Raw genomic sequence first — 56269 nt, 5'->3', positions numbered from 1 at the left:
TCCAACGCGCGGATGCGCGCGAGCTTCATGATCCGCCGCAGGCCTTCGCCGGTCATCAGCACGAGGTCGTCGAGCGGTTTGTCGATGGTACGACGGATCCAGGCCTCGACCGGGGCGGGGTCCGGCGCATCCTGGATGGCGAACATCGGACATTGCACGACCTCGGCACCCTGTTCGGCCAGGAGCTTCGAGAACTGCGCCTCCTCGCGGGTTTCGAGGATCAGGATGCGGGTGCCGGTCAAACGGTCGGCCATGGGCGTGCTCCGGTGCAGTGGGCGCTTCATCCTGCCTCCTGGCGTGGGATTGGCGCAAGGTCACCAGCGATGATACAGCAAGCCATGCGAGAGTTCCTCAGAATAGCCGTCGCTGTGGTAGCGGTCCTGGCTGCCTATTTCGGATACGTGTATCTGCACCGGCTGGCGTTCTTCGAGCCGCGGGTTCGCGACGCACGCATGCTGATGAGCGTTCTGGACAACTATTACACGGCAAAGGGAGCTTATCCGGCTCTTTATCCGGTTCTGCAGAAATATGATGTCCCCGTTGCCGTGGTCCTTGAGGTGCTGGCGGACAGCAGCGTGGACTTTGGCTCCCGCGTCAAATTCAACGATCCCGACCGGGCGGCCCGCTACGTATCGGTCGATGGCAAGAGCTACGGGCTGCTCTATCACTTCGAAAAGCCCGGTCTGCCCCCGACGTGCATCGTGGAGGTCGGCGCCCGCAATACGGGCTGGTGGGGACAGCCGCCATCGTGCCCTTGGTAACATGGCAGTCATCTAAGAGGTTGGCCCGGCGACGCGCCCGGTGATAGAGCAGGGGTGCGAATCCAGGTTATCCAAGGCCCTTGCCCAAAGTTCAGTCAGCGCCATGCCCGATCATCAATATGTTCTGACCCTGTCCTGTCCGGATCGCCCCGGCATCGTCTCGGCGGTCTCGACCTTTCTGGCCCATAATGGACAGAACATTCTCGACGCCCAGCAGTTCGACGACGTCGAGACCAAGAAGTTCTTCATGCGCGTCGTGTTCACCGCGGCCGATCTTGCCGTGGAATTGTCCGCGCTCCAGACCGGCTTTGCCGCGATCGCCGAGCGTTTCGGCATGGAGTGGCAGATGCGCGACCGCGCCGCGCACCGCAAGGTGATGCTGCTGGTGTCGAAGTCCGACCACTGCCTGGTCGACATCCTCTATCGCTGGCGCACCGGCGAATTGCCGATGACCTTGGCTGCGATCGTCTCCAACCATCCGCGCGAGGTCTATGCCGGGCTCGATTTCGGCGGCATCCCGTTCCACTATCTGCCTGTCACCAGGGAGACCAAGAGCGAGCAGGAGGCGCAGATTCTCGATCTCGTCGCCAAGACCGGAACCGATCTGGTGGTGCTCGCCCGCTACATGCAGATCCTGTCGGATGATTTGTCGGCCGAGCTGTCCGGCCGCTGCATCAACATCCATCACTCGTTCCTGCCGGGCTTCAAGGGCGCAAAGCCCTATCACCAGGCCCATGAGCGCGGCGTGAAGCTGATCGGCGCAACCGCGCATTACGTCACGCGCGATCTCGACGAAGGTCCGATCATCGATCAGGACGTCGAGCGCATCAGCCACCGCGATACGCCGGAAGATCTGATCCGCAAGGGCCGCGATATCGAGCGCCGCGTGCTGGCGCGGGCGATCCGCTATCACCTCGACGACCGCGTCATCCTCAACGGCCGCAAGACGGTCGTGTTCGTGGATTGAAGATCTTGCAGCCCGATCAGGCCAACGCCTTGCCGGGGTCCGGCTCCGCGAACGGGGGCTGGTCGATACGCCCGATCCTGGCGGTCCTGATTGTGCTGTCCGTTGCCGTATTCTGCGTCTCAGCCGCGAATGTTTCCAAGCTCTATCCTGAATATCAAATCGTGTACGGGTCCGCCGCGCTGACATCGGCGCTGATGGCGGTCGCGCTGTTTGCACCCGCTTTTCTGCTCTTCGTCGTTGCCGAGTTCAGTATCGGCTACTTCGTGGGTTTCTACCTCTGCTCCATGGTGCTGGGCTATCTGTGGCTGAGCTTCTTCTCGCTCCGCGCCTATGACCACGAGGCTGCACGGCTGTCCGCTGCCGCGTCGGCGATTGTCTTTCTCCTGCCCGTGCTGTTCCTGCGATCGTCCTTGCCGCAGATTCGAATGCTGTCGGTCAAATCGTTCGATCGCCTGCTCCTGGTTCTCTTCCTGGTTTGCGCGGCGACTGTCGCCGTCGGGGCGGCTTACAATTTCAGATTTGTGTCACCTGACAATGCGTCCCTGCTGCGGACCGACGCGCTGCCAACCAGCGTGAATTATCTGATCGGCATCACTTCGGGCTCGCTGCTGCCGTTCCTGTTCGCGTACTGCGTCGCGCGGAAATCGTTTTGGCGGGCCGGTGCGGTCGTGCTGCTGATGCTGCTCTACTACCCGATCGCCGTCAGCAAGATGGCTTTCTTCGCGCCGGCCTGGTTGATCGTTCTCGCCTTGCTCGCAAGATTGTTCGAGGCGAGGGTGGTTGTTGTTCTGTCGTTGTTGTTGCCGATCGTTGCCGGAGTTTTGCTCTTCACCTTCCTCGGGGGCATTGGTCCGGTCGTTCGGTTTGCAGGGGCCTACCATTTCATCGTGAACTTCCGATTGCTCGCGGTCCCGTCGCTCGCACTCGACCTCTACAACGAATTTTTCGCCAGTCACGAGCTCACCCATTTCTGCCAGATCAAGGTGTTGAAGCCGTTCATCGCCTGCCCCTATCAGGATCAGTTGGGGGTCGTGATGCTGAAGTATTTCCCCGGAGGCGGAACCTACAACGCCTCCCTGTTCACCACCGAGGGGATCGCCTCCGTGGGCATGCTCTATGCGCCGGTCACGGTCTTCCTTTGCGGAATGGTGATCGCTTTCGGAAACCGGGCATCGGCTGGCCTGCCGGCGTCTTTCGTTCTGGTATCGGGAGGCATGCTCGTGCAGAACCTCCTGAACGTTCCGCTTTCAACGGCCCTGCTGACGCATGGCGGGGCTCTGCTCTTCCTGCTCTGGTACCTGATGCCGCGGGACGCCTTGCCTGCCAGCGGCAAGTAACCTCCGCGCAAGCAGCCGACGAACCCCGCGCTGCGGAATTGTCGGTGCGAGCAAGGCGACGCGCGTCAGGCGCGTAATGGCTCCGCCTCGAACGAAGCACGCTTCTTCAGGAGCAGGCCGAGGAGCAGCGGCCACACGATCTGAATGCCTATGCTGGTCGTCGCAATCATGTTGTCGAACAGATTGTAAACGACGAACGTATTGAGGAGCGCAAGAGAGGGAACTGCGAGCGGCGATGTGCGGATCACGCCGATATAGGCGTACAGAATGAAGATGAAGACAGCGAACGTCGTCAGGACGCTGAACCATCCGAAGAAGATCCATGATCGGCTGAACACGCTCGAAACGTTGAAGTTATCTGAAAATTCGGGGATGTTCCTGTCCGGACTGACGCCGAGCCTGGGCAGGATCCGATGCGAGATCGCATCCGGCAGAAGTTCGCTCACGGCGTATTCTGGAATCTTCTTCAGATCGTATGGTGGCTTGACGGTCGAGACGGCGTACTGAAAGTTCGCAAGCGGGCCGGTTGAATAGAGAAACAGCCAAAACGCGACTGGCCCGAGGTTTGATCCGTGGAATGCTTCAGTCGCGTGCCCCAGGCCATTGACATTACCGCTTCGCGCTTCGCCAAATTTGGCGGCACCAAAGAGCAGCAGTGTTCCGAGGGCGACCATACTCACGACATGGCTCACTCGGATGCGCGGGAGATAAATAAGGAAGACGAAAACCCAGGACGTCAGCACGATCAGTGCGGGTCCCCGGTAGACGATCGAAAGAAGGAAGATGATTGGAAGCGTAGCCTCGCCAAGATAGCGCCAGCGCACGCGGCCGGTCTCATAGAGGAAGTCGGCGAAGCGGATGGTGGAGAACACGCTGCCGAACGTGACCGCGAAAACATGCAGCGAGGGCATGCCCTTGAAGGACGTGTAGTGAAACTGCCCGCGGATCATGTCGATCAGGGGCACGCTGCCGGCATAAGCAAGATCGGCGGCAAAGCAGGCGAGAGGCACGGCGACCGCCCAGCCCGGCAGGAGGCCTGCACGGTAGGCCCTTATCGAACGAACCCGGGGTTGCACCAGCCAGCCTGCGACGCCCGCAACGACAAAGCTGAACGCGAAGAACAGCACCAAGCCCCGCGTCGTCGGGGGATATATCTCGGACCATCCCAGCTGATAGATCGCAATAGCGCTGCCAAAAGTAAGGATGTAGATCAAGAACGGATTGGCGAGCATTGAAGCGGCTTCCTCTGAGTGGCCGCGAACCTATCCTCGTACCACAGGCTGAATCAAGCCTCGCTTAGCCACGGCACGGCCACAACTGAGGCAGATCTATCCAAACCGAACCGCAATCTTGTGACACGATTGACCTCGTGAAAGCGTGTCTCTCGATGGCATTCTTGCCGTGCAGGGCGCCCATGATGAATGAACGAGATGTTCGGACCAGAAGGAGCCAAGTTGAGCAACTCAATTACGCTCATGCAACTTGCATTTGTGTCGACGTTGGGGATATCAAAGCTGGCCGCTGAATTCTGTCCCGTGCCGAAAAGCGGTCTTTTGGTGAGACGCTCGAGATTGAGTGCGATATTCTCAGCAGCGTGCTGCGCGCGACCGTGGATTCAATAGTGTGCCGAGCTTTAGTGTTATCCTACCGGTTCGCAACGGCTGGCCGTATGTCCAGGACTGTGTCCAAAGCATTCTGGCCCAGACTTACCCGGATTTCGATCTCATCGTCCTGGACAATCAGAGCACCGACGACACCGTTCCCTGGCTGAGGTCCCTGGGAGACAGTCGCATTCGGCTGTACGGGTCGTCGTCGTCGCTTTCGATCGTCGATAGCTGGGCGCGGGCTGTCGGGGTCGAGAAGCGGGAATACATGACGTTGATCGGCCACGACGATCTGCTCGATCCCGATTTCCTCTTGACCATCAATCGCGCCATCGGACGGTTCCCCGACGCGAAGCTCTATCAGACCGGCTTTCGCTTCATCGACACGGTCGGCCAGACGATTCGCGCCTGTCGCCCGGTCCCTGAACGAGAGACCCCTGCGCAATATTTGGAAGGCCGGCTCACGTACCAGCGCGACGTCAGCGGGACCGGCGTCGTCATGCGATCGGCTGATTATGATCGGATCGGCGGCATTCCACATTTCGAGCGGCTATTCTTCGCGGATGATGCCCTGTGGTTGTCCCTGATGCAGGGGGGCTACAAGGCGTTCGATCCGGCCGACCTCTGCGCGATCCGAATGCACCCGCGGAAAGAATCGACCACGCAGCCGTCGGCCTGGCCTTCTTTGCTGTCCGGGCTCAATCAGTTCGCGGATTTCCTCGACGTCTACATCCAGTCGGATAGCGACGCACAGGCCGTGGTGTCGAAGCACGCTGCCGGCTTCATGCTGAGATATCATCGAAACCTGTACATCCTGGCGCTGCTGGAGGCGTGCCAGATGGGCCGCAGGATCGATGCTGCGGCCGCGGACAAGCTCGTCGCATCGCTTGGCAAGCGCGAGCCCGCGATGGCTGCCTCGATCCGGGCGTCGCTCCCGCTCAAGCTCATCGAGGCGCTCAACATGTCGCCAATGCGCCGAACGGCGGTTCCGCTGTGGGAGTTGTACCGTCGCTTCTGGATGCACGCGGAATGAGCCGACGGGCGCTCGTCCGCGAATTGGCGGGAGGAGCCCTAAGGCGAGTTTTAAGGCGCGGCGGCTGAATGCCGCTCGCCGTCCGGCCGTCGGACCCGGGCGCTCCATGTCGTGATGTTCAGTTTTTTTCGCACCATCAACAGACATGCGACATCCATCGCCGCGAGGCAGAAAGCGGTGCTGGAAGCAGCTCCGACGGCTCCATACGAGGGCACCAGCACCAGATTGCCGATGACGTTGGCGACGGCCGTCGCCCCGATGATGTTGCGCATTTGCTTGCCGTGGCCGGTCATGATGAGCAGCGTTTCGACCGGTCCGATTGCGATCATGACCAACTGCCCAAGCGCCAGGATTCGCAGTGGCCAGGCACCCTGTTCGAATTGTGGACCGAAGAATCCCAGAACGATCTCCGGGAAAATCAGAAGAGCCAATATGACCGGGAGTGTGGCCGCCAGCATCGAGAACGTGCATTGACGGGCCAGCCGTGCCAGCGCCGCATCGTCGTGCTGAGCGTGCAGGGCCGCAAATTGCGGTCCGGCAACGCTGTTCACCGACGCCATCACGAATGTCGTCGTCAGGATCGTGAGCCGCCGCGCCACACCGTAGAAGCCGACTTCGCTGGGATCAGCATAGCTGCCCAGAGCAAGAATATCGGTCCAGTTCATCGCCAGATATCCAAAGCTCACGAACAGCAGCGGCATGCTGGTTCGCAGCAGGAGCCGTATGTCGAACGCGCCTTGCTGCCGCCAGATGCCGGGCCGGCGCCGGCTCCAGAGCACGAAGCCGACGAGCATGCAAGCAAAGGCCACGACAACGTAGGTGATCATCACTGCCTGGAAATCGATCGCGGCGAGATACCAGAGGACCACGCCCCCGATCAGCAACACGAGTGGCGGCAGCATCGAGTGGATCAAGGTGCCGGTCCCGGGAGCGCCAATTCCCTTGTAGAACTCGGCCTGGATCGCCCGCACCGCGACGGGTGCGAACGATAGAACCACCAGCGGAAGCATGGCTTGGAGTTCGCCGGCTCTGTTTCCCCCGAGGCCGATCAGGGAAACGATCAGCCATGCGGGGATGGCAATGATGATTGCGGCGCCCACGGCGAGCCCGAGGCTTCTTCGGTAGAGCGCCGCGAGGCCGGCCCGGTCGCCTTGCGTGTTGGCGATGGCCGTGAAGCGCAGAACGGCGCTCTCCATGCCGAGGCGCGAGACCGTCGCCCCGATATCAACAATGGTCGTCGAGATGAAATAGAGCCCGACGCCGGAGGCGCCAATCACGCGGGCAAGCAGCACATTGAACAGGAACGAGAAGCCCGCACCGGCAACCAGCGCGGAAAATACACTGGCAGCCCCAATGGAGTTGCGGTTCAAGTACCGGCGAAAAGTCTTCATTTGACTCCGGAAAGAAGACGGCGTCCTGGCCGTCCGTCACCTGGGCTTGCGCTGTGATGGCTGAGAATCGAGAGCCGAGAGCTGACGCCGGTCTCTGAGATCGTCCGCGGCGGAACATACGGGGGTAAGAAACCGCCGACAAGCACTGAATCGGGTTGGCGATGGTCCGCCTCTTGTGTAGGTCAACAGCGAGGTGCGGGATGCCGCATCGATGGATACAGGAACGGCCGTGCGGGACGTAGGGGTCATCTATCTTTGTCGCTTCGCCGAGGGAGAGCGACCGGTCCGTCGCTTCCTGGAGAGCTATCTTGCTCATCCCGCCGGCCGAGATCACGATCTGATTGTCGTCTTCAAGGGATTTCCTGATCAGCAAAGTCTGGCGAGGGCGAATGCGCTGTTTGCCGGCGTTCCCATCAACGCCGTGGAGGTCGACGACCTCGGCTTCGACGTTGGCGCGTACGTGAAGGCAGCCAGGCTCGTGCTCAACCGCCGTCTCTTGTTCCTCAATACGTTCAGCCAGATTTTGGCTGACAACTGGCTCGAGCATTTCGATCGGGCCTTGGACCGCCCTGAAGTCGGAGTGGTCGGTGCGACGGGGTCCTGGGCAGCTAATACTGCCGGCCCGGAGGCGACGGTGGTTTTCCTGGTGCGAAGGATGCTGGGCTTGCCGGCCACGCTTCATCAATCCGTCGAGCACGTGCAGCCGGAGGGCGGCACCGCTCACGCGGGCAGGGCAAGTGCCGCCAGGCTGTATCTCTCCGCACCGTTCGACTACGCGGTCAGGTATTATCGCTTCGGTCGATTTCCCAACCCCCATCTTCGAACGAACGCGTTCATGATGGATCGGGCTCGCTTCCTTGCCCTCGAATTGCCAAGCTTCAAATCGAAATCCGACACCTACGGATTCGAGAGCGGCCGCCGCTCGATGACGAAGCAGATCCTGACGCAGGGCTTACAGCCAGTTGTCATCGATCGGCACGGCAGGGTTTATCGCATTCCGGAATGGAGATCGTCTTCCACATTCAGGACTGGCGAGCAGGAAAACCTTATCGTTGCGGACAATCGCACCGTGAATTTCAGCGAGGCAGGCCCTGCCCATCGCCAATATCTGGAGAAGCTCAGCTGGGTTCATCCCTGGAACTGGGACGACGACAGGCCACCGCCGCCCAGATTCAACTGATCGAAGCCCATCGCACTCGGGCACCGCGCCCGCAAATCGAGGTCGCCGGTTGCCAAAAATGGCTGGCGGAGCTGTGCATTGACCAGAACCATCGATTAGTGTTCCGGTATTGACAATCCGCGTCAATTCCACGCACTACCTGCCCTATCAGGGCAAACCGGATACTACTTGTGAAAGCCGTTATTCTAGCAGGCGGGCTCGGGACCAGAATTTCCGAGGAGACTTCCGTCAAACCGAAACCGATGGTCGAGATTGGCGGCCGTCCGATCCTGTGGCACATCCTGAAGTTGTATTCAGCGCACGGCGTCAACGACTTCGTGATTTGCTGCGGCTACAAGGGCTACGTGATCAAGGAGTATTTTGCGAACTACTTCCTGCATATGTCCGACGTCACGTTCGACATGACGCAAAACCACATGGAAGTTCACCAGCGCAAAGCCGAGCCCTGGCGCGTCACGCTGATCGACACTGGCGACGACACCATGACCGGGGGCCGGTTGAAGCGCGTCGCCGACCATCTCAGGGGCGAAAACGCGTTCTGCTTCACCTATGGTGATGGCCTCAGCGACGTCGACATCCGCGGTTCGATCGACTTCCATCTCCGGCACGGCAAGCTCGCGACGATCACCGCGGTCACTCCGCCGGGACGATACGGCGCGCTGCAGCGGTCGGGAGATCGCGTGACGGCCTTTGCCGAAAAGCCCCGCGGCGACGGTGCCGTGATCAATGGCGGCTTCTTCGTGCTGTCGCCCGCCTGCATCGATCTCATCGCCAACGATCAGGTGTCCTGGGAGAACCAGCCCTTGATCGAGCTTGCCGCGCGCGGCGAGTTGATGGCCTATCCGCACCAGGGCTTCTGGCAGCCGATGGACACGCTCCGGGAAAAGAACTTGCTGGAAGAGCTGTGGGCGAGCGGCAAGGCGCCGTGGAAGATCTGGTAGATGACCGGGCAGATCAATCCCGATCCCTCATTCTGGGCGGGCCGGCGCGTCCTGCTGACGGGACATACCGGCTTCAAGGGGGCTTGGCTCGCGCTTTGGCTGCACCGGCTCGGAGCCCGCGTGACCGGCGTCAGCCTGCCGCCATCCACGACCCCCAGTCTTGCCGAGCTCGCCGGTATCGATGAGCTGATCGAAGGTCATTCGATCGACATCCGCGACGCCGAGCTGCTCGCCGAGCGCGTTCGTGCCGCCAAGCCCGAAGTGGTGTTGCACCTCGCGGCACAGGCGCTGGTCCGGACGAGTTATCGCGAGCCGTTGCAGACCTTCGCAACCAACGTTCAGGGCACTGCGAACCTGCTGGAAGCCGTTCGTGCGACGCCGTCGGTTCGCGTGGTGGTCGCAATCACCACGGACAAGGTCTACCGCAATATCGAGCATGTCTATCCCTATCGGGAGACAGATGCCTTGGGCGGGCACGATCCGTACAGCGCCAGCAAGGCTGCCGCCGAGATCGTCATCGCCAGTTATCGTGATGCCTATCTTGCCAACGCCGGCGTGGCGCTGGCCTCGGCCCGCGCCGGCAATGTGATTGGTGGCGGCGATTGGTCGGAGGACCGCCTGATCCCTGATGCGGTGCGTGCCTGGAGCACGAACCAGTCCCTGATCGTGCGGCGGCCGGATGCGTTCCGGCCCTGGCAGCACGTCCTTGAGCCGCTGGCGGGATATCTGCGGCTGGCCGAGCGCCTTTGGCTGAGCCCGGACCTCGCGGGTTCCTATAATTTCGGTCCTGACACGTCCGAAGCGGCCAGCGTCCGCCACGTCGTGGAGCTTGCCCGGCAAACCTACGGCAAGGGCGAGGTGACGTGGGGAGGGGGACAGGAAGGGCCTCATGAGGCCGGCTGGCTCGCGCTGGAGACAGCGAAGGTACGGCATACGCTCGGCATCGCGCCGCGCTGGCCGCTTGGACAATCGGTCGAACGGACGTTGACCTGGTACCGGCGCTGCGAGGAGCGGCAGGACGCGCGAAGCCTCTGCCTGCAGGATATTGCGGACTTCGAGATGGTTGCCGCGCGGGGGCCGTCCGCATGAGCCGCTTCGTCATCACCGACACGCCGCTTGCAGGCCTGAAGCTCGTCGAGCGCGGCCGTCTATCGGACGCGCGCGGCTTTCTGAGCCGCCTGTTCTGCGCCGAGGAGCTGGCTGCGGCCGGCTGGAGCCAAGCCATCGCCCAGATCAATCAGACCCTGACCCGTGCGCGCGGCGCGGTGCGCGGCCTGCATTTTCAGCACCCGCCGCACGCGGAAATGAAGCTCGTCAACTGCATCCGCGGCAAGGTATTCGACGTGGCGGTGGACTTGCGCCGGGGCTCGCCGACATTCCTGAAATGGCACGGCGTGGAATTGTCCGAGGACAACGGCCGCGCGTTGCTGATCCCGGAAGGGTTCGCACACGGATTCCAGACGCTGATGCCGGACAGCGAGCTGCTCTATTTTCACAGTTGCGCCTATGCTCCGGCGAGCGAGGGCGCGATTCACGTTGAGGACCCGCGCGTCGGCATCGCGTGGCCGCTGCCGCTGGCCGAGTTGTCAGAGCGCGACCGTCGCCATCCCCTGTTGCCGTCGTCGTTTGATGGAATAGCACTATGAATTGTCGGCACTGCGCCGCCAGGCTCAAGCTCGAACTGATCGACCTCGGCAGCTCGCCGCCGTCGAACGCTTATCTGTCCGCGGCAGGCCTGCTTGCGCCCGAGAAGACGTATCCGCTCAAGGTCATGGTCTGCGAGCAGTGCTGGCTGACGCAGACGCTGGATTTTGCGCAGGCCGACGAGCTGTTCTCGGCGGACTACGCCTATTTCAGCAGTTTCTCGACGACCTGGTTGCAGCATGCCGAACGCTACGTTGCCGACATGGTGGAGCGTTTTCATCTGGGGCGCGACAGCCATGTGGTCGAGATCGCATCCAATGACGGCTATCTGCTGCAATATGTGAAGGCTCGCGGCATCCCCTGTCTCGGCATCGAGCCGACCGCCTCCACGGCGCGCGCCTCGCGCGAGAAGGGGATCGAGACGCTGGAGCAGTTTTTCGGTGCCGAGGTCGGCGCCCGGCTCGCGGCTGCGGGCAAGCAGGCCGATCTGATGGCGGCCAACAACGTTCTCGCCCATGTGCCCGACATCAACGGATTCCTCGCCGGCTTCACCAATCTGCTGAAGCCGGGCGGCGTTGCGACATTCGAGTTTCCGCATCTGCTGCGGTTGATCGAGGAAAACCAGTTCGACACCATCTATCACGAGCACTTCTCCTATCTGTCGCTGACGGCGCTGGAGAAGATTTTCCGCCACAACGGGCTCGCGGTGTTCGATGTCGAGGAATTGCCCACCCATGGCGGCAGCTTGCGCGTGTTCACGCAACGCGCGGCATCCGGCAGCCATGTGGTCACCGACCGTGTCGCGCAGCTCCTGGCGCGCGAGACCGCTGCCGGACTTTCGTCCGCAACCGGCTACAGCGGTTTCCAGTCGCGCGCCGAAAAGGTGAAGGACGACCTGCTCTGCTTCCTGATCGAGGCGAAGCGCGCTGGCAAGCGCGTGGCCGCCTATGGCGCGGCGGCCAAGGGCAACACGCTCCTGAATTTTGCAGGTATCCGCCGCGACCTCATCGCGTATGTGGTCGACCGCAATCCGGCGAAGCAGGACAAGTATATGCCCGGCAGCCGGATTCCGATCGTCGACGAAGCCAAGCTGCTCGCTGAGCGGCCCGACTACGTCGTGATCCTGCCGTGGAATCTGAAATCCGAAGTGATGGACCAGTTGCGCCGCGCGGGCTTGTCCGACGCTCGTTTCGTCACGGCGGTGCCGGCACTGGATATTGTCTGAGCGGGCGGTGGCGACGATGCGCCTCTTGTGGACGGTCTGATGAAGGTTGCTGTTACCGGCGCACGGGGCTTTGTCGGGCGGCACGTGCTGGCCGAGCTTGCCCGTCACGACGTCGAAGTCGTCGCCAGCGGACGGTCCGGAGGCGCGCTGCCGGAATCGGGGACGGCAAAGCTTCGATGGCTGCCGCTCGATCTTGCCGATCCACCGGCGGACTGCTTTGCCGCGCTCGATCGTCCGGACGTGTGGCTGCATCTCGCCTGGGGGGGTCTGCCCAATTATCGCTCGCAATATCACGTCGAGACCGAGTTACCGCGCCACGTTGCCGTGCTCGAGAATGCCGTCCGCAATGGCCTATCCACGCTCGTGGTGGCGGGCACCTGTCTCGAATATGGCCTGCAGTCGGGAGCGCTGGCAGCCTCGGCGGAGACGCATCCGACCACGCCTTACGGCGCGGCCAAGGACACCCTTCGCCGGCGATTGCAGGCCCTGCAGGTCGACTGTCCGTTTCGCCTGACCTGGGCGCGGCTGTTCTACATGTATGGCGACGATCAGCCGGCAACGTCGCTGTGGCCGTCACTGAAGGCCGCAGCCCTCGCGGGGCGGGAGGAGTTTCCGATGTCGGGCGGCGAGCAATTGCGCGACTATCTGCCGGTCGAGGAGGTTGCGCGCCGCCTGGTGGCGCTTGCGCTCAAGCCGGCCGAGCGTGGATCGGTGAATGTCTGCTCGGGTCAGCCGGTTTCGGTTCGCGCGTTCGTTGAAACCAGGATCCGGCAGAACGGCTGGAGCATCAGGCCGAAATACGGCGAGATGCCTTACGCGGATTACGAGCCGATGGCGTTCTGGGGCGAGCCGCCGGGTTCGGACTGACCCGGCGAGACTCGTTCGCTCTGGATCAGACAGCGCGCATTTTCTCCGATGCCGGATCGCTAACGAGTGTTTCACGATGCCGCCAAGGCGGGATCAGGAGCGGCCATATGAGCTGCGGGAGCATGGCGGCGGACGCCAGCATGTTGTTGAACAAGCAGAAGACGACGAGAACGTTCAATAGCGCCAGCGCGGGCACGCGATAGGGCGAATTGCGGATCAGGATTGTGTAGAGAATGATGAACGCGGACAGCGTGGCGAACATGATGACCGGACCGATCCAGCCGAAATACCCGTAGGATCGCCCAAACAACGTGGCGATGTTGATGCCGGGAGCGATCTGCGGCAGATCCCAGCTGTAGAGGTCGTCTCGCGTGGCAAGATTGCCGCTTCCGGTCTGGACCTTGTCGTTGAGCATGGGCAAGATCTTCTTGGACAGGGTGTCGGGCAACAGATCGCTGGCGATGAATTCGAGGACATCGCCTTGCCCGGGTGAGACCGTGCTGACCGCAAGCTGAAAATTCGCAAGCGGCGAGGTCGCGTAGAGATACGTCCAGAAATAGGTTCGAGGTACTCCTGAAGCCTGGAACGCGGCCGATGGCGCACCAACGCTTTCCTGTCCCGGCGATCGGACATCGCCCATGACTCCGTTGAGGTAGCCGGCGAGCACCAGGGCCGCCGTTCCGAACGCGATGTGCGTGCGCTTGAATCTGCCTTTCCAGATCAGGAAAACGAACATCCAGGACAGCAGGCACATGAGGGCGGGCCCGCGATAGACGAGAAGGATGTAGAAGATCACGGGCAATGCAGCTTCGGCCAGGTAGCGATAGCGACGCGAATAAAGAAAATCGGCAAAACGTATGGCCGAGAACGTGCTCCAGAGTGTGAATGCGTGGAGGTGGGTGGCGTTTGCCTCGATCGCGTAGAATTTGGCTCCGCGGAGCACGAAGATGAGCGGTATTCCGCCACCGAGCATGACGTCGCCGACGAAGGTTGCGATCACAAACAACGTGGCATAGCCGGGCAGCAGACCGGGAGTGTAGTGTTGCGTCTGGTTGATGAACGGCCCGATCAAGCGAGCCAGCAGTACAGAAGCGAGAAACGTAAAGCCGAAGAACAGCAAAAGATCCCACGTCAGCGGCGGATAGAGATCGGACCAGCCAAGCTGATAGATGGCGATCGCCGTTCCGAATGCTGCTATGTAAACAAGGAAGGGATTTTTGAGCATGCTTCGTCCGATCACGCCATCGGTCGAAAGCGGCGAAGGGGCTGATACGGCGATCGTCCCGGTGCCAGGTACCGTCCCAGGAGGACGAGTACCAGCAACAATGGCAAGGCCGCAACACCGAAGAGTACGGCGATGCCTCTCGCACGCGTCGGCATCGCGGCTTGGGGCAGGTTGGGTGGAACGACAACCACGTCCGCGGTGACGCCTTTCAGTCGAGCGATCAGCCTGTCCACCGCCGCCCAATTCTCGCCTCTGCCGATCACGACGGAAAGGTAGCTCGCCGGTTCGCCCGACGCGCCGCTTGGCGCCACGAGTTTGGCCGTCTCGCTTTCCAGCTGGTCAATCAATTTCGTTTTTTCGTTGGCGGCAATCCTGTTGCGCTCCAACAGGGCTTCAAGAAAGGCGCGAGCTTTCCCCTGGGGATGTGTCGAGGCCAGCCATGTCTGGATCAAATCTGTCGCAATCGCTTGCGCGCGCCGGGGATCGGAATCGTTGACGTCCAGGCGATACAAACGATCACCGGCGCGCCAACTCGTCGGTTCGGGGTCGATGAGACCGAAGTGATGGGCGAGGAACGACGCTTGCGCATCGGGAAGATCGCCGCCGACCCCGTGCTTGGAGAGGATCTGGTTCGCCACGGGCGGCGACGTCACAAACTGCTCCATCGATTTGGCGGTAGCCCTGTCGATCCGCAACAAGGCGCTGCTTCTATATTGATGCGGTGCCAGCGACGCGGCGAGATATGCGACCAAGGCAACCACGATCGGTCCAATTGCCAGCAGCCAAATGTGGTCGACAATGGCGAGCACCAGCTCCTGGCTGAAAACCCTTTCCGTGCTTCCGCCGATTGGCTCCCCAGATCCCGTCAATTCGCTTAGCCCCTTTTGCGAGATGGCCATCCGGTGACCACTATCAATCAAACGCATATCGTTGTGAAGTGGCTGCGACATGCTCGCAGGAAAGGGCGCGAGCTGTCCATTATCTGCGGCGCGCGCCGATCGGAGGCAGGCTCTTATTTGCTGCTGACGGCGGGCGAGGCCAGGCCTGAAATTCCGTAGCCGCGCGCCGCCAGGATCTCGGCGTGCGCTGCCGCGAACTTCTTGAGCTCGGGGTTGGATTCATAGGCCTGAGCGCGGTCCGCGCGGATGCTCTTGACCGCTTCTTCGATCCGGGCGTTCGACGCATCCATATCGCAGAACGCGGCGGTCTTGGTGAGCCATTTGACGGGCTCGGCCAACACGTCCTCGTAACGCAGCGTCAGCACGCGCTCTTGCGGCAGGCCGGCAGTCACGGCGTCGGCCTGCGTCGTATATTCCTGCCAGAGCGAGAACGCATCATCGAGCGAGAGGCACCGCGGGGAGTGGGCAAAGCCGGCGCGACGTGGATGGATGAAGAAGATCGCACGGTAGCGCCGATAAAAATCAGGCGCTTCCTTGAGAAGTCTGACCTCCCGGGCGAACAGGGATTGTGCGACGTCGACGCCATTCCTCTCGATGGAGACGACCTTCGCGTTCGGAAAGATCTTCAGCCATAGCGGGAGCGTGAAGGTGTTGCGCGGGTCCTTCCAGCCCCAGGGGCCGTCGAGGCCATCGATCCGTCCCGACAGAAACCGTCGTAGCCCGAGAAACTGGATCGACCGCGGGCTGGCCAGGAGGTTACGAAGATAGATGTCGCTCCATTTGACGATGTCGTCGTTGCGCCAGAAATATTCGTTGAATGGCGCCGGGTAGTCCCAGCGGCCGCCGCACTGGCTCAACAGCCATTCGTTCAAATCCTGGAAGAACAGAGCCTCGTTGTTCTCGTCCTTCTGCGTGCCGAAGAACATGCCGAGGTTTTCCAGCAACTGTCCGAGCATGCTGGTCCCGGAACGGTGCATTCCGATGAAGATCACGGGGTTCCGCATGATGTGTCTCTGTCTGCCTGTGACTGCCCGGCACGTCCGCCGGCATCACTTCGAGGAATTGAGTTTCAGATAACCGACCGTGTTGATCTGAAGCTTGTGCCGCACGATCCACCAGGCGATGATCTTCATCATCGACACCGAGATCGCCGTGCTGATCGCCGCGCCAAGTGCGCCGAGCGGGGGGACCAGCACAAGATTGCCCGCCAGGTTCAGGATCGCCGAGAAGATCATGTTGTTGCGCATGAGCTTCTCGTGGCCGGTCATAATCAACAGGGAAGTGAGCTGTCCAGTCGAAACATTGACGAACTGCGCTAGAGCAAGCAGCCGGAGCGGCCAGATCCCGACCGCGAACTGGTGGCCGAAGAGACCAAGGATTTCGGCAGGAAAGAGCAGGAAGATCAGGATCAGGGGCGACGCCATGGCCGTGGCCCAAAACGAGCTTCGGCGGGCCAGCGCTTCCAGCTCCGAATGTCGTCCACTGGCATGCAGTGAGGCGAATTGCGGCGTGACGACGCTGCCGATCGCGATCAGAACGAAGGCGCTCGTCATGGAAACGCGAAGTGCCACGCCATAGACGCCGACCTGGTCGGGGGTCGACAGAATTCCAAGGACAAGCGTGTCGGTCCAGGCCATCACGAGGTTCAGACTGGTCACGATGAGGATCGGCAGACTGGTACGCAGCAGGACCGCGGTCGAGAAGTTCGCCTTCCGCCAGACGTTCTTGACGGCAGCCTTCCAGCGCAGCAGCGCAAGAAGCATCGCGAGCAGGAATGCGCAGGCGTAGGAAGCGATGACATTGGAGGTCGTTGCCAGGCCTTGCCAGGCCAGGACCATCGACAGCAGAAGCAGCGTCGACTGGGGCAGGACGGTTTGAGTGAAGACGGCGATCCCGGGCCGTCCGAGCGCCTTGAAGGCCTCCGTTTGTACGGACAGAACGGTCACCGGGATCAGGGCAACCAGCAGGACCGGCACCAGCGATGCGAACGCAGCGTGTTCGCTCGCGCCGATCGGCGTCCAGGTCAGGATCAGCCAGGCCGGAAGCACCATCAGTGCAGCCGAAAGCGCTGCGATCCCGACGCATTTGCGATACACGGTTGCGACGGTTCCTGGCTCGCCGGAGGCGTTCGCGATCGAGATGAATTTCAGGGCGGACGTCTCCAGCCCTAGCCGCGAAATTGTCGAAAATATCTCGGTGCTTGTCACGCTCAGGAAGTAAAGACCGAGGCCTGCGGCCCCGATCAGCTTGGCCAGCAGCAGGCTCACCAGAAGCGACAATGCGGCGCCCGCGATCTGCATCGTCAGGGCGGTGGCGGCCCCGATCGCGTTGCGGTTCGCCAGCTTTCGCAAGTTCGAGGTCAGAAAGCCTGAATTCATTCGCCAATTTGCGTTGCAACGATCTGCGGACGGCTTAACGGAACTGTCGACGTCCAACAATCGCTATTTGGTTTTGCATGCCCAGCTGCTAGGGCATTATGGCGTCCTGGTGATGATGATGTGCATGTGGTTGATCTGGACTGGTTTTAGCCGCGCTTCGTGCCTGGCAGGGGCGCCGAAATGACGGTCAGCGTCTGCATCGCGACGTATCAAGGCGAGGCCTATATCGAGCGGCAGTTGCGCTCGATTCTCGAACAGATCGGTCCGGGCGACGAGGTCATCGTTGTCGACGATTGCTCGCGCGACCGCACGGTGGAGGTCATTGAGGGCATCGGCGATACCCGCATCGCGGTCCATCGCAACCCGGCCAACCGACGTGAGGTCTATTCGTTCGGCCGAGCCATCGAGCTTGCCCGGGGCGACATCATCTTTCTATCCGACCAGGACGACATCTGGCTGCCGGGGCGGCTCAGACGGATGGTGGAGAGCCTGCAGACGTCGGGGGCGGCCCTGGTGTCGAGCAATTTCGAATGGATGGATGCGGACGAGCGGCCACTGGATGTCGCTTTCGACGGCGTATCGTCCCAGACGTCGAAACAGCATTTGGGCAATATCGTTGAGATTTTCCGCGGCAAGACCAATTATTTCGGCTGCGCCATGGCGTTTCAGCGCAGGCTGGTCCCCTTAATCGTGCCGATTCCGGCCTATGTTGAGTCCCACGACCTCTGGATTGCCCTGGCGGCCAACCAAATCGGCTCCAACCTCCACATCGACGACAAGACGCTCCGCAAGCGCCGGCATGGCAGCAATACCACCAGCACGGTGTCGAATCGCCCGCTGTCCCACAAGCTCTGGTCCCGCTGGATATTCCTTCGTAGCCTGGCCGAGTTGGCGGGGCGACGCCGCCAGTCGGCGTGATTCCCCTGTCGAGGGGGTGGAATGCCCACCCCGAAACGGCTGTCCAGCCGGGCATAACGCCGCGGGCGCGAAAATAGGCGCGGGTCCGGCCTGCAATAGGTATTTATCTGCTACGCCAGACCGACTAAAGGGGACAACGTCCCCTGGCGATCCGAAACGGCGTAACCCGGAACACGAGTTTCTTAGAGCATTCCCGAATGGCGGTCCGACCCTACCAGATCTGCGCAAATTGCGTCATGGACACCAGCGACTCGACGCTTCAGTTCGATGGGCGCGGCTGGTGCCAGTACTGCTGCAATTTTCACGAGAACATCAAGCCGAACTGGCATCCCGATGAACGCGGCACCCAGGAGATCATGCCGCTGATCGAGAAGATCAAGGAAGAAGGCAAGGGCCGCGACCACGACTGTATCATCGGCATCAGCGGCGGCCTCGACAGCTCCTATGTCACTTACGTCGCCAAGGAAAAGTTCGGCCTGCGGCCTCTGATGTTCCATTGCGATACCGGTTGGAACTCCGATCTTGGCGTCAGCAACATCCAGAAGATCATCGAAGGCCTGCACCTCGACCTCGTGACCGAAGTGGTCAATTGGGAGGAGATGAAGGACCTGCAGCGTGCCTTCTTCCTGTCCCAGGTCGCCTTCCAGGACCAGCCGCAGGATCTGGCGCTGTTCTCGGCGATGTACAATTTCGCCGCCAAGAACGGCTTCAAATACGTCATTACGGGCGGCAACAACTCGACCGAGTGCGTGCGCGAATCGATCGAGTGGACCTATTTCTCGACCGACATGGTGCATGTGCACGACATCCACAAGAAGTTCGGCACGCGCGAGCTCAAGACGTTTCCGACCTGCGATATCCTGAAGTACCGGCTGTATTATCGGCTGGTGAAGGGCATGCGGGTCATCAAGCTGCTGGACAGCGTTCCCTTCATCAAGAAGGACGCAATCCGCGAGTTGACCGAGAAGTTCGGCTGGCAGCCCTATCCGCAGAAGCACTACGAGTCGCGCTTCACCCGCTTCTATGAAGCCTATTGGACCCCGCGGAAGTTCGGCTACGACAAGCGCCGGGCCTATTTCTCGAGCGAGATCCTCACCGGTCAGATGACGCGTGACGAAGCGCTCAAGCGCCTCGAAAAGCCCGAGCTCGACGAGGAGACGCTGCGCCACGAATTCGAGTACGTGGCGACCAAGCTCGGCTGGACCGTTGCCGAATTCCAGGAAATCTTCGACGGCAAGAACAAGTCGTTCCACGACTACAAGAACAACCTTTTCATGATCACCCTCGGTGCCAAGATCTCGAACGTGCTCGGATTGGACAACCGGATTTTCCGATGATCACCATCATCAATTACGGGCTCGGCAACGTCCAGGCCTTCGCCAATCTCTACAAGCGGATGAACGTCCCGGCGAAGATCGCGACCGGCGCTGCCGACCTCGATGGTGCGACGAAGCTGATTCTGCCGGGGGTCGGGGCCTTCGACCACGCCATCGAGCTGCTCGACGCCTCGGGCATGCGCGGGGTGGTCGATGATCTCGTGATGAATCGGAAGGTTCCTGTGCTCGGCGTCTGCGTCGGCATGCAGATGCTGGCCGGCTCGAGCGACGAGGGAAAGCTCGCCGGGCTCGGTTGGATCGAGGGGCGGGTTCGACGCTTCGACGAGAGCCGGCTGCCGCGCCCGGCGCGCCTGCCGCACATGGGCTGGAATGACGTGGTGCCGAAGAACGGCGTGCGGCTGTTCGCCGGTCTCGAGCAGGACTCCCGCTTCTATTTCCTGCATTCCTACTATTTCGATTGCGCCTCCAATGACAACGTCCTGGCCACGTCCGAATACGGCATGGCCTTCAATTGTGCCGTGGGCTCGAACAACATCTACGGTGTCCAGTTCCATCCCGAGAAGAGCCACAATTACGGCATGCGGCTCCTCAAGAACTTCGCCGAGCTTTGACCCGTGCTGCGCCCCCGCATCATTCCCTCGCTGCTTGTCCAGGACAAGGGCCTCGTCAAGACGGTCGGGTTCTCGAATCCGAAATATGTCGGCGATCCCATCAACGTCGTCCGCATCTTCAACGAGAAACTGGTCGACGAGCTTGCGGTCTACGACATCGACGCGACCGTGCGCGGCCATGAGCCCGACTATCGCATGCTCGAGAACCTCGCCGTCGAATCTCGCATGCCGCTCTGCTACGGCGGTGGCGTGAAGACGGTGGAGCAGGTCAAGACCATCATCGGTCTCGGCATCGAGAAGGTGGCGATCAGCTCGGCTGCGGTCGCCAATCCGAAGCTGATCGCCGACGCCGCCGAAGCGGTCGGCAGCCAGAGCGTCGTCGTCGTCCTCGACGTCAAGCCGCGTCCGCGTGGCGGTGTCTACGAGGTCTGGACCCACAACGCCAAGGTCAACACCGGGCGGACCATGCTCGAAGTCGCTGCCGAAGCCGAAAAATTCGGGGCCGGAGAGATCGTGGTCAACGCGATCGAGAAGGACGGCCAGATGAAGGGCTACGATCTCGAACTCGCGCGGCAGATCAATGCAGCTTCGAAGGTGCCGGTCACCATCCTGGGCGGCGCCGGCTCGCTCGCCCATATCGAGGAGCTGATCCGCAATTTCGGCGTCATCGGCATCGCGGCCGGCAGCCTGTTCGTCTTCAAGGGCGTCTACCGCGCCGTGCTGGTGAATTACCCGACCATCAAGGAACGCGACCAGCTGCTCCAGAGCCTGGTCCAGGTCGCATGATGTCCGGGTCTCGACGGAGCATGCCGTGAAGGTGCTCGTGCTCGGAGCCACCGGTCTGCTCGGCAATGCGGTGTTTCGCAGCCTGTCGCGGATGTCCGGTGCGCAGGTGACAGGAACAGTGCGGCAGGACGCGGCCCGCAAGCTGTTCGATCCCTTGGATGCTGGGCGTCTCGCCGTGGTCGGCAACGTCGAGGATCCCGGACAGCAGGCGGAGCTGTTCGATGCGGTGCGCCCCGATGTCGTCGTCAATTGCATCGCGGTTGGCCGGCCTGCACCCGCCGACCCCATGCGGTCGGTTGCGATCTACGCGGTGCTGCCGCAACGCCTGTCGTATCTGTGCAGGAGCGCCGGGGCCCGTCTCGTCCAGATCAGCTCGGATGGCGTGTTCGCGGGCCACCGCGGCGCCTATACCGAGGCCGACGTGCCGGATGCCGATGACGTCTACGGGGCGTCCAAGTTTCTCGGCGAAGTCGACGCGCCGCACGCCGTCACCCTGCGGACCTCCATCATCGGCCACGAGCTGCAAGGCGGCAGCGGGTTGCTGGAATGGTTCCTGTCGCAGCGGGGCGAATGTCGCGCCTTCACACGCGCGATCTTCTCCGGCTTCCCGACCATCGTGCTGGCGGATATGATCCGGGATGTCGTCATCCCGCGGCCGGACCTTAGCGGCATCTATCACGTTGCGACCCGGCCGATCTCGAAGTTCGATCTGCTATTGCTGGTTGCCCAACGTTACGGCAAAAGCATCAATCTGATAGCTGACGATCGAGCGGCGCCGGATCGCTCGCTGGTCGCAGACCGTTTCGAGCGGGCGACCGGATACAAGCCGCCGGATTGGCCGGCGCTGGTTGATGCAATGTACCGCGACAAATTCAGTTCGGTGGGACGCGATGTTCAAGGATAAGATTGTAGTCATCACGGGCGGAACGGGATCGTTCGGCCAGCACATCCTCAGGGGTTTCCTGTCGACGGACGTTGCGGAGATACGCATCTTCAGCCGCGACGAGAAGAAGCAGGAGGAGATGCGCACGGCGTTCAACAACAGCCGCCTGAAATTCTACATCGGCGACGTGCGCGCCTACGATTCCATTCATCAGGCGCTGAAGGGCGCGCACTACGTGTTTCACGCCGCCGCGCTGAAGCAGGTGCCGTCTTGCGAATTCTATCCGCTGGAGGCGGTGCGCACCAACGTTCTCGGTACCGAGAACGTCATGAGCGCGGCGATCGCCAACAATGTCGAGAAGGTGGTCGTGCTCTCGACCGACAAGGCGGTCTATCCGATCAACGCCATGGGGCAGACCAAGGCGCTGATGGAGAAGGTGATGGTGGCGAAGGCGCGCCAGCAGTCACCGTCCGAGACCCTGTTGTGTGCGACCCGTTATGGCAACGTCATGGTGTCGCGCGGCTCGGTGATTCCGCTGTTCGTCCAGCAGATCAAGGCGGGCAAGCCGCTGACCGTGACCGATCCGAACATGACGCGCTTCCTGATGTCGCTCGACGATTCCGTCGACTTGGTCCTGCACGCCTATGAACACGGACAGCAGGGCGACATCTTCGTGCAGAAGGCGCCTGCAGCCACGATCGCCGACCTCGTTCAGGCGCTCAAGGAGCTCTTCAACGCCGACAATCCGGTCCAGATCGTCGGCACGCGCCACGGCGAAAAACTGTACGAATCGCTCGTTTCTCGCGAGGAGATGGCCCGCGTCCAGGACATGGACCGCTACTACCGGATCCCGGCCGACAATCGCGATCTGAACTATGCGATGTACTTCACCGACGGCCAGCGGGAGATTTCGACCCTCGACGACTATACGTCACATAATACCGAACGATTGACCGTTGCCGGCGTCAAGGCGCTGCTGCTCAAGCTGGATTTCATCCAGCGGCACCTGCGGGGCGCGGACGGCGAAATCGCAGAGATCTAGCTTTTCCCGGGTTATCGACCTGACGAAATGATTATGCTACCTCGCACTTCCGTTACCGACGGTTGTGCCAAGGGTCACTGCCGAAGGCAGGGAACAGGGGACTTTTCGCGATGGAACCGGGTGATTCCGCCCAGCCTTGCTGCGCGTTCTGCGACAGTCGGCGGCTCGGACTGGTGATGGATTTCGGCAGGGTCGGCCTCGCGGGCGGCTTCCTCAAGCCTGAGCAGTTTGCGACCGAACCCACCTTTCCGATGCGCCTGCACTTCTGCAAGGACTGCTACGCCGTGCAGGTGACCGACAAGGTGCCGGCCGACGTGATGTTCAAGGACTACTTCTACTTCTCGTCGTCGATCGGCACCCTGCGCGATCACTTCCGCGACTATGCCGGCGAGGTCACCAGGCGCTTCCTCGATCCGGCCAAGGCGACGGTGCTCGAATTCGGCTGCAATGACGGCGTGCTGCTGCGTCCGCTCGCGGACCAGGGCATCCGCACCGTGATTGGCGTCGATCCGGCCTCCAACGTGGTTGCAACCATCAACGACTCGCGCATCAAGGTGGTCAACGACTACTTCACCGAGAGCGTGGCGCGCAGCGTCGTCGCCGAGCATGGCGGCGTCGACCTGATCATGGCCAACAACGTCTATGCGCACATTCCCGATATCCAGGGCACGACGCGCGCGGTTGCCGCAGCGCTCGGTCCGGACGGCGTGTTCGCCTTCGAGGTGCACTACCTCGGCAAGGTGATCGACGAGCTGCAATACGACATGGTCTATCACGAGCACCTCTACTACTACTCGCTGTTGTCGGTGATGAACCATCTCGCCCGCTACGACATGATGGTGTTCGACATCAAGCCGATCCCGATCCACGCCGGCTCGATCCGTTTCTACACCTGCAAGAAGGGCAGCAAGCACAGCGCGTCCGTATCGCCCGCGGTCAAGGCGCTCGAGGCGGAGGAGCGCGCGCGCGGGTTCGATCGCTTCGAGACCTTCCAGGCGTTTTCCGCGACGGTTGCTGCTCACCGTGATGAACTGATCGGGCTGTTGAACCGTCTGCGCGCCGAAGGAAAGCGCATCGCCGGCTATGGCGCATCAGGTCGCGCCAACACCATGATCCAGTGGTGCGGCATCAGCCACGACCACCTCGACTACATGATCGACGATGCTCCGGCGAAGGCGGGGTTCTACACGCCGAAATCGCACTTCCAGATTCATCCGAGCTCAATTCTCGGCAGCGACAACCCGCCGGATTACCTCCTGGTCTTCGCCTGGAGTTTCTTCGACGAGATCAGGAAGAGAAACGCGGCTTATCTGGAGAAAGGCGGCCGGATGATCCTGCCGCTGCCAGAGGTCTCGATCTTCCCGCCGTCCAACGCCTAGGTCTTACGCTCGAGTACCGGTTCAACGAAAGCTATACGGAACACGCAAATGAAGGTGATGTCGATTTTCGGTACGCGGCCGGAAATGATCAAGATGTGGTCGACGCTGAAGAAGCTCGACGACTACAATTTCGATCATGTGATGGTCCATACCGGCCAGAATTTCACGCCGGAGCTGCGCGAATTCTTCTTCAAGGATCTCAAGCTCAGGAAACCGGACTACGAGCTGGACATCGACACGTCGGGCTACGGCCCCGAAGTCGCGGACGTGATCAAGAAGTCCGACGCCCTGATGGAGAAGGTGAAGCCTGACGCCCTGCTGATCCTCGGCGACACCTATAGCGGCCTTAGCGTGCTGCCTGCCTCTCACCGCGGCATCAAGATCTTCCACATGGAGGCGGGGCTGCGTGCGTGGGACCGCCGCATGCCGGAGCAGCGCAACCGCATCCTGATCGACCATATCAGCAATATCCTGCTGCCCTACAATCACTATCACCGCGAGAACCTGCTGCGCGAGGGCATCCACCCCTCGAAGATCATCGTGACCGGCAATACGACCTTCGAGGCGATGCGGGCCTTCATGCCGGAGATCGAGAAGAGCGACATCCTCAAGCGCCTCGGCCTTGAGCCGAAGAGCTACATCCTTGTGACGGCGCACCGCAGCGAGAACGTCGACGATCCGCAGAATCTCGCCAGCATCTTCAAGGCGCTTGGCGTCCTCAACCAGCGGCTCAAGCGCGAGATCATCTTCCCGATGCATCCGCGCACGACCAGCAAGCTGAAGAACATCGACGTGCCGCCGAACATCCGGATCATGGCGCCGCTCGGCTTCTACGATTTCAACCAGTTGCTCAAGCAGTCTTACGTGGTGCTGTCCGACTCCGGCACTGCGGCCGAGGAGGGGCTGTTCTACAAGGTGCCCAACGTCAACCTGCGCATGGCAACGGAGCGCATGGAGACGCTCGAAAGCGGTGCCACGATCGTTTCAGGCATGGAGGCCGAGAACATCGTCGAGGCGGTGACGCTGGCGGTCAGCCTGCCCTGGAGCGCGCGCTACGAGTTCGAGGAGGATTATTCGCCCTCGTCCGTGGTGGTGAACGCGATCCGCACCAAGATCACGAACTTTTTCTGAGCCTCGAAGCGAGCGGCGGTGACCCGCCGCCGCTGATCTTGTGAAGCAATGACATGAATCGTGGCCTGCTGATTGCGCTGATCTCGACGGACTATCCGCCGCTGCGGACATCCGCGGCGGTGCAGTTGCGGGATCTTTCACGGGAGTTTGCCGCGCAGGGGCATCGCCCGGTGGTCATCGTTCCGTCGCCGATGTCGGATAAGCCGTGGGTTGTGGAACAGCTCGACGGGGTCGAGGTGTTGCGTGTGGCTGCCCCGCCGACGCGTTCGCCCTCGTTCGTCCGGCGCGCCATCGCCGAAATGTGGCTGCCTTTCGCCATGTATTTCAACATCCGGCGCAGCCCGTTTGCCTCGGCGAATTGGGACCTTCTGGTGTGGTATTCGCCACCGATCTTCTTCGGTCCGCTGATCGCGAAATTGCTGCGCAAATCGAAGGGAACGTCCAAGGCGCGGACCTATCTCATCCTGCGCGACATCTTTCCGGAATGGGCGGTTGACCTCGGCCTGGTCCGGCGGGGTCCGGTCTACCTGGTCTTCAAGGCCATTGCGGCGTTCCAGTATAGCGTCGCCCAGGTGATCGGCGTGCAGACCGAGTCCAATCTCCATTACCTCAAGAAGTGGGCACGCCCCCCGCGCCGCATCGAGGTGCTGCGCAACTGGCTCGAGGTGACGCCCGACATCGGCAGCAGCATCGTGGTGAAGAACACGCCGCTCGCCGGCCGTAAGATCTTCGTCTATATCGGCAATATGGGCGTGGCCCAGGGTATGGATATCTTCATCGATTTGATCCACAGCCTGCGCGACCGCAGGGATATCGGGTTCCTGTTCGTGGGGCGCGGGACCGAGTTTGCCCGGCTCGAGGCCGAGAAGGCATCACGCGACCTCAGCAACGCGATGTTCTTCGGCGAAATCGATTCGAGCGAGATTCCGGGTCTTCTGGCGCAGTGCCACGTCGGCATGGTCGCGCTGCATCCGGACCATAAAACGCACAATATTCCGGGTAAATTCGTCTCCTACGTGCAATATGGGGTGCCGGTTCTGGCGCGCGTCAATCCGGGCACCGACCTGATGAGGTTGATCGAGACCGAGCGGGTCGGGAAGGTGTATGTGGGGAACTCCGTCAACGAGTTGAAGGAGCTCGCAGAACAACTTATGGATGATGAAGCGCTGCGGCAGTCCATGTCGGAGCGCGGGCGGGAATTGGGTCGCTCGATGTTTTCACCTGCTGCTGCGGCGCAGCAAATCGTGGCATCCACGGTTGTGCCGGCGCCGGGGGGATGATGAGAATGTCTGGAATTATCGTCCGGGAACGGGCCGCGTGCAGGTAGTGGAACATTCTGGCCGAGCGGAATCTTCTGTCCTTTCGACCGTTGGGGCGAGTGAGCGGATGTCGTTGCGGATTTTGGTGACCGGCGCCTCCGGCTTCATAGGGTCTGCCGTGACCAATGCGCTGGCAAACGACGGTCACTTCGTCCGCGCGGCGTCGCGCAAGCCGACCGACCTGAGCAATGCGCCGGGAAGCGAATGGGCGGAGCTGCCCGATCTCGAGCGCGAGATGGATTGGACGCCACTTCTTGATGGCATCGACGTTGTCATTCACCTCGCTGCGATTGCTCATCGCACTCACATCGACAGTGGCCAGTACACAAGGGCCAATCGCGTGGCGACGACACACCTGGTGCAGGCCTGCGCGCAGCGCGGGATCAAGCGCATCATCTTCATGTCGTCGATTGGTGCGCAGGCCGGCTCCGCCGCCGACCATGTTGTCACCGAGAAGGACGAGCCGTGGCCCATCACGGCTTATGACCGGGCCAAGCTTGCGGCGGAAGAGGAGGTTCGCCACTCCGGCGTGCCGTTCACCATCCTGCGGCCGGTCATCGTCTATGGCCCGGGGGCGAAGGCCAACATCGCCATGATGATGAAGATTGCGGCGTTGCCTTTGCCGCTTCCCTTTGGGGCGTTCACGAACCGCCGCTCGTTGTTGTCGATCGACAATCTCGTGCAGGCGGTGACGTTCTGTCTCGAAAATCCTGAGACGATCAATCGCACTTTCATTGTCTGTGATCCCGAGCCGATCACTCTGGCGGAAATGATTGGCACCATGCGCGAGGCGTCCGGGCGGACGCGCAATCTCGTTCCGATCCCGCCGGCGGCAGTGCGAGCGCTGGTTTTTGCTGCCGGCCGCCGCGGGCTCTGGGATCGCATCGGACGCGAGCTGGTCGCAAGTTCGGCTGATCTTCAGAGCGTCGGGTGGTCTCCTCGCGTGCAAACAAAAGATGGATTGCGCGCGATGGTGCAGGCGTCTCAACGATGAAGCGTCTGCTCGATGTAGCGATCAGCGCAGTGCTTCTCCTCCTGCTCTGGCCGATCTTCCTGATTGTCGCCGCTGCCATCCGGCTCGATAGCCGGGGAGATGCGATTTTCCGGCAGGTTCGCGTCGGCAGGAACGGACAGCCATTCACCTGTTACAAATTCCGGACGATGGCCTCGGACACGGGCGATCTTCCGACCCATCAGGTCTCGGCGGCGAAGGTCACGCGACTGGGCTATCACATGCGGCGTTTCAAGGTCGATGAACTGCCGCAGGCCTTCAACGTATTGGCCGGAGACATGAGCCTGGTCGGTCCGCGGCCGTGCCTGCCGTCGCAAGCCGAGCTTGTCGAGGCGCGACGCAGGCTCGGCGTGTTCAACGTACGTCCCGGCATCACCGGGCTGGCCCAGGTTCGCGGCGTCGACATGTCGGACCCGGGTCGGCTCGCCGAGCTCGATGCCCAATACGTGAAGTCCCAAAGTTTCGTTGGCGATCTCGGCTTGATCTGGGCCACGCTGCGCGGGCAGGGCGTCGGCGTCGACCAGATCGTCAAGACCTGAGGCGTCGCACGCGACGTGCCTAGTCGAAGACCGGACGGAAGAGCCGCGGGCTCCAGCCAAAATCCTCGATCGCCGGCGTGGCGTCGAAGGTCATGTCCTTCATCATGCGCAAGCCCATCGCGACGTTTGCCGTGGGATACAGCGGCTTCGCCATCGCAAAGATGACGCGCCACAGCCACGGGGGGACGGAAACCAGCCGCCGGGGCCGCCCCATGCCGTCAAACACCCGGCCGATCATTTCGCGATAGGGCAGCGTTTCCGCTCCGGGCAGCGAATAGAATTTGTTGGACGCTGCCGGACTCTCCGCTGCTGCGATTGCGCCGATCGCGAGATCCTCGGCGTGTACCGGCTGCCGAAGACCCTTCGCGCCACCGACGAGGGGCATGAAGCCGACGCGGCGAATGAGCCGCGACAGCGGCGTGATGTTGGTGTCCCGTCCTTCGGCGTAGATCAGGGTCGGTCGCAAGATGGTCCAGCTGACCTGGCGCTGGTCGCAGAGCCTGGCGATCGTCTGTTCGGCATCGGTCAGGTTTCGGATAGTCTCGCGCTCTTCCGCAACTTCAGTATCCTGCTTGGTGAGCACGCTGGTCGAGCTCAAAGCCACGACACGATTGACGGAGGACGAGAGGAGAAGGGGGAGCGCCTTGGCAAGCAGAATTGCGTCGCTGGTACAGTACAGCGTCGTGACATCGGGAAATTTCAGTGTATCCGGCCGCGTCAGGTCGGCCTGAATCCATCCGACGCTAGCGGTCGCGCTGCGAGGCGAACGGGAGACCGCAAACACATGCCCATGCCGGCGGGCCAGATGGTCGACGAGATAGCCGCCAACCAGTCCGCTGCCGCCGATGACGATACAGTCCGTCCGCTTGCCTGCGCCGTCGTCCCGCATTCTGTTACCCGCCCTCAACCGCCGTTTACAAGCAACGCTATTGCGCGGGGTCAAGCCTGCTCTGGCCGGTTTTAGGCTGGTCGCGCGTTGCGGCGGGGAGGAGTCGCTTCTGTTCCCGTTCCTTCATCCACGCAGCGTATTGCGGTGTGCCCGGTCGCGGCGGAGCGTCTGCAGGCAGGCCGCCGGCCCACTGCGGAACATAGTCGCCCATGCTGGCCGAAAGATTTTCGTTGACCGTGCCGCAGCCGGACAGGCCCGCGGCAAGCACGATCAGAAACAGAGAAGAAGGGAGACGCATGGACATCGTGCGACGCTGGGATCGGATGGGTGGCCAGACTGCCGGACAAGCCGGCGGTCCGGAAGGGTTAGCCTTCAACAAGGTAAAATTGGCTTATTCGAGATGGGTACCAAAATACCGAAGGATATTTGCCGATCCTATGTTCGAATTCTCCAAGCGAAAGACGAAATCATCCCTCCACGCCGACGGTGACATTTCTAGGCTGCGGGCCGTCGCGACAATCCGGCCAGCACACGACCATGGGCTTTTTCGTTGACAGGTCCATTTTATTTGTACATTCGTACAAATGGGTCGTCGAGGTGTTCGGGTTACCCCGATGTAACCGCGACACTGTTTTTCCACGCTTGGTCATCGGACGCACGGCTTGCGCCGAATGGTCGCCAAACGTCCGATTGACAATGAGGGCGCGAAAGACGCCATGTGACGCGCGACAGCGCTCGTGCGTGGGTTAAGGTGAGGCAAGGACCGGGCACTCGGTCCAGCACACAACAGGTCAGGAATGAAGGGGAGGGACATCTGATGTTCGAACGTAAACAGTTTTCTCGTGCCGCCGCGTTTGCCGCCATCGCCGGCCTCACGGCCGTAGCACCGGCCAAGGCCGAGGACACCGTCAAGATTGGCATGATCCTGCCGATGACCGGCGGTCAGGCCTCGACCGGCAAGCAGATCGAGAACGCGATCAAGCTCTACATGCAGCAGAAGGGCGACACCGTCGCCGGCAAGAAGATCGAGATCATCGTCAAGGACGACGCGGCGATCCCGGACAAGACAAAGACCGCTGCGCAGGAACTGATCGTCAACGACAAGGTCAATTTCATCGGCGGTTTCGGCGTGACGCCGGCAGCGCTCGCGGCCGCGCCGCTGGCGACGCAGGCCAAGATTCCGGAAGTCGTGATGGCAGCGGGTACCTCCATCATCACGGAGCGCTCGCCCTACATCGTGCGCACCAGCTTCACGCTCGCGCAGTCCTCGACCATCATCGGCGACTGGGCGGTGAAGAACGGTATCAAGAAGGTGGCGACGCTGACCTCGGACTACGCGCCGGGCAATGACGCGCTCAACTTCTTCAAGGAGCACTTCACCGCCGGCGGCGGCGAGGTGGTCGAAGAGGTCAAGACGCCGCTCGCCAACCCCGACTTCGCGCCGTTCCTGCAGCGCATGAAGGATGCCAAGCCCGACGCGATCTTCGTGTTCGTGCCGGCGGGCCAGGGCGGCAATTTCATGAAGCAATATGCCGAGCGCGGTCTCGACAAGGCCGGCATCAAGGTGATCGGACCGGGCGACGTCACCGACGACGACCTCCTCAACAACATGGGCGACGCCGTGCTCGGGACCGTGACCGCGCACATCTACTCGGCGGCGCATCCCTCGCAGATGAACAAGGATTTCGTCGCAGCTTACAAGAAGGCGTTCGGCACGCGTCCCGGCTTCATGGCGGTGAGCGGCTATGACGGCATCCACCTGATCTACGAGGCATTGAAGAAGACCAACGGCGACACCGACGGCACCAAGCTGGTCGAGGCCATGAAGGGTCAGAAGTGGGAGAGTCCGCGCGGCCCGATCTCGATCGATCCGGAGACGCGCGACATCATCCAGAACGTCTATATCCGCAAGGTCGAGAAGGCCGACGGTGAGCTCTACAACGTCGAGTTCCAGACCTTCGAGGCGGTCAAGGATCTCGGCAAGACCAAGAAGTGACGCGCGCAAGCGCGTCATCCCGGGGCGCGCATTAGCGCGCATCGGGGATCTCGCCAACCGCTCCAGCGTCATGCCCGGGCTTGTCCCGGGCATCCACGCAAGACCCAGACAAGAACGTGGATGGCCGGGACGAGCCCGGCCATGACGACCAACTCCAAGCTGAGACGATGACCTCAATCCTCACCAACCTGTTCGATGGCGTTGCTTACGGCATGCTGCTGTTCGTGCTCGCTTGCGGGCTCGCGGTCACGCTTGGCCTGATGAACTTCGTCAACCTCGCCCATGGCGCCTTCGCCATGGCTGGCGGCTATGTCTGCATGGTGCTGGTCAACCGGATGGGGTGGCCGTTCTTCGCGGCGCTGCCGCTCGCCTTTGTCTCCTCGGCCGCAATCGGGATTGCGCTGGAGCGTACGCTCTATCGTCATCTCTATGCGCGTAGCCATCTCGACCAGGTGCTGTTCACGATCGGCCTGACATTCATGTCGGTCGCAGCCGTCGATTACATTCAGGGTTCCTCCCGCGTGTTCATCAACCTGCCGGCCGGGCTGCAGGGCCAGTTCGACCTGTTCGGCATTGGCATCGGCCGCTACCGGCTGATGATCATCGTGATCTGTGGCCTCCTCACCATCGGCCTGCAGATGGTGCTGGCCAAGACCCGCTTCGGCAGCCGCCTGCGCGCCGCCGTCGACGATCCCCGCGCCGCGAGCGGCCTCGGCATCAACGTGCCTCAGGTGTTCGCCTTCACCTTTGCGTTCGGCTGCGGACTAGCCGGCCTCGGTGGCGCGCTGAGCGCCGAGATCCTCGGCCTCGACCCGTATTTCCCGCTGAAGTTCATGATCTACTTCCTGATCGTGGTCACCGTCGGCGGCTCGTCCTCGATCACCGGGCCGTTTCTGGCCTCGCTCCTGCTCGGCATCGGCGACGTCGCCGGAAAGTACTACGTGCCGAAGATGGGACCGTTCGTGATCTACACCATGATGATTGTGATCCTGATCTGGCGCCCGAACGGCCTGTTCGGCCGCACGGCCGCGCGTTGAGCTTGCCGATGAGCGCTTCGTCCGACGTCGGTTTCCACGCCCAGCGGCATGCGCGCTGGCACTATGGCGAGGCCGCTTTCTGGCTCGTCGTGCTCGCTTGCGGCTTCGTGTTTCCCACCCGCTATCTCATCATGACCGACATCCTGCGGCTGGCGCTGTTTGCAATGTCGCTCGATCTCATCCTCGGCTATGCCGGCATAGTCTCGCTCGGCCATGCCGCCTTCTTCGGCGTCGGCGCCTATGCCGCGGGGCTGCTGGCACTGCATGGCATCATCAACGAGCCGGTGCTGGCGCTGATCGTTGCGGGCCTCGCCGCGATGGTGCTGGGCTTTGCCACCAGCTTCCTGGTGATCCGCGGCGTCGACCTGACCCGCCTGATGGTGACACTCGGCATCGCGCTGTTGCTGGAGGCGCTCGCCGAACGCTTCTCCAACGTCACCGGCGGCACCGACGGCCTGCAAGGCATCGAGATGCAGCCGATCTTCGGCGGGATCCCGTTCGACATGTTCGGCAAGGCCGGCTTCTTCTATTCGCTGGCCGTGCTGTTCGTGCTGTTTCTGCTCGCCCGCCGCATCGTGCACTCGCCGTTCGGCCTGTCGTTGCGCGCGATCAAGAACAACCCGCTGCGTGCCGCCGCCATCGGCATCCCCGTCAACCGCCGCCTGATCGCGATCTACACGCTCGCGGCGTTCTATGCCGGCATCGCGGGCGCGCTGTTCACCCAGACGACCGCGATCGCTTCGCTCGACGTGTTCGCCTTCGAGCGCTCGGCCGATCTGATGCTGGTGCTCGTCATCGGCGGCACCGGCTATCTCTATGGCGGACTGGTCGGCGCGGTGATCTTCCGCATGCTGCAGGAAGTGTTCTCCACCATCACCCCGCAATATTGGCAATTCTGGATCGGGCTCGTGCTGGTCGTGATCGTGCTGGTCGGCCGCCAGCGCCTGCATCGCTGGGTGCTGTACGTGCCGAACCTGGTCATCAAGCAGGTGATGGGGCGCAAGGGCGTCGTCGCCGTGCCGGAGAGCGACGCATGACCATCGCGCTCGAAACGCAAAATCTCGAAAAGACCTTTGGCGGCCTGCGCGTCACCCGCGACCTGTCGCTCAGAATCGAGCAGGGGGCCCGCCATGCGCTGATCGGTCCGAACGGCGCGGGCAAGACCACCGTCATCAATCAGCTCACCGGCGTGCTCAAGCCGAACTCGGGACGCATCCTGCTCGAAGGCCAGGACATCACCGATCTGCCCGTGCACAAGCGCGTGCTGCGCGGCCTGTCGCGTACATTCCAGATCAACCAGCTCTATCCGGACCTGACCCCGCTAGAGACCATCGGCCTGGCCGTCTCCGAACGCCTCGGCCATGGCGGCGACTGGTGGCGTCGGATGGGCACGCGCGGCGACGTCAACGGCGAGATCGCCGATCTCCTGACGCGCTTCCATCTGCTCGACGTCGTGAACGAGGAGACCGTGACGCTGCCTTACGGCAAGCAGCGTCTGCTCGAGATCGCGGTTGCGATCGCCGCCAAGCCACGCGTGCTGCTGCTCGACGAGCCCGCGGCCGGCGTGCCCGAGAGCGAACGCCACGACATTCTCGCTGTGGTGGGGGCGCTGCCACGCGATGTCACCGTGCTGCTGATCGAGCACGACATGGATCTCGTGTTCTCCTTCGCCGATCGCATTTCGGTGCTGGTCTCCGGCGCGCTGCTCACTGAAGGTCCGCCCGACCAGGTCGCGCGCGATCCGCAGGTGAAGGCGGTCTATCTCGGCGAGGAGGCGGTCAATGTCTGACCTGCTCGCAATCGAGTCCCTGCGTGTCGGCTATGGCGAGGCCGTGGTGCTGCCCAATATGTCCCTGCGCCTTGCCGAGGGGCAGGTGCTGGCACTGCTCGGTCGCAACGGCACCGGCAAGACGACGCTGATCAACTCCATCGTCGGCGTTACCCGCCGCTTCTCCGGAACCGTCGGGCTTGCCGGCACCGATGTCACGTCGCTCCGGCCGGACCAGCGGGCGCGTGCCGGCATCGGCTGGGTGCCGCAGGAGCGCAACATCTTCCGTTCACTCACGGTCGAGGAGAACATGACCGCAGTGGCTCAGCCGGGCCCCTGGACCGTCGAGAAGGTCTACGAGATGTTCCCGCGGCTGAAGGAGCGGCGGAGCAATTTTGGTAACCAGCTTTCCGGCGGTGAGCAGCAGATGCTGGCGATTGGCCGTGCGCTGACTCTCAATCCGAAGGTCCTGCTGCTGGACGAGCCGACCGAGGGCCTGGCGCCCATCATCGTCGAGGAGCTCCTGAAGGCGATCGGGACCATCACCCGGGCAGGCGGCATCTGCTCGATCATCGTCGAGCAGAATGCCCAAAAGATTCTCGGGCTTGCCGACCGCGTTGTGATATTGGAACGCGGAACGATCGTCCACGACGCCCCGAGCGCCGCGCTGAAGGCCGACCCGTCGGTCCTGGAGCGCCATCTCGGCGTTGCAGGGGCGGCGGCCCACTAAAAAACATCCCGGGAGTTCAAGAAATGCAGCGAACCAAAGCCCCTTTCCGTGCCGACGAGGTCGGCAGCCTCCTGCGCCCCGCCAAGATCAAGGAAGCCCGCGCAAAGCTCGAGAAGGGCGAGATCTCGGCCGACGATCTGCGCAAGGTCGAGGACATGGAGATCGAGAAGGTCGTGCACAAGCAGGCCTCTGTCGGCTTGAAGCTCGCGACCGACGGCGAATTCCGCCGCTCCTGGTGGCATTTCGACTTCCTGGCCAAGCTCACCGGCTGCGAGCTGTTCCACCCCGACGCCGGCATCCAGTTCGCGGGCGTGCAAACCCGCCACGACGCGGTTCGGGTGATCGACAAGCTCGACTTCCCCGACGACCATCCGATGCTGGACCACTTCCGCTTCCTGAAGAAGTACACCGACCAGGCGCACGTCACCGCCAAGATGACGATCCCGTCGCCGGCCGTGCTGCACTTCCGCGGCGGCCGCAAGTCGATCTCCAAGGACGTCTATCCCGATCTCGACGCCTTCTACGAGGATCTCGGCAAGACCTATCGCAAGGCCGTGAAGGCGTTCTATGACGCCGGCTGCCGCTATCTGCAGTTCGACGACACCGTGTGGGCTTATCTCTGCTCGCCGGACGAGCTGGAAAAAGCGCGCGCGCGGGGTGACAATCCCGACGGCCTGCAGCAGATCTATGCGCGCATCATCAACTACGCGCTGGCCGAGAAGCCTGCCGACATGGTGGTGACGACGCATGTCTGCCGCGGCAATTTCCGCTCGACCTGGATTTCCTCGGGCGGCTACGAGCCGGTGGCCGAGACCATGCTCGCCGGTACCAATTACGACGGCTACTTCCTGGAATACGATTCAGATCGTGCCGGCGGGTTCGAGCCGCTGCGCTTCCTGCCCAAGGGCAACAAGGTCGTCGTGGTCGGTGTCATCACCTCGAAGTTCGGCGAGCTCGAGAAGAAGGACGCCATCAAGCGTCGCCTGGAGGAGGCCGCCAAGTTCGCCCCGCTGGAGCAGCTCGCGCTGTCGCCGCAGTGCGGGTTTGCTTCGACCGAAGAGGGCAACATCCTCTCCGAGGAAGAGCAGTGGGCGAAGCTCAGCCTCGCGGTCGAGATCGCCAACGAAGTCTGGGGTAAATAAGTCCTTCGAATATCTCAGGGGGAGGAGACATGGATCCGAACCCTGATGCGATCGTCGTCGGTGCGGGCCCTGCCGGGCTCGCCTGTGCCGCAACGCTCCGCACGGCTGGCCTCCGGGCCACCGTGCTGGAGAAGGCCACCGAAGTCGGCGCGGTCTGGCGCCGCCATTATGACCGGCTGCATTTGCATACCGACCGCAATCATTCCGGCTTGCCCGGCATGGCGATGCCGTCGAGCTATCCGGTCTATCCATCGCGCGCGCAGATGGTCGCTTATCTTGAGAGCTACGCGGCCCGCTTTGAGATCAATCCTGTCTTCGATGCCGAGGTTTCGCGTATCACGCGCGAAGGATCGCAATGGCGTGTTGAATCGCGACAGAAGGAACATGTCGCGCCGATCGTGGTGATCGCCACCGGCATCGCAGATGCGCCACATCGCCCCAGCTGGCCGGGCATGGACGATTTTTCCGGCGAGATTCTCCACAGCAGCCGCTATCGCAACCCCGCGCCCTACACAGGTCGTCGTGTGCTCGTGGTCGGCTTCGGCAATTCGGGCGGTGAGATCGCGCTCGATCTTGCCAATGCCGGCGTCTCCGTTGGGCTCGCGGTGCGCAGTCCTGTTCAAATCATTCCGCGCGATCTGCTAGGCTTTCCCATCCTGTCATGGGCGATCTTGTACCGACGCCTGCCGGCGCGCCTCGTTGATGCGATCAACGCGCCGGTGCTGCGGCTTGCCGTCGGCAATTTCGAAACGCTTGGGTTGCGTCGCGCGGCAAAGGGACCACGGCAGATGGTCGAAGAGGACGGGCGCGTACCCTTGATCGACATCGGCACGCTTGCAAAGATCAGGGACGGCGCCATTGCAGTGCGTGCCGGTATCGATCGTTTAACCAATGATGGTGTCGTGTTCACCGACGGAACGATGGAGAAATTCGACGCCGTGATTCTTGCAACGGGCTTTCGCCCCGACCTGCGACCGCTGATCCCGGATGTCGTCGACGTCTTCGATCCGTACGGCATGCCGCGTGTGACGGGCAAGCCGAGCGCGGAACCGGGGCTTTATTTCTGCGGGCAGATCACGGTGCCCACGGGACAGTTGCGCGAGATCGGTATCGAGGCGCAGCAGATCGCCGACAGCGCAAAGAGATATCGCTCGCAAGCTGCATGATCACTTCTCCGCCAGATAGACCTCGCCCAGCAGTGACGAGTTCGACCACGGCACCTGCTTGTTCTTCGTGCCCGAGACCACTTCCGCCCGCACCCGCGTGAGCATCTGCTGCACTTCGAGGCCGGGTGTGCCGATGTGGCGGGACAGCGCCGCGGAGAAGGGCGAGTTGGCGCCTTCGCCGTCGAGCGCAACCTGACCCGGCGCGGTCGCGAATGCGATCAGCGTGCCGGCCCCTAGCGTTGCGCCGGCGCCCAGGCTCGACGGCGCGGCGAGGCCTGAGGCGCTCTCGATGCTGCGATTGCCACCGGCGCTTGCGATCTGCTGCGCCATCGGATTGTTGCGGCAGGCATCGAAGATCAGGATGTTGGTGCGGACCTGGTCGTCGAGGCCGGCCATGATGGTGGCCATGTCGATCATCGCTTCCGTCATGCTCGCGCCGGGCTTGAGCTCGACGTCGATGGGAATGAGATAGTTGCGGCCGTCAACCTGCACGCCATGGCCGGCGTAATAGACCAGGGCTACCTGTGCCCGTGCTGCATCCCGCAAAAACTCCCGCGTCATCTTCTGCATCGCTGCGCGGTCGAGGTCGATGCCCTCGGATACCGTGAAGCCGATATCGCGCAGGCTCCTGGCGACGGCGCGCGCATCGTTGGGCGGATTGGGCAGGGCCTTCACATGCGCATAGGCGCCGTTGCCGATGACCAGCGCCATGCGGCTGCCGCGAACGGCCGGGGAAGGCGAGGGCGCCGGTGCGGCGCCCGTCTGCTGCGGGGCAGGAGCTGCCGTCGGCTCCGTTGCCGGCAAGGGCGCATCACGCGGGATCGGCGCGGCTGCATCCGTCACCAGCGACAGCCGCACTTTCGCGGTGGCCTGATTGGCCTTGCTGCCGGCATCCGAGGCCACGATCGCGAGCGTGGCGTTGTAATCGTCTCTCGCGCGCGCATAGTCGCCCTTGGCCTCATAGGCCAGTGCGCGATGGGTATAGGCGGAGATCAGCACGCTGTTTGGCGGTGTCATGATGTTGACCGGCGGCTTGTCCTTGGCGAGCCGGATCGCCTCGCTGCCGTCGGCAATGGCCCGCTCGAGGTCGTTCTTCGCGCGCCAGATGGTGGTGCGGTTGATCAGCGGCTGCGGCAGCGTCGGATCGAGCCGGATGGCCTGGTTGATATCCGCGAGCGCGCCGTCGAGGTCGCCGAGAGCTTCCTTGGCAATGCCACGGTTCTGGAACGAGAACGCCGATCTCGGATCGGCCTTGATCGACATGTCGTAATCGGCGATCGCCTTGGCGTAGTCGCCCTTGCCGCGCCAGGCATTGCCGCGGTTGTGGAAGATGATGCCGCTCGGCGGCCCGAGCTTCAGCGCATCGTCGAAATCCGCAATCGCGATGTCGTAGTCGCCCTTGTCGTAATAGGCCGAGCCCCGCATGTTGTAGACCGCCTGGCTCGGCTGCAGCCGGATCGCTTCGGTGGTGTCGGCAATGACCCGGGCGTAGTCACCTTTCTTGTTCCAGCCCACGGCGCGCCAGAAATAGACGGTCGCGAGCTGCCCGCCCTTGAAAACCTTCAGCGCGATGATCTTGCTGCAGGCGTCGACCATCTGGTCCGCCGGCGTCGTCTCGGTGGTGCAGAGCGGCCCGAGCTGACCGCGCGATTGGGCGGAGGCAGGCGCCGACCATAGGGCGGCAGCGAGCAGGGCGAGCGCGACAAGCAGGCGGCTCATAGGGGAATTCCTTGAGGAGAAGTGCTTGTTTGTTGCCCGGTGACCCCTCGGGGTTCACGCCTGCGTCATCGGACGTGGGGTAAAGCAGGCACGGGTATTCCCTGAGTGGGCAGAGTTTGCTAGGAAGTGGGTCCAAACTTTCCTGCCCACCTCCATCCCACTCATGAAGAACGATGAAATCCTGAGCCAAATCACCGAGTTCTGCCGCAAGGCGGACATGGCGGAATCGACTTTTGGCCGGCGTGCGGTGAACGATGGGAAGCTCGTGCACCGCCTGCGCGAGGGCAAACGCATTACCATCGATACGCTGGAGCGGATCCAGGCCTATATCGCGGCATCGACGACCGGTGGCCTGCCGCCGCCGCGGGGGCTTCAGGTGCCCCCGGAAAAGCGCGATCCACGCGGCAATTTCCGCTTCTTCGAGAACCGGCAGAAATACCTGCTGTTCGTCCACACCTGCAGCGAGAAGCGGGTCATCGCCGACCGCGTGGCGCTGGAGCTCTCCACCATCCATCCGCGGCCGCCGGCGCTGCGCATTTTCGACGCGGGCGTCGGCGACGGCACGGTACTGGCGCGGGTGCTGCGCGCCACGCACCAGCGCTATCCGCACATGCCTTTCTACGTGGCCGGCAAGGAGCTCAGCCTCGAGGATCTGCGCCTGACCCTGGAGAAGGTGCCCGACCGCATTTTCGAGCATCCGGCCTCGGTGTTCGTCTTCACCAACATGTTCTACTCGGAGGCGCCCTGGCTGACGCCGGCATCGCCCGCAGCGGCCGCCGCCACCGTTTGGCACGAGGTTCCACTGCGGGGCGCCTCATCGGGCGAGTTCGAGCAGCAGATCGCCGAGCTCCGGCCCTTCCTGGAGCAGAACTGGCGCGCCGCGATCAGCCCGCGCACGGCCATGCCTCTCTACGAGCGGCCCGTCGTCCTCGTGCTCTATCGCGAGGATCACCGGTTCCTGCTCGATTCGACCATTCCGCGGCCGGGCCAGACCGAAGCCAATTTCGACCTCGTCATAGCATCCCAGCCATACCGGGCGCTGTCCTCGGTCAATTTCCGGGCCAAGCGGATCATTGCACCGCTGGCGCGGGCGCTGCGGCCGGGTGGCCGCCTGATCGGAATCCACTCCCACGGTCACGATCCCGGCATGGAAATGATCCAGGCGATCTGGCCCGGAGAAAATCCTTTCTCGGTGAGCCGTCATGAGCTATTGCGCGCCGTTAAGTACGAGCTTGGGTCGTTGGGCCGCGACTTAAATTTTAATGCCTACGCGGATAACCGTTCGATCTTCAGGTATGATATGGAAGCGCTGCCCAACGAGGTGACGGGTACCATCGGAACCTCGACGGCCTTTGCAGCCTGGAATGCGGCGGTGTATGTCGCTCAGATTGAGGACGACCGGTTGACAGATATGACTCAAAACGGCCGCACTCTGGATGCCGCCAGGGATGTGCTGCGAAAGTACAACGGGCTCTGGTTTCTCGACGAATCCTACGTCATCTCGCGCCGGCGTGATTGACATAATCCAAAGGTAAACATCGCAAACGTCCGCCTGATGTGGCGGAACAAGGGGTTACTGATGCGCGCGTCCTATCTCTTCACCAGCGAGTCCGTGTCCGAAGGCCATCCGGACAAGGTCTGCGACCGGATTTCCGACGAAATCGTCGATCTGTTCTATCGCGAGGGGCCGAAAGCCGGCATCGACCCGTGGCAGATCCGCGCTGCCTGCGAGACGCTGGCCACCACCAACAAGGTGGTGATCGCCGGTGAGACCCGCGGTCCGAAGTCGGTGGACAACGAGCAGATCGAAAGCGTCGTGCGCGCCGCGATCAAGGACATCGGGTACGAGCAGGAGGGCTTCCACTGGAAGACTGCTGATATCGAGATCCTGCTGCATCCGCAGTCGGCCGACATCGCGCAGGGCGTCGATGCGCTGCAGCCGGGCGAGGTCAAGGAAGAAGGCGCGGGCGACCAGGGCATCATGTTCGGCTACGCCACCAACGAGACGCCCGACCTGATGCCGGCGCCGATCTTCTATGCCCACAAGATCCTGCGCCTGATCTCCGAAGCGCGCCACTCCGGCCGCGAGAAGGTGCTGGGTCCGGATTCCAAGAGCCAGGTCACCGTGCAGTACGAGAACGGCAAGCCGGTCGGCGTGCGCGAGATCGTGGTGTCGCACCAGCATCTGATCGAGGACATCTCGTCCAAGCAGATCCGCGACATCGTCGAGCCCTATGTGCGCGAGGCGCTGCCTAAGGACTGGATCACCCCGAAGACCATCTGGCACATCAACCCGACCGGCAAGTTCTTCATCGGCGGTCCCGACGGCGATTCCGGCCTGACCGGCCGCAAGATCATTGTCGACACCTACGGCGGCGCGGCTCCGCATGGCGGCGGCGCGTTCTCCGGCAAGGATCCGACCAAGGTCGACCGCTCTGCGGCTTACGCTGCCCGCTACGTCGCCAAAAACATCGTCGCCGCCGGTCTTGCCGACCGCTGCACGCTGCAGCTTGCCTACGCCATCGGCGTCGCGCGTCCGCTGTCGATCTACATCGACACCCACGGCACCGGTAAGGTGTCGGAGGATCAACTCGAGAAGGCCGCCGCCAAGGCGATGGACCTGACCCCGCGCGGCATCCGCACCCATCTCGATCTCAACCGCCCGATCTACGCGCGTACCTCCGCCTACGGCCATTTCGGCCGCACGCCCGACAACGAGGGCGGCTTCTCCTGGGAGAAGACCGATCTCGTCGAGGCGCTGAAGCGCGCAGTCTGATCACCAACGTCATTCCGGGGCGCCGCGAAAGCGGCGAGCCCGGAATCTCGAACCTCTGGATTCCGGGTTCGCTCGTTTCACGAGCGCCCGGAATGACGAGCCAAACAAACAGGAACCCCCAATGAACGCGAAGCCCGGCTTCACCGATTACATCGTCAAGGACATTTCGCTCGCCGATTTCGGCCGCAAGGAACTCTCGCTGGCCGAGACCGAGATGCCCGGCCTGATGGCCACCCGCGAGGAGTTTGGCCCGAAGCAGCCGCTGAAGGGCGCGCGCATCGCCGGCTCCCTGCATATGACGATCCAGACCGGCGTGCTGATCGAGACGCTGGCCGCGCTCGGCGCCGACATTCGCTGGGTCTCCTGCAACATCTATTCGACGCAGGATCACGCCGCTGCTGCGATCGCAGCCGCCGGCATTCCCGTCTTTGCCGTCAAGGGCGAGACGCTGACCGAGTACTGGGACTACACCGCAAAACTGTTCGACTGGCACGGCGGTGGTCACCCGAACATGATCCTCGACGACGGCGGCGACGCCACCATGTACGTCCATCTCGGTCTGCGCGCCGAGAACGGCGACACCGCCTTCCTGGACAAGCCGGCTTCGGAAGAAGAGGAAGTCTTCTTCGCGCTTCTGAAGAAGCAGCTCAAGGAAAAGCCGAAGGGCTATTTCGCCGAGATCGCCAAGAGCATCAAGGGCGTTTCCGAAGAGACCACCACGGGCGTGCATCGTCTCTATGACATGCAGAAGGCCGGCACGTTGCTGTGGCCCGCCATCAACGTCAACGACAGCGTCACCAAGTCGAAGTTCGACAACCTCTATGGCTGCCGTGAATCGCTGGTCGATGGCATCCGCCGCGGCACCGACGTGATGATGTCGGGCAAGGTCGCGATGGTCGCGGGCTTCGGCGACGTCGGCAAGGGCTCGGCGGCTTCGCTCCGTCAGGCCGGCTGCCGCGTGATGGTGTCGGAAGTCGATCCGATCTGCGCGCTGCAGGCGTCGATGGAGGGTTACGAAGTCACCACCATGGAAGATGCCGCGCCCCGCGCCGACATCTTCGTCACCGCGACCGGCAACAAGGACATCATCACGATCGAGCACATGCGCGCGATGAAGGATCGTGCCATCGTCTGCAACATCGGTCACTTCGACAACGAGATCCAGATCGCGTCTCTGCGCAATCTGAAGTGGACCAACATCAAGCCGCAGGTCGACGAGATCGAATTCCCCGACAAGCACCGCATCATCATGCTGTCGGAAGGCCGCCTCGTGAACCTCGGCAACGCTATGGGCCATCCGTCCTTCGTGATGTCGGCGTCCTTCACCAACCAGACGCTGGCGCAGATCGAGCTGTTCGCCAACAACAAGGACGGTAAGTACAAGAAGGAAGTCTACGTGCTGCCGAAGACCCTCGACGAAAAGGTCGCACGCCTGCACCTCGCCAAGATCGGCGTCAAGCTCACCGAGCTCCGCAAGGATCAGGCCGACTATATCGGCGTGAAGCAGGAAGGTCCGTACAAGTCGGACCACTACCGCTACTGAGCCGCGGATCACCTTGAGCATCGACGCAAAGCCCCGGAGCGATCCGGGGCTTAGTTGTTTCGGCCCTTGGAATTCAACTCGCTTTGCAGTTGCTGCCTGGCCAATTGCCGATTGACGGCCGGCAGTGACGGGCGGACTATCCCCGCCGGCGGAGGAAACCATGCAACAAGAACATTTCGAGGTGCTGATCGTCGGTGCCGGGCTATCGGGCATCGGCGCGGGCTATCATTTGCAGACGAAGTGCCCGGGCAAGAGCTACGTCATCCTCGAGGGGCGCGACTGCATTGGCGGCACCTGGGACCTGTTTCGCTATCCCGGCATCCGCTCCGACAGCGACATGTTCACGCTCGGCTATTCCTTCAAGCCGTGGACCGACCCGAAGGCGATTGCCGACGGGCCGCAGATCCTGAACTATGTGCGCGAGACCGCGGCCGAGAACGGCATCGACAAGCACATCCGCTTCCGCCATCGCGTCAAGCGCGCGGCGTGGTCGACGCCGGATGCGCGCTGGACCATCGAGGTCGAGCGCATCACGGGTGAGGGCGCGGCCGAGCTCGTGCGCTTCACCTGCAATTTCCTGTTCATGTGCTCGGGCTATTACAAATACGAGGCGGGCTATACGCCGCAGTTCAATGGCGTTGCGGATTTCGCCGGCCGCATCGTGCATCCGCAGAAATGGACCGAGGACATCGATTATGCGGGCAAGCGCGTCGTCGTGATCGGCTCCGGCGCGACCGCGGTGACGCTGGTGCCGGAGCTTGCCAAGACCGCGGCCGAGGTCACCATGCTGCAGCGCTCGCCGACCTACGTGGTGTCGCGCCCCGCGCAGGATCCCGTCGCCAACAAATTGCGCCGCAATCTGCCGGCACGGCTTGCCTATCACCTCATCCGCTGGCGCAACGTGATGTGGGGGATGTTCTTCTTCCAGCTCAGCCGGCGGCGGCCGGACAAGGTGAAGAACCTGATCCTCGGGGGCGTGCGTATGGCGCTCGGGCCGGACTACGACATCGCCACCCATTTCACGCCGCGCTACAACCCCTGGGACCAGCGGCTCTGCCTTGTGCCTGACGGCGATCTGTTCAAGGCGATCCGCGAAAAGCGCGCCGCGGTCGTTACCAACGAGATCGACAGGTTTACACGCGATGGCATTCGTCTGAAGGACGGCAGCGAGCTTCCTGCCGACATCATCGTCACGGCAACAGGATTGGTGCTTCAGGTCGTTGGCGGTCTCGAGGTCAGCGTCGACGGCCGCGCCGTCGATTTTGCGAGCACGCTGACCTACAAGGGCATGATGTACGCCGACGTGCCCAACATGGCGTCGGCCTTCGGCTACACCAACGCGTCCTGGACGCTGAAATGCGATCTCACCTGCGAATATGTCTGCCGTCTCATCAACTACATGGACCGGCACAATTTCCGCCAGGCCATGCCGCACAATGACGATCCCGAGATCACCGCGCAGCCGTCGCTCGATTTCACCTCGGGCTATGTGCAGCGCTCGGTCGCCAAAATGCCGAAGCAGGGCTCGAAGCAACCGTGGCGGCTGTATCAGAACTATGCGCTCGACATCGTCTCGTTGCGTTTCGGTAAGATCGACGACGGCGTGATGCGATATTCCTGATCACGCCATCACTGTCGCTTCTAAGCCTTGCGCGTGGTGAGCGCGAGGCCAAGGTCGATCGCGAGCGCCAGCACCACGGCGCCGCCGCCGAGCGCGAACAGGACCCGATAGTCGCCGCCGGTCTGGGCGTAGATCCAGGAAAAGCCGTAGGCGGCCGCGGCCTGGAACAGCGCAAAGCTGGTGGTGGCGTGGCTCCATGTCGCGCGCTGCTGCTCGGTGGAATGCGGCACGAGTTCGTGAATGCGTCCGAGCACCAGCGGCACGATGCCGGGTGTGAAGCCGCCGACCACGACGCTCGACACGATCAATGACACCGGCGCGGTGCTGACGGTGGGCAGCAGCACGGCAGCCGCTTCGATCAGGAATGCCGCGCGCAACGCCGGACCGAAGCCTGAGCGGTCGCCGAGATGGCCGGTGATGAGTGGGCCGACGATGGCGCCGAGGCCGTACAGCACCCAATAGCGCGATCCCGCGGCAATGCCCTGGCCGAGGCCACGCGCCACGAAATCGACGATGAAGACCATGTGCGGCACCAGCGCCACCGCGTTGAGGCCGTACTGGATCAGCAACGCGCGGGCGGCCGTCGGCGTGTGATGCTGCTTCGCGTGGTGCGAAGGCGCAGTAGCAGTCTTGGCCTCCGCAGGCCAGCTCCACCAGCTCGCGAGCGTTAGCACGGCCGCGAGCGCGCCGAGGCCGTACCAGCTCTGCTGCAGGCCCTCCCTCAGCAGCAGCGGCACCAGCGTGCCCGATGCAGCGACGCCCAGACCGACGCCGGCAAAAATCACGCCGCCGACGATGCCGCGCCGGGCCGGCGAGGTATGGGGAAGAATGACGGAGGCTGCCAGCACCATGATGATGCCGCCAGTGAGGCCAGAGAGGAAGCGCCAGGCGAAGAACCAGGTGAAGGATACAGGCGCCGCGCTGGCAAAGAACGAGAGTGTGGCAAGCAGCATCATCGCCCGCAGTGCGCGGACTGCGCCGATGCGGGCCGCAACAGCTCGCGCCGCGAGCGCGCCGGCGAGATAGCCGGCGAGGTTCGCCGCGCCAAGGTAGACCACGTCGGAGGCGCTGAACCACTTTGCCGCGATCAAGGCCGGGATCAGCGGCGTGTAGGAGAAGCGGGCGAGGCCAAGTCCGACCAGCGAGGCCGACAGTCCGGCAACGGCGTATCGCCACGTTGAGCCCGGCCGCTCATGCGGCCGGGCGCGGATCCGAGGTTTGCTGTCTGCATTCAATTCGGTCATGTCGATCTCCTGCGTATCTGCTTGGCCCGGCCGGCTCTCAATGGCCGGCGCTCTGGCCGCCATCGACGTGCAGGATCTCGCCGGTGACGAAAGAGGCGCCCTCGAGATACAGCACGGCATCGACGATGTCGGACATCTCGCCCATGCGGCCGACGGGATGCATCGCGCCGTACTCTGCGTGCGTTGCGACCGGGTGCATGGGCGACTTGATGATCCCGGGCGCAACCGCGTTCGCGCGAATGCCGCGCCTGGCGTATTCGATCGCGAGTGACTTGGTCGCGGCGTTCAGGCCGCCCTTGCTCAGCGAGGCCAGCACCGAGGGCACATTCGAATTGGCGTGGTCGACCAGCGTGGTCGTGATCTGGACGACGTGGCCAGACCCCTGCTTCTCCATCTCGGCGATCGCGAGCTGCGTGATGTTGAAGAAGCCGGCGACGTTGGTGCCCATCACCGCCGCATAATCCTCGGCGGTGTATTGCGTGAACGGCTTTGCGACGAAGATGCCGGCATTGTTGACCAGCGTGTCGATACGGCCGAAGCGGGCAACGGCCTGCGCCACCACGCGCTCGGCGGTTTTGCGGTCGGCGATATCGCCGGGAACCGCAAGCACGTCATCGTCGCTCGACGGCTTGACGGAGCGTGCGGTTGCGACCACGCGATGATTGCGATCGCGAAAGCCCTGCACCAGGGCGGCGCCTATGCCCTGCGATGCACCGGTGATGATGGCGACCTTCTGCTCGATACCCATGACGGGCTCCTGTTGTTGATCCGTGCCAGCGTTGGCTGGCCTGGGCACTCAGGTACGCGGTGACGGCCCGGCTGCGAATACGCGCTGTCCGGCAGACACTCTTTCGCGGCGCGTACGAATGCGTGCCCCGGGCCTGGCGCCGGTTGTCGCGGCGGGGGCAAGCGCCTAGCTTGCCCCTGGAGTTCGACGGAGCGACGGAAAGGCATGGATCGCCTGGATGCGATGAAGGTGTTCGTCCTTGCGGTGGACGAAGGCAGCCTGGCGGCAGCAGGCCGGAAGCTCGGCCGTTCGCCGGCGGCGGTCAGCCGCGCCATCGCCTTCCTCGAAGAGCGGGTCGGCGCCGAGCTGCTGCATCGGACCACGCGGTCGATCAAGCTGAGCGAGGAGGGCGAGCGCTACGTCGCGGTCTGTCGCCGCGTGCTCACCGAGCTCGAGGAGGCTGACGATATCGCCGCCGGACCGCGCACCGCGCCGCGCGGCCTGCTCACGATCACGGCCCCCGTGGTGTCTGGCGAGATGGTGCTGCGGCCGATCCTCGATGCATTTCTGGACGCCTATCCGACCGTGTCGGCCAAGCTCTTGCTGTTCGATCGTGCGGTCAATCTGATCGACGAGGGCGTCGATATCGCGCTCCGCATCGGTCCGCTCGCGGATTCGGCGATGGTGGCGATGCGGGTCGGGGAGATCAACCGCGTCGTGGTGGCTGCACCGCGCTATCTGAAGCAGCATCCGCGCATCGCCGAGCCGGGCGACCTCGCCAAGCATCAGATCGTGGCGATGGCGCACCTCCCCAATTCATGGACCTTTGCGCCGCCAGCGGACTCGTCGGCGCCGCGTACCGTGCAGTTCACCCCGCGCCTTGTCGTCAACAGCACCTATGCGGCGGTGGCTTCTGCGGTCGCCGGCCGAGGCGTCGCACGGCTGTATTCGTATCAGGTGGCCGAGCAGGTCGCGCGCGGCGAGCTCGCGGTCGTGCTGGCCGGCGACGAGGATCCGGAGATGCCGGCACATCTGATCGCCCCGCAGGGGCGCCTCTCGGTGCCGAAGGTGCGGGCCTTCACTGACTTTGCCGTGCCCCGGCTGAAGAAACATTTTGCGCAGCTCAAGAAGAGCCTCGGCGCACGCTGAGCGTCTCAGCCGCCGCGACTGCCAATGCGTTGTTTTGCGTATACGGCCATCAGGCTGAATCGGCCATTCGGCCCGGGCAGTTGACGCCGGATTAACGGATGAGTCCTAGCCTGTCTCGGCCGGGGTTACTCGCAAGGCCGAGGTGAGCCCAATGGAAGCCCAAAAGATCGCGGTCGACGCCGTCGTCGCGCTGACTGATTGCGACCGCGACGCCGTCATTGCATTCATTCGCCGGCTCTATCTCGCCGGCGTCACCGATCCCAAGCGCCTGACCTTCAGGGGTCTCCAGGCGCTGTCGCGGGCGTGAGTTGGCCGTTTTCGGTCCGTTTCGGCCCAATCTGTATTCCCGCACTCTCCCCAGCGTGAACGCAACCCAGCGGTGAATATCTTGCCGCTCGGGCTGGGGCGCGTTAGATCACGTCCCCGGCTGGGTCACTCGGGAACTTGGGGAAATGCTGAGGCAGCTTTTTGCACCGCAACTCGTCATTTTGTATGTGCTTGCGGCTTCGACGATTTACGTTCACTTCCGCGGCAAGCAGCGGCTGCGCTTCGCACGCCAGCTTGGCGATCACTCGACCTATCTCGCACCTTACAACGTGCTGATGTATGCGGGCTCGGCCGTGCCGAACAAGCCCGTGATCTCGGTCGAGCAGTTTCCGGAGTTGAAGCCGCTCAGCGAGAATTGGGAGACCATCCGCGACGAGGCCGTTCGGCTGTTCGACGAAGGTTTTATCCGCGCGGCCGCGAAGAACAACGACTGGGGTTTCTATTCGTTCTTCAAGAGCGGCTGGAAGCGCTTTTACCTGAAATGGTACGACGACTTCCTGCCCTCGGCGAACACGCTGTGCCCGAAGACGGTGGAGCTGCTCAAGTCGATTCCGAGCGTGCACGGCGCGATGTTCGCGATGCTGCCGCCGGGCGGCAAGCTCGGTGCCCACCGCGATCCCTTCGCCGGCTCGCTGCGCTACCACCTCGGCCTCGTCACGCCGAACTCGAACAAGTGCCGCATCCTGGTCGACGGCGTCGAATGTGTCTGGCGTGACGGCGAAGCCTTCATGTTCGACGAGACGTTCATTCACAGCGCGGAGAATGCGACCGACGTCAACCGCATCATCCTGTTCTGCGACGTCGAGCGTCCGATGAAGTTCGGCTTCATGACCGCGATCAACCGCTGGGTCAGCCATCACATCGTCAAGGCATCGGCGACCCAGAACGTCGAGGGCGAGAATGTCGGCGTGCTCAACAAGGTGTTCGGCAAGCTCTACGAGCTCCATCTCGGCAGCCGCAAGGTCAAGGAGTGGAACCGCAACGTGTACTACACGCTGAAGTACTCGCTGACGGCGCTGATCCTCGGCCTCATCGTGCTGTCGGCGTTGCGCTAATCGGCCCTACGATCTCGTCGTCACAAAGCCCCGGAGTGCGCTCCGGGGCTTTGTTGGTTGCGCAGCTTTGGCGTGGCGTTACGCGGGCTTGATACCAGTCTGAATGATTGATCCCACATGCTGCCCACGCAGCGCCGCGCTGATCCGGCCGGGCACGAGGCCGTTCACCACCTGCACCCGTGCGATGTGTCGCGCATTTGCCATCACCTCGAGCAGCGCGGGATCGAACGGCAGCGTGCCCGTCAGTCTGGCAAGCTCTGCAAAGCTGGTCTGCTTCAGCAGCTCGGCCTTGTTGCCATCGGCGCCATTGGGATCGGCCGTGTAGACGCCATCGACGTCCTCCACGATCGTGAGGCCGGCGGCCCCGAGCGCATCGGCGAGCAGGAAGGCGCCGGTGTCGGCGCGATGCGGCGGGATGCGCGAGGTCGGGAACTCGTGATGATGATAGGGCGGGAAGGCGCTGCCGACAACCGCGCGCGCCGCGCTGAGGTGGATCGCGAGCTGGCTCGCGATGGTCGGATGCTCGACATAGGAGACGCCCTCGGGCGCAAGCAGGCTGGCTAGGATATGGCCGTTTTGGCCGGCCTCGCTAGCGGCGAGCGGCGCGAGCGAGCCCACAGGCAGGCCGAGGTCGAGACCGACGCTGTAGAGATGCCGGGCGCGGATGCCGGCGCCGGTCAGGATGAGCAGGCGATGCTCGGGCAGCAGCGCGCGCAACTCGTCGACGAGGGGGAGGATCGCCTCGTGACCGCGGTCCATGATGCGGCCGCCGATCTTGATGACCTGCAGCCAGGGCAGGAGCTTGATCGGACGATTGCCGGCAACGGGGCGGGTGAGGTCGCTGTCCAGAAGGGTCTGGCGCGCGAGCGGCGAGGCGACGTGCTTGATCTGGTTGGTGTCAGCCATGACGGTGGTGCTCTTCAGCTCGCGGTGATGATGGTGCCGACATGCTCGCCCGCGAGCGCACGGGTGAGATTGCCGGGGACGAGGCCGTTGATGATCTGCACCTCGCGGACGTGGCGCGCCGCGGTGAGAAGATCGAGCACCGGGAATTCGAGGATCGAGTCCTGCAGGCCCTTGGCCTTCATCTCCGCGACAGAGATTTTCGGGATGAAGGTGGCGTTCTTCGAGGTCTTCGGGTTGGCCGTGTAGAGCCCGTTCTCGTCCTTCACATAGATCATCGCCTTGCAGCCGAACTGCTCGGCGACGAGGAAGCATCCGGCATCGGTGCGGTAGGGCGGGATCACGCCTTCGGCCGCGGGTCGCATCCACAGACTGTAGGGCGGCATGCCGCTGAAGATCACCGCGTTCACTTCGGCAAGGAACAGCGGCACCGAGGACAGCCCGGCGCTGCTGACGGCGGAGATGCCGTGCTTGGCGAGCAATTGCCCCAGCATGGCGGCATTCTGGTCGGCGACGGAGGCGCCGAGCTGAGACAGCACGCCGGCCGGCAGGCGAAGCCCTGCGGCGATCGAATAAAGGTGGCGCGCGCGGGTGCCGGCGCCGGTCCCGATCAGGAGCTTGTGGGCTTTACGGGCCGCAACGATCTCCTCGACAACAGGATAGACCGCGGCCCGGCCGCGATCGATCATGCTCTGACCGCCGATCTTAATGACGGTCGCATCCGGCAGGATGCGGAAGTCCGAGGCCTTCTCGGCCGCAGCGACAAGCTGCGGGTCGGTGAGCGAGCGCTGCATCAGCAGCCCCTCGAGCTCCGTGATCATATGCGACATCCGAGACATCCTCTCGTTTTCTGATGCAATCTCTGCGGCGGATCGAATCTTGCTGCACCTGTCGGTCCGTGGCAACAAGGTCGCCGCGATTTAGCCGCCAAACATGGAGCAGGCAATGGCCCCGTTGCCACTTGCGAACACCGAGATCGTGCAATTCTTCCGCCAATGGCTGGAGACTTTCTCGGGACATGTCCGCGAGGTCGATTACGCCTCGGCGCGGCCGCTGTTTCACCCGGACGTACTTGCCTTCGGCACGCATAATGACGTCATTCCCGGCCTCGATCAGTGGGTCACGACGCAATGGAATAACGTCTGGCCCAAGACGACGGACTTCCGCTTCGTGCTCGACCAGGCCTCGATACTCGCGTCCGCCGACGGCACGTTAGCGACCGTGATCGCGCCATGGACGAGCACGGGCTATCATTCCGATGGCAGTTCGTTTCCGCGCCCCGGCCGCGCAACCATGACCTTTTCGAAGAATGCAGATGGCTGGCTGTGCGTACATTCGCACATGTCGCTCAATCGCGGTGTGCCACAGGCGAGCCACGCCAACCGACCGGTGAAGGCCTGGTAGGGCGAAGCCATCCGGCATCATGGCGGGTCTTTGTGCGGCGCAAGCCCCGTGGAGGCCGGCTGCAGTCGACTCCGCCGGGCTTGGTTGGCCGACTAAAGTTTTAAGCGCTCGTTCCAGGCTCGCCGGAACCCTTGGAACCCAACTTCGTTTGTTCCTCAACGAACAACCGGTGAAAACGCGCAATCGGGGGCCGTCCGAGGGAGATCTTCCCATGGCAACACTTGGCCTCGACGTCACACAACTCACTGCATCCGAGCATCAGCGCCAGCTTCGTCGCGCCGTGATCGCCTCCACGGTCGGGACCGCGATCGAATGGTATGATTTCTTCCTCTACAGCACCGTGACGGGTCTGGTATTCGCAAAGCTCTTCTTTCCGCACTCAGACCCCTGGGTCGGGACGCTGGAGGCGTTTGCGATCTACGCGGTCGGCTTCGTCGCGCGCCCGATCGGCGCGGCAATCTTCGGGCACTATGGCGACCGCATCGGACGCAAATCGACGCTGATCGCGACGCTGCTGCTGATGGGACTGGCGACCGCCGCGGTGGCCGTGGTGCCGACCTATGCGAGCATCGGCATCTGGGGGGCCGTGATCCTGACCGTGCTGCGATTCATTCAGGGCGTCGGCGTCGGCGGCGAATGGGGCGGCTCGGTGCTGATGTCGATGGAATGGGCCCGCGACGACCGATCTCGTGGATTGATCGCGTCATGGCCGCAATTCGGCGTGCCGTGCGGCCTGTTCCTCGCCAATCTCGCGGTGCTGGCCTTCAGCCAAATGGCGGGCGACCAGTTCCTGGCGTGGGGCTGGCGTATTCCGTTTGCGCTCAGCATCATCCTGGTCGGCGTCGGCCTCTATATCCGCCTCGGCATTCTCGAAACGCCGGTGTTCTCGAAGCTCGTGGCCGAACGTCAGGTCGACCGCACACCGATGCTGACGGTGATCCGGGAACACCCGAAGGAGATCCTGCTGTCGGCATTCGCGCGGATGTCGGAGCAGGCTCCGTTTTACATCTTCACCGCCTTTGTCTTCTCCTATGGCATCGGCACCCTCCACGTCTCGCGCGACTTCCTGCTGACCGCGGTGCTCGCAGCGTCAGTGCTGTCGTTCGTCTCGATCCCGCTGTGCGGACATATCTCCGATCAGATCGGCCGCAAGAACATGTATATGATCGGGGCTGCCGTGACGGGTGTCTTCGGCTTCATCTATTTCGCAATGCTCAACACGGGATCGCTGACCATCATCTTTCTCGCGATCATCCTGTCGCTGATTCCGCACGACATGCAGTACGGACCGCAAGCCGCCTTGATCGCCGAGAGCTTTACCGGACGCTTGCGCTACAGCGGCTCCTCGCTCGGCTATCAGCTTGCATCCGTGATCGCCGGCGGACCCGCGCCGCTGATCGCCACTTGGTTGTTCGGTACGTTCCACTCGGCGACTGCGATCGCGGTCTATATCGCGATTTGCGCGGTCATGACGCTGGTCGCGACCGCCATGATGACCGATTATACCGGCAAGGACATCAACGCGGTGGCTGCGCACGAGCGGCGGACTTGAGGCCGCAAAAAGCCCCGGATGCGATATCCGGGGCTTTGCATCTTCCGCGATATCGAGTTCGGCCTACTCCGGTTGGCCGATGCTCACCTTCAGCGTGCCGACACCATCGACGCCGCATTCGAGCTTGTCGCCCGGCTGGAGCTGCGACACGCCGGCCGGTGTTCCCGTCATGATGATGTCGCCGGCGGCGAGCTTCACCTGCTGTGAAAGCTGCCAGATGATCTCCGGGACGTTCCAGATCAGCTCGGTGAGGTCGCCCTTCTGGGCTTCCTTGCCGTTGACCGTGAGCCAGATCTTGCCCTTGGCAGGATGGCCGATCTTCGAGGCCGGCTGCACCGCGGAGCACGGGGCGGAGCCGTCGAACGACTTGCCGATCTCCCACGGACGCTCCTTCTTGCGCGAGGCGATCTGGAGGTCGCGGCGGGTGAGGTCGATGCCGACGGCATAGCCGTAGACGTGGTCGAGGGCCTTGTCGGCGGGGATGTTGAGCCCGCCGCTCTTCATCGCGACGATCAGCTCGACCTCGTGGTGCAAATCCTTGGTCAGGGGCGGATAGGGAATGGTGGCGCCATCGGGCACCAGCATGTCGGCGTGCTTGGCGAAGAAGAACGGCGGGGCGCGCTCGTCATTGCCCATCTCGCGAATGTGCTCGAGATAGTTGCGGCCGACGCACCAGATGCGGCGCACCGGATAGCGGCCGGACTCGCCGACGACGGGGAGCGAAGCCTGGGGCGGAAGCGGGATGACGTAGGAGGCGGCGTTCATGAAGCGGTCTCGCTGCTCTTGAGGTGATGAGGAATTCTATGCGGTCGCGCTGATTGGCGCCAGAGCGCCGGCGTCGTGATGTTGCAGGCGGAAGAACGAGGCGTAGCGGCCGGAGCGGCGCAGCAGCTCGTCATGCCGGCCCTGCTCGACGATCTCGCCGCCCTCGACCACCAGGATGCTGTCGGCGTGCATGATCGTGTGCAGACGGTGCGCGATCACGATGGTGGTGCGGTTCTGGCAGAGATGCTCGATCGCCTCCTGCACCTGCTTCTCCGACTCGGAATCGAGTGCGGCGGTAGCCTCATCGAGCAGGATGATCGGCGCGTTCTTGAGCAGCGCGCGCGCCACCGCTATGCGCTGGCGCTGGCCGCCCGACACTTGCGCGCCGTGCTCGCCGACCGGCGTGTCGTAGCCGAGCGGGAAGCCCATGATGAAATCATGCGCGCACGCGGCCTTGGCGGCGTCAATGATCTGGTCTTCGGTCGCACCGGGTTTGCCGAAGGCGATGTTGTTGCGGATGGTGTCGCGGAACAGATAGACGTCCTGGCCGACATAGGCGGTCTGCGCCCGCAGCGATTTGCGCGAGACCGCGCCGATCGGCTGGCCGTCGATCACGATGTCACCTTGCGTCACCTCGTAGAACCGCAGCAGCAGCGCCAGCACGGTGGACTTGCCGCCGCCGGAAGGGCCTACCAGTGCGGTGACCTTGCCGGGCTCGGCAATGAAGCTCATGCGGTTAAGCACGGTCTCATTGGTACGATAGGAGAAGCTGACATCGCGCAGCTCGATCCGCGCGTCGGACAATTTCAGCGCCGGCTTGTCGTCGTCGGAGTGTTCGCTCGCCGGGCTGTCGACGACTTCGAGCAGCATGCGCGCGCCGACAAGCTGGCTGTTCAAATCGATATTCAGCCGCGCCAGCCGCTTGGCCGGCTCGGTCGCCATCAGGAACGCGGTCATGAACGAGAAGAACGCGCCGGGCGTGGCGTTGAGTGCGACCACGCTATAGCCGCCATAGAGCAAGCAGCCGGCGACCGCGAAACCGCCGAGCATTTCCATCAGCGGGTTGGAGCGGTTGGCGACGCGGGCCATCTTGTTGGCATTGCGCTCGACGATCGCGATGTTCTCGTCGATGCGCTTCTGCATGGTGTCTTCGAGCGTGAACGCCTTGACCGTGCGGATGCCCTGCAGCGATTCCTGCATCGTCTCCATGATGTCGGCCGTGCCGGTGAACTGGTTGTAGGCCAGGCCCTTGATGCGCTTGACCAGCTTGCGCAGCACCAGCATCGCCGGCGGCACTGCGACGAGGCCGATCAGCGACATCAACGGATCCTGCCACACCATCACGCCGATCATGGCGAGCAGCATCAAGAGGTCGCGCCCGATGGCGTTGACCAGCATATTGAGCACGTCGGTGATCGACTTGGCACCGGCGGTCAGCCGCGCCAGGAACTCGGATGAATGTCGCTCGGAGAAGAAGCCGACGCTCTCGCGCATCAGCTTGGCGAACAGCTGGCGCTGGTTGGTGGCGAGGATGGCGTTGCTGATCTTGGTCAGGATCACCATGTGGCCGTAGGTCGCCACGCCCTTGATGAACAGCAGGATCACCGTGATGCCCGAGTACATCGCGATGCCCGGGATGTTCTTGTCGACATAGGCCTGGTTGATGACCTGGCCGAGCACATAGGTCGCGCCTGCGGTGGCGCCCGCGGCAGCCGCCATCAGCGCAAAGGCAACGAGGTAGCGCCGCCAGTAGATGACGCCCTGTTCCATGACCAGGCGGCGAATGAGAACCATCGCCCCATAGGGATCGTCGGTGATTTTCTTTGGAAACTGGGCCATCCGTAGTCCATTGACGGCCAAGGCGAAAAGCCTGCCCGCGCGTCAGGGATCGAAGGGCCTCTGTGCCCGCTAAAGCGCCGCTTTTCAAGCCCAATTAAGGACTTGCGCCCGGATGGATTTTAGGCCGAGACGGCGTGGCGGAGCTCGCCGTGGCGCTCGCGGAAGAGCTTGTCCTCCCAGGCCAGCGCGTGCGCCGCGATGGTCTCGAGATCCTCATATTGCGGCTTCCAGTCGAGCAGGCCGCGGATGCGGCTGGTGTCGGCGACCATGGTCATGATGTCGCCGGGCCGGCGTGGGGCGTATTGCACGGCGAAGCTGCGGCCTGACACCCGCCGCACGGCGTCGATGGTCTCCAGCACCGAATAGCCGCGGCCATAGCCGCAATTCAGCGTGGTCGAGGCGCCGCCATTGCGCAGATAGGCCAGCGCCGAGCGATGCGCCTGCGAGAGGTCCGTGACGTGGATGAAGTCGCGGATGCAGCTGCCGTCCTGGGTCGGATAGTCGGTGC

At 62.8% G+C, this 56269-nt stretch carries 54 protein-coding genes (2 of these 54 only partly in view); 37 read left to right on the top strand and 17 right to left on the bottom strand.

Features of this window, described 5'->3' with window-relative positions:
• Positions 1 to 254, bottom strand: partial view of a uroporphyrinogen-III synthase gene (locus JQ587_RS19180; protein ID WP_212426254.1) — the 5' end (the start) only. 586 nt of this gene lie to the left of the window's left edge; the window shows 254 of its 840 coding nt (coding positions 1–254); the start codon lies at positions 252 to 254; the stop codon falls past the left edge of the window.
• Positions 255 to 323: 69 nt separating this feature from the next.
• On the opposite strand from JQ587_RS19180, the gene JQ587_RS19175 reads away from it, so the two are divergent.
• The 3 genes from JQ587_RS19175 (at position 324) to JQ587_RS19165 (ending at position 3065) form a co-directional block, all read left to right on the top strand.
• Positions 324 to 761: a hypothetical protein gene (locus JQ587_RS19175; RefSeq protein ID WP_212426253.1), complete on the top strand. Its 438-nt coding sequence runs from the start codon at positions 324 to 326 to the stop codon at positions 759 to 761.
• 103 nt (positions 762 to 864) lie between these two features.
• Complete coding sequence (gene purU, locus JQ587_RS19170) at positions 865 to 1728, top strand: formyltetrahydrofolate deformylase (protein ID WP_212301273.1); 864 nt, start codon at positions 865 to 867, stop codon at positions 1726 to 1728.
• Positions 1729 to 1733: 5 nt separating this feature from the next.
• Complete coding sequence (locus JQ587_RS19165; protein WP_212426252.1) at positions 1734 to 3065, top strand: hypothetical protein; 1332 nt, start codon at positions 1734 to 1736, stop codon at positions 3063 to 3065.
• 65 nt (positions 3066 to 3130) lie between these two features.
• On the opposite strand, the gene JQ587_RS19160 is transcribed toward JQ587_RS19165, so the two are convergent.
• Positions 3131 to 4297: a hypothetical protein gene (locus tag JQ587_RS19160; protein ID WP_212301271.1), complete on the bottom strand. Its 1167-nt coding sequence runs from the start codon at positions 4295 to 4297 to the stop codon at positions 3131 to 3133.
• 391 nt (positions 4298 to 4688) lie between these two features.
• Between JQ587_RS19160 and JQ587_RS19155 the strand changes: the two genes are divergently transcribed.
• Complete coding sequence (locus tag JQ587_RS19155; RefSeq protein WP_212301270.1) at positions 4689 to 5702, top strand: glycosyltransferase; 1014 nt, start codon at positions 4689 to 4691, stop codon at positions 5700 to 5702.
• Between the two features lie 50 nt (positions 5703 to 5752).
• Here the strand turns inward: JQ587_RS19155 and JQ587_RS19150 are convergent, their stop codons facing one another.
• Positions 5753 to 7093 carry an oligosaccharide flippase family protein gene (locus JQ587_RS19150; protein WP_212301269.1) on the bottom strand — a complete coding sequence of 447 codons (1341 nt, stop codon included), beginning with the start codon at positions 7091 to 7093 and terminating at the stop codon, positions 5753 to 5755.
• 211 nt (positions 7094 to 7304) lie between these two features.
• Between JQ587_RS19150 and JQ587_RS19145 the strand changes: the two genes are divergently transcribed.
• From JQ587_RS19145 to JQ587_RS19120, 6 genes are all read left to right on the top strand, one after another.
• Positions 7305 to 8273 carry a hypothetical protein gene (locus tag JQ587_RS19145; protein ID WP_212426251.1) on the top strand — a complete coding sequence of 323 codons (969 nt, stop codon included), beginning with the start codon at positions 7305 to 7307 and terminating at the stop codon, positions 8271 to 8273.
• Between the two features lie 170 nt (positions 8274 to 8443).
• The gene (rfbF, locus tag JQ587_RS19140; protein WP_212301267.1) at positions 8444 to 9214 is read left to right on the top strand and encodes a glucose-1-phosphate cytidylyltransferase; all 771 of its coding nucleotides are present in this window, start codon (positions 8444 to 8446) and stop codon (positions 9212 to 9214) included.
• Complete coding sequence (rfbG, locus tag JQ587_RS19135; RefSeq protein ID WP_212301266.1) at positions 9215 to 10303, top strand: CDP-glucose 4,6-dehydratase; 1089 nt, start codon at positions 9215 to 9217, stop codon at positions 10301 to 10303.
• Positions 10300 to 10860: a dTDP-4-dehydrorhamnose 3,5-epimerase gene (gene rfbC / locus JQ587_RS19130; protein ID WP_212301265.1), complete on the top strand. Its 561-nt coding sequence runs from the start codon at positions 10300 to 10302 to the stop codon at positions 10858 to 10860. The genes rfbG and rfbC overlap by 4 nt, the downstream gene beginning before the upstream one ends.
• On the top strand, positions 10857 to 12083 hold the full coding sequence (locus JQ587_RS19125; protein ID WP_212426250.1) for a class I SAM-dependent methyltransferase: 1227 nt from the start codon (positions 10857 to 10859) through the stop codon (positions 12081 to 12083). Before rfbC ends, JQ587_RS19125 begins: the two co-directional genes overlap by 4 nt.
• Positions 12084 to 12122: 39 nt before the next feature.
• Positions 12123 to 12950 (top strand): NAD-dependent epimerase/dehydratase family protein, encoded by an 828-nt coding sequence (locus tag JQ587_RS19120; RefSeq protein WP_212426249.1) that lies wholly within the window; start codon positions 12123 to 12125, stop codon positions 12948 to 12950.
• 25 nt (positions 12951 to 12975) lie between these two features.
• Here the strand turns inward: JQ587_RS19120 and JQ587_RS19115 are convergent, their stop codons facing one another.
• The 4 genes from JQ587_RS19115 to JQ587_RS19100 form a co-directional block, all read right to left on the bottom strand.
• Entirely contained in the window at positions 12976 to 14175 is a 1200-nt protein-coding gene (locus JQ587_RS19115; RefSeq protein ID WP_212301262.1) for a hypothetical protein, read from the bottom strand.
• A gap of 11 nt (positions 14176 to 14186) precedes the next feature.
• Entirely contained in the window at positions 14187 to 15074 is an 888-nt protein-coding gene (locus JQ587_RS19110; protein WP_212426248.1) for a GumC domain-containing protein, read from the bottom strand.
• 113 nt (positions 15075 to 15187) lie between these two features.
• Positions 15188 to 16078 (bottom strand): sulfotransferase, encoded by an 891-nt coding sequence (locus tag JQ587_RS19105; RefSeq protein WP_212301260.1) that lies wholly within the window; start codon positions 16076 to 16078, stop codon positions 15188 to 15190.
• Positions 16079 to 16123: 45 nt separating this feature from the next.
• Entirely contained in the window at positions 16124 to 17452 is a 1329-nt protein-coding gene (locus JQ587_RS19100; protein ID WP_212301259.1) for an oligosaccharide flippase family protein, read from the bottom strand.
• 180 nt (positions 17453 to 17632) lie between these two features.
• On the opposite strand from JQ587_RS19100, the gene JQ587_RS19095 reads away from it, so the two are divergent.
• The 11 genes from JQ587_RS19095 (at position 17633) to JQ587_RS19045 (ending at position 28409) form a co-directional block, all read left to right on the top strand.
• Positions 17633 to 18370 carry a glycosyltransferase gene (locus JQ587_RS19095; protein WP_212301258.1) on the top strand — a complete coding sequence of 246 codons (738 nt, stop codon included), beginning with the start codon at positions 17633 to 17635 and terminating at the stop codon, positions 18368 to 18370.
• Between the two features lie 197 nt (positions 18371 to 18567).
• Positions 18568 to 19707: an N-acetyl sugar amidotransferase gene (locus JQ587_RS19090; RefSeq protein ID WP_212301257.1), complete on the top strand. Its 1140-nt coding sequence runs from the start codon at positions 18568 to 18570 to the stop codon at positions 19705 to 19707.
• Complete coding sequence (gene hisH / locus JQ587_RS19085) at positions 19704 to 20318, top strand: imidazole glycerol phosphate synthase subunit HisH (protein ID WP_212301256.1); 615 nt, start codon at positions 19704 to 19706, stop codon at positions 20316 to 20318. Before JQ587_RS19090 ends, hisH begins: the two co-directional genes overlap by 4 nt.
• A gap of 3 nt (positions 20319 to 20321) precedes the next feature.
• Positions 20322 to 21104 carry an AglZ/HisF2 family acetamidino modification protein gene (locus JQ587_RS19080; RefSeq protein WP_212301255.1) on the top strand — a complete coding sequence of 261 codons (783 nt, stop codon included), beginning with the start codon at positions 20322 to 20324 and terminating at the stop codon, positions 21102 to 21104.
• A gap of 25 nt (positions 21105 to 21129) precedes the next feature.
• The gene (locus JQ587_RS19075) at positions 21130 to 22008 is read left to right on the top strand and encodes a dTDP-4-dehydrorhamnose reductase family protein (RefSeq protein WP_212301254.1); all 879 of its coding nucleotides are present in this window, start codon (positions 21130 to 21132) and stop codon (positions 22006 to 22008) included.
• Complete coding sequence (locus JQ587_RS19070) at positions 21995 to 23029, top strand: polysaccharide biosynthesis protein (RefSeq protein WP_212301253.1); 1035 nt, start codon at positions 21995 to 21997, stop codon at positions 23027 to 23029. Before JQ587_RS19075 ends, JQ587_RS19070 begins: the two co-directional genes overlap by 14 nt.
• Before the next feature lie 110 nt (positions 23030 to 23139).
• Positions 23140 to 24408 carry a class I SAM-dependent methyltransferase gene (locus tag JQ587_RS19065; protein WP_212301252.1) on the top strand — a complete coding sequence of 423 codons (1269 nt, stop codon included), beginning with the start codon at positions 23140 to 23142 and terminating at the stop codon, positions 24406 to 24408.
• A gap of 48 nt (positions 24409 to 24456) precedes the next feature.
• The gene (wecB, locus tag JQ587_RS19060) at positions 24457 to 25539 is read left to right on the top strand and encodes a non-hydrolyzing UDP-N-acetylglucosamine 2-epimerase (protein ID WP_212301251.1); all 1083 of its coding nucleotides are present in this window, start codon (positions 24457 to 24459) and stop codon (positions 25537 to 25539) included.
• A 53-nt stretch (positions 25540 to 25592) separates the two neighbouring features.
• Positions 25593 to 26819 carry a glycosyltransferase family 4 protein gene (locus tag JQ587_RS19055; RefSeq protein ID WP_249154377.1) on the top strand — a complete coding sequence of 409 codons (1227 nt, stop codon included), beginning with the start codon at positions 25593 to 25595 and terminating at the stop codon, positions 26817 to 26819.
• The gene (locus tag JQ587_RS19050) at positions 26797 to 27852 is read left to right on the top strand and encodes an NAD-dependent epimerase/dehydratase family protein (protein WP_212426247.1); all 1056 of its coding nucleotides are present in this window, start codon (positions 26797 to 26799) and stop codon (positions 27850 to 27852) included. The genes JQ587_RS19055 and JQ587_RS19050 overlap by 23 nt, the downstream gene beginning before the upstream one ends.
• Positions 27849 to 28409 (top strand): sugar transferase, encoded by a 561-nt coding sequence (locus JQ587_RS19045; protein ID WP_212426246.1) that lies wholly within the window; start codon positions 27849 to 27851, stop codon positions 28407 to 28409. Before JQ587_RS19050 ends, JQ587_RS19045 begins: the two co-directional genes overlap by 4 nt.
• Positions 28410 to 28428: 19 nt before the next feature.
• On the opposite strand, the gene JQ587_RS19040 is transcribed toward JQ587_RS19045, so the two are convergent.
• Both JQ587_RS19040 and JQ587_RS19035 read right to left on the bottom strand, forming a co-directional pair.
• Positions 28429 to 29298, bottom strand: a complete 870-nt coding sequence (locus JQ587_RS19040) for an NAD-dependent epimerase/dehydratase family protein (RefSeq protein WP_212301248.1) — start codon at positions 29296 to 29298, stop codon at positions 28429 to 28431.
• 37 nt (positions 29299 to 29335) lie between these two features.
• Positions 29336 to 29602 (bottom strand): hypothetical protein, encoded by a 267-nt coding sequence (locus JQ587_RS19035; protein WP_212301247.1) that lies wholly within the window; start codon positions 29600 to 29602, stop codon positions 29336 to 29338.
• 513 nt (positions 29603 to 30115) lie between these two features.
• Here JQ587_RS19035 and JQ587_RS19030 point away from each other — a divergent pair.
• From JQ587_RS19030 to JQ587_RS19000, 7 genes are all read left to right on the top strand, one after another.
• Positions 30116 to 31294 carry an ABC transporter substrate-binding protein gene (locus JQ587_RS19030; RefSeq protein WP_212426245.1) on the top strand — a complete coding sequence of 393 codons (1179 nt, stop codon included), beginning with the start codon at positions 30116 to 30118 and terminating at the stop codon, positions 31292 to 31294.
• Between the two features lie 167 nt (positions 31295 to 31461).
• Positions 31462 to 32331, top strand: coding sequence for a branched-chain amino acid ABC transporter permease (locus JQ587_RS19025; RefSeq protein ID WP_212301245.1), 870 nt, complete (start codon positions 31462 to 31464; stop codon positions 32329 to 32331).
• Between the two features lie 8 nt (positions 32332 to 32339).
• Entirely contained in the window at positions 32340 to 33368 is a 1029-nt protein-coding gene (locus tag JQ587_RS19020; protein ID WP_212301244.1) for a branched-chain amino acid ABC transporter permease, read from the top strand.
• Positions 33365 to 34120 carry an ABC transporter ATP-binding protein gene (locus JQ587_RS19015; protein ID WP_212426244.1) on the top strand — a complete coding sequence of 252 codons (756 nt, stop codon included), beginning with the start codon at positions 33365 to 33367 and terminating at the stop codon, positions 34118 to 34120. The genes JQ587_RS19020 and JQ587_RS19015 overlap by 4 nt, the downstream gene beginning before the upstream one ends.
• Positions 34113 to 34829 carry an ABC transporter ATP-binding protein gene (locus JQ587_RS19010; RefSeq protein WP_212301242.1) on the top strand — a complete coding sequence of 239 codons (717 nt, stop codon included), beginning with the start codon at positions 34113 to 34115 and terminating at the stop codon, positions 34827 to 34829. The genes JQ587_RS19015 and JQ587_RS19010 overlap by 8 nt, the downstream gene beginning before the upstream one ends.
• Before the next feature lie 23 nt (positions 34830 to 34852).
• Positions 34853 to 35971, top strand: coding sequence for a cobalamin-independent methionine synthase II family protein (locus JQ587_RS19005; protein ID WP_212301241.1), 1119 nt, complete (start codon positions 34853 to 34855; stop codon positions 35969 to 35971).
• Between the two features lie 29 nt (positions 35972 to 36000).
• Positions 36001 to 37137: a flavin-containing monooxygenase gene (locus JQ587_RS19000; RefSeq protein WP_212301240.1), complete on the top strand. Its 1137-nt coding sequence runs from the start codon at positions 36001 to 36003 to the stop codon at positions 37135 to 37137.
• On the opposite strand, the gene JQ587_RS18995 is transcribed toward JQ587_RS19000, so the two are convergent.
• Entirely contained in the window at positions 37138 to 38856 is a 1719-nt protein-coding gene (locus tag JQ587_RS18995; protein ID WP_212426243.1) for a caspase family protein, read from the bottom strand.
• Positions 38857 to 39019: 163 nt separating this feature from the next.
• Between JQ587_RS18995 and JQ587_RS18990 the strand changes: the two genes are divergently transcribed.
• The 4 genes from JQ587_RS18990 (at position 39020) to JQ587_RS18975 (ending at position 44796) form a co-directional block, all read left to right on the top strand.
• Positions 39020 to 40375 carry a hypothetical protein gene (locus JQ587_RS18990; protein ID WP_212301238.1) on the top strand — a complete coding sequence of 452 codons (1356 nt, stop codon included), beginning with the start codon at positions 39020 to 39022 and terminating at the stop codon, positions 40373 to 40375.
• A 60-nt stretch (positions 40376 to 40435) separates the two neighbouring features.
• A complete protein-coding gene (gene metK, locus JQ587_RS18985) occupies positions 40436 to 41632 on the top strand; it encodes a methionine adenosyltransferase (protein ID WP_212301237.1) in 1197 nt (398 codons plus the stop codon).
• A gap of 121 nt (positions 41633 to 41753) precedes the next feature.
• Complete coding sequence (gene ahcY, locus JQ587_RS18980) at positions 41754 to 43175, top strand: adenosylhomocysteinase (protein WP_212301236.1); 1422 nt, start codon at positions 41754 to 41756, stop codon at positions 43173 to 43175.
• Positions 43176 to 43335: 160 nt separating this feature from the next.
• Positions 43336 to 44796, top strand: a complete 1461-nt coding sequence (locus JQ587_RS18975) for a flavin-containing monooxygenase (RefSeq protein ID WP_212426242.1) — start codon at positions 43336 to 43338, stop codon at positions 44794 to 44796.
• Positions 44797 to 44816: 20 nt separating this feature from the next.
• On the opposite strand, the gene JQ587_RS18970 is transcribed toward JQ587_RS18975, so the two are convergent.
• Positions 44817 to 46040, bottom strand: coding sequence for a YbfB/YjiJ family MFS transporter (locus JQ587_RS18970; protein ID WP_212426241.1), 1224 nt, complete (start codon positions 46038 to 46040; stop codon positions 44817 to 44819).
• Positions 46041 to 46077: 37 nt separating this feature from the next.
• A complete protein-coding gene (locus JQ587_RS18965) occupies positions 46078 to 46788 on the bottom strand; it encodes an SDR family NAD(P)-dependent oxidoreductase (protein WP_212426240.1) in 711 nt (236 codons plus the stop codon).
• Between the two features lie 204 nt (positions 46789 to 46992).
• Between JQ587_RS18965 and JQ587_RS18960 the strand changes: the two genes are divergently transcribed.
• The 3 genes from JQ587_RS18960 to JQ587_RS18950 all read left to right on the top strand — a co-directional run bounded on the left by JQ587_RS18960 (position 46993) and on the right by JQ587_RS18950 (position 49298).
• Complete coding sequence (locus tag JQ587_RS18960; protein ID WP_212301232.1) at positions 46993 to 47916, top strand: LysR family transcriptional regulator; 924 nt, start codon at positions 46993 to 46995, stop codon at positions 47914 to 47916.
• A gap of 151 nt (positions 47917 to 48067) precedes the next feature.
• Positions 48068 to 48223 carry a hypothetical protein gene (locus tag JQ587_RS18955; RefSeq protein WP_212301231.1) on the top strand — a complete coding sequence of 52 codons (156 nt, stop codon included), beginning with the start codon at positions 48068 to 48070 and terminating at the stop codon, positions 48221 to 48223.
• 145 nt (positions 48224 to 48368) lie between these two features.
• Complete coding sequence (locus JQ587_RS18950; protein ID WP_212426239.1) at positions 48369 to 49298, top strand: aspartyl/asparaginyl beta-hydroxylase domain-containing protein; 930 nt, start codon at positions 48369 to 48371, stop codon at positions 49296 to 49298.
• 78 nt (positions 49299 to 49376) lie between these two features.
• Here JQ587_RS18950 and JQ587_RS18945 read toward each other — a convergent pair whose 3' ends face one another.
• The gene (locus JQ587_RS18945; protein ID WP_212426238.1) at positions 49377 to 50204 is read right to left on the bottom strand and encodes an amino acid kinase family protein; all 828 of its coding nucleotides are present in this window, start codon (positions 50202 to 50204) and stop codon (positions 49377 to 49379) included.
• A gap of 14 nt (positions 50205 to 50218) precedes the next feature.
• Positions 50219 to 51031, bottom strand: coding sequence for an amino acid kinase family protein (locus tag JQ587_RS18940; RefSeq protein ID WP_212301228.1), 813 nt, complete (start codon positions 51029 to 51031; stop codon positions 50219 to 50221).
• A gap of 115 nt (positions 51032 to 51146) precedes the next feature.
• On the opposite strand from JQ587_RS18940, the gene JQ587_RS18935 reads away from it, so the two are divergent.
• Together JQ587_RS18935 and JQ587_RS18930 are read left to right on the top strand one after the other, a co-directional pair.
• A complete protein-coding gene (locus tag JQ587_RS18935; protein ID WP_212426237.1) occupies positions 51147 to 51605 on the top strand; it encodes a YybH family protein in 459 nt (152 codons plus the stop codon).
• A 211-nt stretch (positions 51606 to 51816) separates the two neighbouring features.
• Complete coding sequence (locus JQ587_RS18930; RefSeq protein ID WP_212426236.1) at positions 51817 to 53157, top strand: MFS transporter; 1341 nt, start codon at positions 51817 to 51819, stop codon at positions 53155 to 53157.
• Between the two features lie 63 nt (positions 53158 to 53220).
• Here the strand turns inward: JQ587_RS18930 and JQ587_RS18925 are convergent, their stop codons facing one another.
• The 3 genes from JQ587_RS18925 to galE form a co-directional block, all read right to left on the bottom strand.
• A complete protein-coding gene (locus tag JQ587_RS18925; RefSeq protein WP_071912070.1) occupies positions 53221 to 53922 on the bottom strand; it encodes a fumarylacetoacetate hydrolase family protein in 702 nt (233 codons plus the stop codon).
• A 36-nt stretch (positions 53923 to 53958) separates the two neighbouring features.
• Positions 53959 to 55761: an ABC transporter ATP-binding protein gene (locus tag JQ587_RS18920; RefSeq protein WP_212426235.1), complete on the bottom strand. Its 1803-nt coding sequence runs from the start codon at positions 55759 to 55761 to the stop codon at positions 53959 to 53961.
• 119 nt (positions 55762 to 55880) lie between these two features.
• Positions 55881 to 56269: the 3' portion of a UDP-glucose 4-epimerase GalE gene (gene galE, locus JQ587_RS18915; protein ID WP_212301224.1), read on the bottom strand. It continues 625 nt past the right edge of the window; the window shows 389 of its 1014 coding nt (coding positions 626–1014); its start codon lies beyond the right edge, outside the window; it ends in the stop codon at positions 55881 to 55883.

Source organism: Bradyrhizobium manausense (assembly GCF_018130615.1).
GTDB lineage: Bacteria > Pseudomonadota > Alphaproteobacteria > Rhizobiales > Xanthobacteraceae > Bradyrhizobium > Bradyrhizobium manausense_A.
This window is presented reverse-complemented; position numbering and strand designations above follow the sequence as displayed.

Excerpts from the sequence above, each read along its gene's own strand:
- JQ587_RS19035 (WP_212301247.1), bottom strand. The coding sequence starts at position 29,602 with ATGTCCATGCGTCTCCCTTCTTCTCTGTTTCTGATCGTGCTTGCCGCG.
- JQ587_RS18965 (WP_212426240.1), bottom strand. The coding sequence starts at position 46,788 with ATGGGTATCGAGCAGAAGGTCGCCATCATCACCGGTGCATCGCAGGGC.
- JQ587_RS19005 (WP_212301241.1), top strand. The coding sequence starts at position 34,853 with ATGCAGCGAACCAAAGCCCCTTTCCGTGCCGACGAGGTCGGCAGCCTC.
- JQ587_RS19120 (WP_212426249.1), top strand. The coding sequence starts at position 12,123 with ATGAAGGTTGCTGTTACCGGCGCACGGGGCTTTGTCGGGCGGCACGTG.
- JQ587_RS19055 (WP_249154377.1), top strand. The coding sequence starts at position 25,593 with ATGAATCGTGGCCTGCTGATTGCGCTGATCTCGACGGACTATCCGCCG.
- JQ587_RS18945 (WP_212426238.1), bottom strand. The coding sequence starts at position 50,204 with ATGGCTGACACCAACCAGATCAAGCACGTCGCCTCGCCGCTCGCGCGC.
- JQ587_RS18950 (WP_212426239.1), top strand. The coding sequence starts at position 48,369 with ATGCTGAGGCAGCTTTTTGCACCGCAACTCGTCATTTTGTATGTGCTT.
- metK (WP_212301237.1), top strand. The coding sequence starts at position 40,436 with ATGCGCGCGTCCTATCTCTTCACCAGCGAGTCCGTGTCCGAAGGCCAT.
- JQ587_RS19145 (WP_212426251.1), top strand. The coding sequence starts at position 7,305 with ATGGATACAGGAACGGCCGTGCGGGACGTAGGGGTCATCTATCTTTGT.
- JQ587_RS19040 (WP_212301248.1), bottom strand. The coding sequence starts at position 29,298 with ATGCGGGACGACGGCGCAGGCAAGCGGACGGACTGTATCGTCATCGGC.
- JQ587_RS19045 (WP_212426246.1), top strand. The coding sequence starts at position 27,849 with ATGAAGCGTCTGCTCGATGTAGCGATCAGCGCAGTGCTTCTCCTCCTG.
- JQ587_RS19160 (WP_212301271.1), bottom strand. The coding sequence starts at position 4,297 with ATGCTCGCCAATCCGTTCTTGATCTACATCCTTACTTTTGGCAGCGCT.
- JQ587_RS19105 (WP_212301260.1), bottom strand. The coding sequence starts at position 16,078 with ATGCGGAACCCCGTGATCTTCATCGGAATGCACCGTTCCGGGACCAGC.
- rfbG (WP_212301266.1), top strand. The coding sequence starts at position 9,215 with ATGACCGGGCAGATCAATCCCGATCCCTCATTCTGGGCGGGCCGGCGC.
- JQ587_RS19100 (WP_212301259.1), bottom strand. The coding sequence starts at position 17,452 with ATGAATTCAGGCTTTCTGACCTCGAACTTGCGAAAGCTGGCGAACCGC.
- JQ587_RS18925 (WP_071912070.1), bottom strand. The coding sequence starts at position 53,922 with ATGAACGCCGCCTCCTACGTCATCCCGCTTCCGCCCCAGGCTTCGCTC.
- JQ587_RS19125 (WP_212426250.1), top strand. The coding sequence starts at position 10,857 with ATGAATTGTCGGCACTGCGCCGCCAGGCTCAAGCTCGAACTGATCGAC.
- JQ587_RS19095 (WP_212301258.1), top strand. The coding sequence starts at position 17,633 with ATGACGGTCAGCGTCTGCATCGCGACGTATCAAGGCGAGGCCTATATC.
- JQ587_RS19110 (WP_212426248.1), bottom strand. The coding sequence starts at position 15,074 with ATGGCCATCTCGCAAAAGGGGCTAAGCGAATTGACGGGATCTGGGGAG.
- JQ587_RS19065 (WP_212301252.1), top strand. The coding sequence starts at position 23,140 with ATGGAACCGGGTGATTCCGCCCAGCCTTGCTGCGCGTTCTGCGACAGT.
- JQ587_RS19000 (WP_212301240.1), top strand. The coding sequence starts at position 36,001 with ATGGATCCGAACCCTGATGCGATCGTCGTCGGTGCGGGCCCTGCCGGG.
- purU (WP_212301273.1), top strand. The coding sequence starts at position 865 with ATGCCCGATCATCAATATGTTCTGACCCTGTCCTGTCCGGATCGCCCC.
- JQ587_RS18970 (WP_212426241.1), bottom strand. The coding sequence starts at position 46,040 with ATGACCGAATTGAATGCAGACAGCAAACCTCGGATCCGCGCCCGGCCG.
- JQ587_RS19030 (WP_212426245.1), top strand. The coding sequence starts at position 30,116 with ATGTTCGAACGTAAACAGTTTTCTCGTGCCGCCGCGTTTGCCGCCATC.
- JQ587_RS18940 (WP_212301228.1), bottom strand. The coding sequence starts at position 51,031 with ATGTCGCATATGATCACGGAGCTCGAGGGGCTGCTGATGCAGCGCTCG.
- JQ587_RS19150 (WP_212301269.1), bottom strand. The coding sequence starts at position 7,093 with ATGAAGACTTTTCGCCGGTACTTGAACCGCAACTCCATTGGGGCTGCC.
- rfbC (WP_212301265.1), top strand. The coding sequence starts at position 10,300 with ATGAGCCGCTTCGTCATCACCGACACGCCGCTTGCAGGCCTGAAGCTC.
- JQ587_RS18990 (WP_212301238.1), top strand. The coding sequence starts at position 39,020 with ATGAAGAACGATGAAATCCTGAGCCAAATCACCGAGTTCTGCCGCAAG.
- JQ587_RS18960 (WP_212301232.1), top strand. The coding sequence starts at position 46,993 with ATGGATCGCCTGGATGCGATGAAGGTGTTCGTCCTTGCGGTGGACGAA.
- JQ587_RS18975 (WP_212426242.1), top strand. The coding sequence starts at position 43,336 with ATGCAACAAGAACATTTCGAGGTGCTGATCGTCGGTGCCGGGCTATCG.
- wecB (WP_212301251.1), top strand. The coding sequence starts at position 24,457 with ATGAAGGTGATGTCGATTTTCGGTACGCGGCCGGAAATGATCAAGATG.
- JQ587_RS19025 (WP_212301245.1), top strand. The coding sequence starts at position 31,462 with ATGACCTCAATCCTCACCAACCTGTTCGATGGCGTTGCTTACGGCATG.
- JQ587_RS19175 (WP_212426253.1), top strand. The coding sequence starts at position 324 with ATGATACAGCAAGCCATGCGAGAGTTCCTCAGAATAGCCGTCGCTGTG.
- ahcY (WP_212301236.1), top strand. The coding sequence starts at position 41,754 with ATGAACGCGAAGCCCGGCTTCACCGATTACATCGTCAAGGACATTTCG.
- hisH (WP_212301256.1), top strand. The coding sequence starts at position 19,704 with ATGATCACCATCATCAATTACGGGCTCGGCAACGTCCAGGCCTTCGCC.
- JQ587_RS18995 (WP_212426243.1), bottom strand. The coding sequence starts at position 38,856 with ATGAGCCGCCTGCTTGTCGCGCTCGCCCTGCTCGCTGCCGCCCTATGG.
- JQ587_RS18920 (WP_212426235.1), bottom strand. The coding sequence starts at position 55,761 with ATGGCCCAGTTTCCAAAGAAAATCACCGACGATCCCTATGGGGCGATG.
- JQ587_RS19010 (WP_212301242.1), top strand. The coding sequence starts at position 34,113 with ATGTCTGACCTGCTCGCAATCGAGTCCCTGCGTGTCGGCTATGGCGAG.
- JQ587_RS18955 (WP_212301231.1), top strand. The coding sequence starts at position 48,068 with ATGGAAGCCCAAAAGATCGCGGTCGACGCCGTCGTCGCGCTGACTGAT.
- JQ587_RS19070 (WP_212301253.1), top strand. The coding sequence starts at position 21,995 with ATGTTCAAGGATAAGATTGTAGTCATCACGGGCGGAACGGGATCGTTC.
- JQ587_RS19115 (WP_212301262.1), bottom strand. The coding sequence starts at position 14,175 with ATGCTCAAAAATCCCTTCCTTGTTTACATAGCAGCATTCGGAACGGCG.
- JQ587_RS19015 (WP_212426244.1), top strand. The coding sequence starts at position 33,365 with ATGACCATCGCGCTCGAAACGCAAAATCTCGAAAAGACCTTTGGCGGC.
- JQ587_RS18930 (WP_212426236.1), top strand. The coding sequence starts at position 51,817 with ATGGCAACACTTGGCCTCGACGTCACACAACTCACTGCATCCGAGCAT.
- JQ587_RS19020 (WP_212301244.1), top strand. The coding sequence starts at position 32,340 with ATGAGCGCTTCGTCCGACGTCGGTTTCCACGCCCAGCGGCATGCGCGC.
- JQ587_RS19090 (WP_212301257.1), top strand. The coding sequence starts at position 18,568 with ATGGCGGTCCGACCCTACCAGATCTGCGCAAATTGCGTCATGGACACC.
- JQ587_RS18935 (WP_212426237.1), top strand. The coding sequence starts at position 51,147 with ATGGCCCCGTTGCCACTTGCGAACACCGAGATCGTGCAATTCTTCCGC.